Genomic DNA, 55,116 nt, shown 5'->3' on the forward strand with positions numbered 1-55,116 from the left:
TCCGTCAGTATGAAGCGATCCATATGGTCTTTGAAACACATCATGGCCCTTTAGAAAACTCAATTCCCAACAGCCCCTGAAAAAAGATGGCACCAAAAAAACCTTTATTCCTTTTTTCTTTTACGGCGCAGCCGGTGGGACGACAGCATACAGTCCGATTTCCAGATGTTTACCCGTTGAATAATTCAGCCCCGTCTGCTGCCCCAGTTCATGCACATCCAGACCGTTTTCCATGATGCGGGCACCAAAAGCCGCCAGATCCTGCGTTCCCACCAGGGCCATGCCACATTTGGGGTTCTGCTGCAGAAAATCTGCCGCAGCCGTGGCGTTAATCAGGCGCGTATCCTGACCCAGCAGGAACACGAGACTGGGTTCCGAATCTGATGTCGAAGCCACAATGGTCCGCGCGCAGGGACGGTGCGCATCCACCAGTGCCGCAAGGCGGGGACTGAGCCAGATGGTCTGTAACCGTGGAATGACGGTCGTAAACAGCCCGACATGGATGATGATGGCCGCCGCCACCGCCGCCATGGCCGCGCGTAGTGCGTCCCGGTGCAAAATCAGGTAACCCGACAGGCCCAGAAGCGGCAGCACACCCGCAGGCACCAGCATGGCAGCAGGGGAAACCATGCCTTCCATGCGCCACAGCAGCACCGGCCCCGCAAACGCAAGGACCGACCCGACCGTGAACCAGACCAGCCCATAGGCCGCAAGCAGGCTGCGCGCCCATATCGCCCGTGGCCATTCCCAGTTTGTGGGAAAGGAAACGATCGCCGCCGCCGTCAGGATGGCAATAGCTGGATAGGTCGGCAGCACGTAATGCGGCAGCTTGGTTGCAATGGCTTCAAACACCAGCCAGTGCGGCACGATCCAGCACAGCAGGTAACGGACATGCGGCTGGAACCGGCGCTCCCATATGAAAGGCAGGCTCATGGCTGCAAAAACCGACCCCGGCCAGAAGGCAATGGCAAATACTACCAGATGATAGCCCGGCGGCAGGCCATGCGTTTCCTGCCCGCTGGCGACTTTACCCAGAAAATTGCGCCCGACCGCCCGTGAAAAGAAATCACCATGGCTTATGACCCCGATGGCGATGCACCACGGCAGCACGATGGCCAGCATGACCAGCCAGCCCCATGCAGGTCGCAACCGTTTCCACCAGTCAACGCGCCGTTCCACCAGCGCCAGCGCAAGTGGTGTGCCAAGCCCCGGGATCAGGATGACCGGCCCCTTGAGCATCAGCCCGCACCCCAGCGCGATCCAGTACAGCAGGGCGGCGGCAAGCGGGGTAGCAAGATCACGTTCGCGGTCCAGATACGCACGCAGCAGCCCACATTGCGCCAGCAACACAAACAGCAGCAGGGTCGTATCAATGGTGGCCATCCGGCCTTCGGCCGTCATCAGCACCGATACCGCCAGCAGCCCTGCCGCCAGCAGGCCGCACATGGGACCGAACAGGGCCGCGCCAATCCACGCCGTCAGCACGGCAGAACCGGTCACCGCCAGAAGGGAAGGAATACGATAGGGCCAGACCGCGTGCGTGCCCTGCATGCCCGTCAGGCGGACAGCGGCAGCTTCAAGCCAGTATATGCCCGCAGGCTGAAGATAACGTGGCTGATCCAGAAACCGGACATCGACATAATTGCCGCTGTGCAGCATCTGTGCCGTGGCTTCCATATAACGCGGTTCATCACGATCCAGCGGAGGAAGCGACGCACGTCCTGGCAGGAACAGGACAAATACGGACAGCGCCACAAAGATATAGTGACGCAACGTCAGACGCGTCATGGGCACGGTCCCTTCAGCGTTCGATAACGCGTTTCGGTATCCTGGCGCGGTTGTTAAGCCACATTACACCCAATATGTCCCGAATGCCGACAATGGCCCGGTTAAGATTGGTATATTTGGAAGACCCATGCAGCCGGTTGCGGTGATGGACCGAAAAACAGGCCAGCGGCACACCCCGCCTGCCCATAAGGGCGGGCAGGAAGCGATGCAGTCCCTCAAACTGGGGCAGACCAAGGAAATCCTCGCGCCGGAACGCCTTCAGCGACGCCCCCGTATCGGGGCAGCCATCATCAAGCAGGCGACGGCGCAGGGCATTTGCAAAACGCGAAGCCAGCCTGCGTGACATGGTATCACGCCGCTTGGTCCGCACGCCTACGACCAGCGGGGCGCGCCCTTTTGCCGTGCGGCCCATTTCCAGCATGGGAATGAAATCAGCGGGATTATCCTGCCCGTCACCGTCCAGCAGGATCACCCATTCACCCCGTGCGGCTTCAACACCGGTACGCAGGCCAGCGGATTTTCCGTAAACCGTATCATGACTGATGATACGCAGGCCAGGCAGGATACCGTCGCGCCTTACGGCTTCAAGCGCCACCACGGTATCATCCGTGCTGCCATCATCAACGAAGATGACTTCAGCCCTGGGCAACTGACCAAGGACAGCAGATATTTCCTGACACAGGGGACGAATGTTCGGTCCCTCGTTCAGTACTGCCGCGATAATGGAGACAACGGGGCGTTCGTCCACCCCATTACCTGACATGCCGGTTGTCACCAATGGTGATCAGGCAGCGCGCTGGGACAGGGCCGTCGGCAGGTCACCGATAGACTTGTCAATAATCTTGCCGTCCGCATCCGCGGGCAGGCTTGCAGCCAGCGTTTCACGCGTGGCCTGAATGGCGATATCAACAGCCGTCTCACGGACTTCACGCAGGGCGGAACGTTCTGCCGAAGCAATACGGTCCTTCGCCATCTGTTCACGCCGTGCGGCGATGTCCTCGGCGTCCTTGCGAGCCTTCAGCGCGATATTGGCCGCTTCACGCAGGGAATGTTCGACCAGTTCCTTGGCTTCGGCCAGTGCCGCTTCGCGGTCACGCGTCGCGTCCTCAAGCATCTGCTCGGCTTCACGGCGCAGGCGCGCAGCTTCATCAAGCTCTGCACGGATGCGCTCTGCCCGTCCGTCCAGCGCGCTCACCAGGGGTTTCCACAGTGAACGTCCGAACAGGACAAAAAACAGGACAAAGGCAACAGCCGACCAGAAACGGGGATCATGAAACATGATTATGACCTGTCTGTCTTGGGCAACTGGTCAGAGACCACGTGCTGCCGCAGCAGAACCGACCTTTGCCGTCACAAAATCGGCCGGGGCGGCAATGCCGGATAACTGATGGATCAGCGTTTCCGCCGTCGTTGTCGAAATCTCACGCACGGATGCCAGCGCCTGTCCGCGTGCCTGGGCAATGCGGGTTTCGGCATCCTGGATTTCCGTCGCCAGACGTGCATTCATTTCCTCGGTCTGCCGGGCGGCGGCAAGACGCGCCTCCTCGACAACCTTGTCCACATTGGCCTGTGCATCAGCCAGCGCCTTGCGGCGGGCTTCATGCAGGTCGGCCACTGCTTCATCAGCACGAGTCTTGGCCTTGTGCGCAATCCCGAGATCCGTCTCGATCGTCTGACGACGCAGCGACAGGACCTTTTCCACTTTCGGCAGGGCCGAACGGCTCAGCAGAAGGTAGAGTACCAGGAAAATGCCAGCGCCCCACACCACCTGTCCGATGACGTAGGGATTACCGAAATCAAGCTGGGGCATGCCCTCGGCGCGCGCGCCAGGGGCAACCATGGCCATCAGCGGCAGAGCCAGCGCGGACGAGGCCAGAAAAGTACCCGCCCTTCGGATGTTGTCATACATCACGGCGCGCGCCATGTTCGCCTCCAGCGTATCAGACGAACAGGATCAGGAACGCGATCAGAAGCGCATACAGGGCAACGGCTTCCGTCAGGGCGAAGCCCAGCATGCCGAGACCGAACACGTGCGGGCGCGCGGACGGGTTGCGCGCGATGCTGCTGACCAGCGTGGAGAAAATGTTACCCAGGCCAATGCCAACGCCAGCGAGGGCGATAACGGCGATACCGGCACCAATTTCACGGGCTGCTGCGATATCCATGTCTTGTTTTCCTTGTTTCAGACGTTCTGGATTGAAATAGATGGAAGCGGGTGTTGGAGCCCGTTAGTGGGCCACCGCCTCCCTCAGATAGATGCAGGTCAGGATCGCAAACACATAGGCCTGCAAGGCGCCAACCAGCAATTCGAGTGCCATCAGCGCGATATTGATGACCACGGGACCAACGGCGATGATGTCACCGAAGAAGCCCAGACCGGCCAGCATGATCGTGAAGGCGGCAAACATGTCGAACATCACGTGACCGGCGACCATGTTGGCAAACAGACGGATCGACAGGCTCACGGGACGCGAAAGAAAGGAAAGGATCTCGATCGGGATCAGCAGCGGGGCCAGTGCCTTGGGGGCGCCGACGGGCATGAAGTGGGCGAAGAACTTCGCCCCCTGCACCTTGAGCGACACGATGATCGAGAGGCAGAACACCATCAGCGCCAGCGCCAGCGTCACGGCGATATGGCTGGTGAAGGCGAAGGAAAAAGGCAGCAGGCCAAGATAGTTACCGGCCAGGATGAAGAAGAACAGCGTGAACACGAACGGGAAGAAGGCCCGGCCTTCCGGGCCAATCGTATCAACCGCCATGTTGTGGATGAAGTCGTAGCACATTTCGGCTGCGGACTGCAGCCGGCCCGGCACCACCGCCGCGGGACGCATGCCCACGTACAGGAATGCCAGAACCACAACGGCGGCAACAATCATCATCATGGGGGACTGGCTGAACCGCAGGGATTCGCCAAGTGCACCCAAAACTGGATGGAGCTCGAACTGACCGAGCGCGTCGATGGATGATCCGGCCGCCAACTTCGTTCTTCCCTATATCCGTCCAGAGCCGTTATCCGGCCCCTTTGCCTCAGTGTTTATGGCATCGGGCCTGACAAGACGCCAGACATTAAGCACACCTGCCACACCGCCCAGAAGCGAAAAGACGATAAGGAACCACGGCTTCGTATGCAGCCAGTGGTCAAGCCCCCAGCCAATCGCAACCCCGACCACAAGTGCCGATACAAGTTCCGTTCCCGACCTGATCACCAGGCCCAGATCGGACAGTGTCCCACCAGTGTCACGGGCAGCAGGTGCGGGCGGGTTCATGCGCTCGCGGGCTGCTTCCAGTCGCCGGTCGAAGGACTCGTCGGACGGGTCGTTATCCTTATCCACTTCTCGCACCTCCCAAGGGTGCAGGCGCTAGCTAACGATGCTGCAATAACCTGTCAAGCAACGGGTGGCAAACAAACGTGCCACCCCTGCATCTTTTTTCTGCGTACGGAATCCCGTACGCCCTTATTCGCCCGATGAACCGCCGGGAATGACGTCATAACCGGCACTGCCGGGAAACGCGCCGGGCGGGGGGGCGTCTGTAGGTTCGATATGAATGGCCTGATTGACGTCAGGCCCGATCTCACGCGCGTTGATGGCGGTGCCATGATCACCCGTAACCCCGGTACCGATCGCATGCAGTGTCGCCCCCGGCCTGAGCCATGCGCCAAGACGGGCGGCGTTCTTTTCCCCCACATACACAACGCTGTGGTCGCGCATGATGACCCCCTGCACCTTGCCCTGCATGTCATATAGCGGGGCGAGAATGGTGCCATCCACCGGCACGTCCGGACCGATACTGGGGGAATCAACAGGCGCCGTGGCGGATACGGGGGGATGCACGTCGGCAATACGGCGCCCGCGTGGGCCATTTACGGCATAGGCACGCACGATCGGCTGGCTGATGCCCTTCAGACCATTGACGCTGACCTGCTCACCCGGGCGGGCGATGGCGGGCAGTTCCTCTCCCAGGTCATGGGAAAAGAAAACCTGCGTGCCATCAGCCAGCAGCATGCCGGACACCTGCCCCGCCGGGGTCAGGATGTATTGCGCAAGCTGCCCCGTCGTGACGGGCAGCGGGGCCATGTCGAACACCGGTGCCAGCTGCACCGCAGCCGGGGCGGCTGGCGCGGGCTGTGCGCCCCCCCTGCTGGCGGCATGGGCACAGCCCGCCGTCAGACTGCCAGCCACAAGCACGCCCGCAAGCAGGCGGCAGGAGGAACGTCGATGAATGTCCATGCGGGTACCCGTCTTTCGTCTGTCTTAAACCCCGGCTGTCCACCGGGCATGCCATCTCATGCCATACCCGGCGCACAGGCAAGGGGCCTTGCTGTGGGATCAGTGCCGGAAATGGCGCATACCTGTGAAGACCATCGCGATGCCTGCCCTGTCGGCGGCGGCAATCACCTCGTCATCACGGATGGAGCCACCGGGCTGGATCACGGCGGTCGCCCCTGCGGCAATGGCGGCTTCCAGACCATCGGCAAAGGGGAAGAACGCGTCCGACGCCACGACGCTGCCCTGTGTCAGCGGATGGTCAAGACCCGCTTCCTTCGCGGCATCAGCGCTTTTGGTTGCGGCGATGCGCGCGGAATCAACGCGGCTCATCTGTCCTGCGCCAATCCCCACCGTACTCTGGTCCTTGACGTAAACGATGGCGTTCGACTTTACGTGCTTGGCCACGCGGAAGGCAAAGATCAGGTCCGCCATTTCCGCCGGAGTCGGCGCACGTTTCGTCACCACCTGCAGCGCGTCGGGCGTGATGCGGCCGTTATCGCGTGTCTGCGCCAGGAAGCCACCGGCCACCGAACGCACCACCACGCCACCAGCCGCAGGATCGGGCAGCGCACCGGTCAGCAGCAGGCGCAGGTTTTTCTTGCGAGCAAGGATTTCACGCGCTTCGGTGGTCGCGTCGGGGGCAACGATCACCTCCGTAAAGATCGCGGCGATGCGCGATGCTGCCTCGGCTTCCAACGTACGGTTGAGTGCCACGATCCCGCCAAAGGCCGAAACCGGATCGCACCGCAGCGCCCTGTCCCATGCTTCCGCCTGCGTCGCCGCCACGGCCACGCCACAGGGATTGGCGTGCTTGACGATCACGACAGCCGGGGCATCAAATTCGGCCACAGCCTCAAACGCCGCATCGGTGTCGTTGATGTTGTTGTAGGACAGGGATTTGCCCTGCACCTGCGTTGCCGTGGCCACGCCGGGACGGGTGGAGCCGTCGGTATAGAAAGCCGCCTTCTGGTGCGGGTTTTCGCCATAGCGCAGGCTTTCGCGCTTCTCACCCGCCACGATCATGCGGGGCGGCAGTACCTCGCCTTCCTGTTTTGCGAACCATGCGGCAATCGCGGCGTCATAGCCGGCGGTGCGGGCATAGGCCGCACCGGCCAGTATCTTGCGCTGCACCAGTGTGGTGCCTCCATTTTCCAGCGCGGTGATGATTTCGCCGTACTGCGCCGGATCGGTCACGATTGCGACATGGGCGTGGTTCTTGGCCGCCGCACGGATCAGGGCCGGGCCGCCGATGTCGATATTCTCGATGCAGTCCTCCGGTCCCGCGCCGGACGCCACCGTGGCCTCGAACGGGTACAGGTTGACGGCCACAAGGTCGATCGGGGCGATCCTGTGTTCTTCCATCTGGCTGACATGCGCAGGCAGGTCGCGCCGACCCAGGATGCCACCATGCACCTGCGGCACCAGTGTCTTGACGCGGCCATCAAGGATTTCCGGAAAACCGGTATGTTCTGACACGTCACGCACCGGGATGCCGGCTTCACGCAGGGTGCGGGCGGAACCACCCGTCGAGAGGATCTCTGCGCCATGGGCGACAAGGGCACGGGCAAGGTCAAGCAGGCCCTTCTTGTCGGAAACGGAAATCAGGGCACGCCGAACCGGCACGGTCTTCGGGGGGGTCATCAGCAGGTGACCTTTCACGCAAGCTGGAAATGGGCCAATCCGGGTGGATTAGTCCAACCGCGTGATGCGGGGCAATAAGCGAAATGCCATAACTGCCCCGTCTGGGGCGGAAATCAGCCCTGACAGCCCGCCTGAAGGGTCGCCAGCAGGTCGGAACGACGGGGAAAGGCAACCCCATCCCACGCTACGGCTTCGCGCACGGACAGGCTGTTGAGGGTGAATGCCGCTTCCGCCGTGCCCAGCAGGGCGGGCGAAATACGTCCCTCCCGCACAATCCCTGCATCCACCAGCACCCCACGCGCCGTTCCGGGCAATGCGCCATCGCTGAGCGGGGGAGTTACGAGCTGCCCGTCAAGACAGGCGACCAGCGTGCTGGCGCTGGTTTCGGCCACGAAACCAGCATGATTGAGCAGCACGGCATCATCCGCGCCCCGTGCTGCCGCCTCCATCCGCGCAAGGATGGAGGGCAGGTAATTCAGGCTTTTGATCCGTGACAGGATACTGTCCGCGTCACGCCTGTGGGACGCGGTGACCAGACGCACCGGGGTCGCGGGCGGCAGGCCGGATGCCGCCGTCAGCAGCAATGTCGGCGTCACCTGCCCGGGTGGCAGCAGGCCGCGTGGTCCCACCCCACGGGTACAGGTCAGGCGCAATGACCCGGTTTCCAGCCCGCAGGCATCCAGCAGGGCGGCAATGGCCGCCGTAATGACTATCCGGTCCGGCGGAGGCAGCATGATGGCCGCCGCTCCCTGCGCCAGCCGGTTCATGTGACGGTCGAAATGCCAGACCTGCCCGCCCGCCACGCGCATGGTCTCGAACACGCCATCCCCCAGCAGGAACCCCCGGTCCGCCGTGTTCACATATGCGCCGCCTGCAGGCAGTATCCGGCCATTGAGCCATATGGGCAGAGAAACGGGCGCAGTCATGCAGGATTTCCTTCCGGCCTTGTCAGAACCCGAAAATCAAAAAGCGGTCTTTTGATGAAGCTTGCTTCAAAAAGTTTCTGGAAATGCCCCGTCTTTTTAAAGAAAGGCAGCACCAAAAAAACTTTTATCATCAATGGAAAATATCCAGAAGGGCCGCGATTTTCAGCTGCATTTCACGGTATTCCCGCATCGGATCTGAATCGAAGGTAATACCCCCACCCGCCGCCGCGATGATGCGGTCCGGTGTCATGGACAGCGCGCGGATGATGACAGAACTGTCCATTGCCCCATCGCACCCGATCCATGCAACCGTGCCGCAATAGGCTCCCCGACCGGAGACCTCCAGTTCATCAATGATCTGCATGGCGCGGTGTTTGGGCGCGCCCGTAACCGAACCCGGCGGCAGGGTCGCGGCCAGCAGGTCGAATGCATCACATTCCGTGCGCAGCCGTCCCGTAACCTCGGACACCAGATGATGGACATGAGTGAACCGTTCCACCCCGAACAGTTCGGGCACGCTGACGCTGCCGATCTTCGCCACACGCCCGATATCATTGCGCATGAGGTCCACGATCATCAGGTTTTCAGCCCGCTCCTTCGCATCACGCCGCAGGTGATGGGCCAGTCGCGCATCTTCGGCCATCGTCCGGCCACGGGGCGCCGTGCCCTTTATGGGGCGGGTGCGCACCGTGCCATCAGGAGAAAGGGCGATAAACCGCTCGGGCGAGGCGCTGAGCAGGGCGAATGTCCCATCACACGACAGGAACGCCCCGAATGGTGCGGGCGATCCGGCCCGCAATGCACGGTAGACATCCACCGGCCCAAGCCCGACGGGTCGGGCTGCATACATGCGGCCGGTTATGTTAACCTGAAACACCTCGCCCGCCCCGATCCGCTCCACCGCCTGCGCCACACCGGCACGATAGGCCGCACCATCGTGATCCGGCACAAAAGACAGGGCGGGCAATGCAGGGATTTTCCCTGCCGGGCCAACCGCTTCCCACTGGGCGACCAGACGGGCGATACGATCCGCGCGCAGGGCCATGGCATCATGACCGGCCAGCCATGCCCGGCCATGCAGGCGGTCAAGGACAAAGGCATGGTCATAAATGCCGAACGCGGCCTCCGGCTGCGCCGGGTCATCCCCATGCCCGGTCACGATGCCCGCCATGCGCAGCCCAGCGCCATAACCGACAAACCCGACCACTCCCCCGGCAAAAGGCACATCGGCGGGACAGCCGCCCGTGGGCAGACAGTCCCGCAGCACCGTCAGAAGGTCGCGTGTCACCGGAACACCATCCAGCCTGCACTGGCCTGCATGCTGGGTCACCACATGTCGCGGGTCCCGACAGATGATCGCCCAACGCGCCCGATCGCCGACCTCGCCCCCGCTATCCAGACAGGCAAGCCACGGCAGATGTCCCCACGCTGCAAGGATGGCATCCACATCCCGCCATGGCAGGGACAGGCTGATGCCGTCCCTATCCATCCCCGGGGTGCCGCAGGTCATGGGCATAGGCTGTCAGCATGGCGCGGACTTCTTCCCCATCCGTCGCCTCCAGCGCACGGCAGGCCATACGGCGGCAGTCATCCATGGCGGCTGCCCGGATCGTGCGCTTGACCCGTGGCACGGCGGAAGCATGCATGGAAAAGGACCGCACCCCCAACCCCACCAGCAGGGGCACCGCCAGCGGGTCGGACGCCAGTTCCCCACAGAGGGAAACCGGCCTGCGCTGACGTAACCCCGCATCCGCCGTCATGCGCAAAAGCCGCAGCACCGCCGGGTGCAGCGGATCATACAGGGCTGTCACATCCGCTGCCGCCCGGTCGGCGGCAAGGGCATACATGGTCAGGTCATTGGTGCCGATGGCCAGGAATTCGGCTTCCTGCGCCAGCACATCGGCCATTAGGGCGGCGGCAGGCGTTTCAATCATGATGCCAAGCGGCGGTAACGGGTCGGGAATTTCCACCCCCTTGCGCCGCAGCCTGCGCCCGATCCGGGCATAAATATCACGCGCCGCCCGCACTTCGCCCACCCCGGACACCATGGGCAGCAACACCCGTACCGGCCCCGCATTAGCCGCGCGCAGGATGGCGGCAAACTGCGTTTCCAGCAGGGTGCGATGCTGCAACAGCAGCCGGATGCCGCGTACGCCCAGCGCCGGATTGACATCGCCCCCGTGGCCAATTCCCACGCGCGACAGGGCGTCGCTGTTCTTTTCACTGCCCCAGTCCACCACGCGGATCGTAACCGGATCACCCGCCATGGCTTCAATCAGGGGCAGATAGATGGCTTCCTGCCGGTCTTCATCAGGCAGGGTATCGGTATTCATGAACAGGAATTCACTGCGCAGCAGGCCGATGCCCGCCGCCCCCGACTGCGCCACCATGGGCAGTTCGGCCGGGATTTCCAGATTGGCCTGAAGCGTCAGCACCTCCCCACTGGACAGACGGGCGGGCAGCCGACGCAGGCGGCCCAGCATCTGGCGTTCGCGCGCATAGGCTGCAACATCCACCCGCGCCGCCGCCGCTGTGCGGCTGGACGGACGGATAATGACATGTCCCGTCACCCCATCCACCACCAGACGCGTGCGCCGCCGCACCTGCGCCAGCAGTCCGTGGGCGGCCAGCACGGCAGGAATGCCCAGCGCACGCAGCAGGATGGCGGTATGACCCGTACTGCCGCCTTCTTCCGTCACGACGGCGGCAATGCGGGAGGGATCGATCAGGGCGGCATCAGCGGGACGCAACTGCTCGGCGACCAGAATGGCCCCGTCCGGCAGGGCGGAAAAGGAACGGTAGGGCGTGCCGCTGAGGTTACGGACCAGCCTGCGCCCGATTTCACGGAATTCACCCGCCCGCCTGCGGGCCGCCACCGCGTCCTCGCCCTGCGGCGCGGGACGGCCGGGGGGAGCCAGCATATGGGTGGCCAGTGCCTCTGTTTCCTGCATGACAGCGGCTTCGGCCAGCATGCCATGTTCCAGCCGTGCCTCGATCCCGCGCCGCAGGCGCGAAGGGCCCAGCATACGGCGATAGACTTCCAGCAGTGAACCGATTTCCACCTGCCCGTCTTCCGGCAGCAGGGCCAGACGGTCATGCAGGCGGCCAAGCTGGGCTACGGAACGGCCTATGGCATCATGCAGCCGGGTGCGTTCATGCCCCGGATTACAGTCCCGGCGCGCCATGTCTACCGACGGCGGGGCCGGTTCATGCGCGACAGCGGCGTAACCGATCGCGACACCGGGGGAGACGGGCTGGCCTTCCAGCCGGACTTCACCCGCGCGGGGACGCTGCTTCGGGCGGCGTTCAGTCGCCTTCATCAAACCCGGCCCCGACCAGCCGCGCCAGGGCCGCAAGCGCCTGTGGCCCCTGGGGGCCGGTGGTGGTGATGGTGATCGTCTCGCCCCTGCCCGCGCCCAGCATCATCAGGCCCATGATGGAATGGCCCGAAACCGTCATGCCCGCATGGGTAACATCAACGCCCGCATCGAATTTTTCGGCAGCCGTCACGAATTTCGCGGCAGCCCGCGCATGCAGCCCGCGCTGGTTCACGATCCCCACATCCATCCGGTGCGGCACGGGCTGTGTTGCCGTTTCAGCCACCGTGGCCTGCCACGCTGTCCGCCTCACCCACGCATTCCCCCACACCCGACAGGCAGGCCGCAGGCAGATGGGAGGCCACGGATATGTAACGCCTGCCCGCTGCTTCCGCGCCATTGAGGCATTCGCGCATATCCGCATGGGCGCGCATCTGCGCCAGCTTGACCAGCATGGGCATGTTCACCCCCGCCAGCACTTCCACCCGATCGGTTTCCAGAACGGAAACCGCGACATTCGATGGCGTGCTGCCGAACATGTCGGTCAGCAGGATGACGCCCTGTCCGCTATTGACCGAGTCGATGGCCCGCTGCAGGGCATCGCGGCATGTGCCGGGCAGGGAGGTGGCAGTGACGTTGAATACCGCTGTCTGCGCCTGCGGGCCGACCACGTGTTCGAGTTCCCCTTTCAGGGTCTCGCCAAGGACACCATGCATCACGAACACGAGACCGATCATTTCGGGTCTGTCTGCTCCGTTGTTTCCGGCAGCCCGCGTGGCCGATTGGCCCACCGCCAGCTGCTGCGGCCCTGACGGGCCAGTTCACGATGCATGATCACCACCGGCCATGCATCATGTGGATGGGTATTGCCCGCACGTTGTGCAAGCCTGAGCGCAAGCGCCTCCACCAGTGTGACGGAACGGTGCCGACCGCCCGAACAGCCTATGGCGATGGTGGCGTACTTTTTTCCTTCCCGCACGAAACGTGGCAGCACCAGTTCCAGCAATCCCACGATACGGTCAAGGAATTCCTTATAATCCGGGTCACAGGCGACATAGTCCGCTACGTCCGCATCCAGCCCGGTCATGGCCGACAGGGCCGGATCATAATAGGGATTGGTCAGGAAACGGGCATCGAACACCATGTCCGCTTCACGCGGGAGGCCTGCCGGAAAGGCGAATGACATGAGGGCGACCGTCAGGCCATCGAGTCCCCCCGCCGTCCATTCCCCGAAACGGGCCTCGACCAGCTGCCGCAGTTCCGGCGGTGGCAGGTCGGAGGTGTCAATCACCACATCCGCCGCTTCGCGCAGGGGGGATGTCAGGCGGATCTCGGCCTCGATCCCTTCCTTGACGGTGCCATGGACGGCCTGCGGATGGCGCCTGCGGGTAGCGGTATAGCGACGCAGCAGGACGCTTTCCTCGGCTGTTGCGTAAATCAGTTCCGCATTCAGGCCCGGATTGATCCGCAGCCGCGCCAGCGCCGCCAGCACGGCGGACGCATCAAACCCACGCGTACGGGAATCCACGCCAACCGCCACGGGACGTTCAGCACGGGCCACGATTTCATCCAGCATGCCCAGCGGCGGATTGTCGATCACCTCGTGCCCCAGATCCTCCAGAATGCGCAGAATCGAGGACTTGCCCGCCCCGGACAACCCGGTGACAAGCAGGATACGACGGGGAAGAGGTGTGTCTTCATGCATGGTGTCAGTCACGCAAAACCCTGACTTCTGTCAGCCACATGCCCAGTGACAGATCGCTGTATCATGGCGGGATCGAAACCTTTTCTTGAACCCATTGTTCCCTGAATGGGCGACAATGGAAAGTGGCAACGATATCACAACTGCCTTTCATCCAGCAGATGCCTGTGACCGGCGATGCAGTCCAGCACCAGCCCGATACGGGCAACGGCGGAAGGCTGCGCCGGATCAAGAAAGAATACCGGCTGTCCCACAACCTTATCACACCGGGGCGACGGAGGGAGTCGTGGTGGATGGTCGGACGGGGAAACCAGCCTTGCAACAGCTACAACACGCACGCGCGCACGATAGCGCATGCGCACGATCCCGATACCACGTACTTCCAGCAGTCCGGCAAGGGCTGCTGGCGCACTGGCCCAGCCTGCATGCAGGCAGACCCGGTCATCGGCCACCAGGTCATAGCCCGCGTCAATCAGGCGCAGCAGCAGATCGGACTTGCCGGACCCCGACGGGCCGGAAAGCACGATACCCTGCTCCCCCCGCGCGGCACAGGACGCATGGATCTGAACCGGATCATTCATGGAAAAGGGACTTATCCCAAAGTCATCATTTCGGGGATGGAAAATTTTTTATGGACAAAACATGACCATTTTGTGATTCTGGCTTCAATGGAAGAAAACATGCCGTTCCGCCCTTCGCCGGAAGTACATATCCGGTGCCTGACCGGCGTCGATGCCACGACCGGGCAGTTCCCGACCGAGCTGTTTCCCCAGATCAGGCAGGCACTGGCCACGGGCATGACCCGGCTGGGACAGCAGGGCATGACTGCGGAAAACGTGACCCGCATCACCTTCACCCTGCGTGAAACCGATGGCTTCAGCGCCTGCTTTCCCCTTCTGAATGACCTGTTCGGCCGTACCTGCCCTGCTACGACACTGCGGCTGGTCAAGCAGTTCGACCGGGACGGGCAACTGGCGGAAATCGAACTGGTGGCCCTGCCTGCACAGACTGATGACGCACCGTTTCCGGACGCTGTTTGACAATAAAGGTTTCCGGAAGCTGCCTGTTTTCAGGGAAAGACAGCATTTTCCAAAGCTTTTCAAAAAGCTTCACCAAAAACTTCTGTGATTTTCAGAACATCTTTATGGACTGACTGTCTGCAACAGTCCCAAGTTCCCAACCCCATGGTCAATCTGTCGGATACAGTCATTCAGGGGAAAGGAAAGTGGTGGAGCTGAGGGGAATCGAACCCCTGACCTCCTCATTGCGAACGAGGCGCTCTCCCATCTGAGCTACAGCCCCACAATCCTCGCGCGATACATACCCTGCGGAGGCCGCAAGTCAAGACCCATTTTTAAGGCTGCAATCGCTTTTCTCCCCTGACCATCCTGTTCATAGCAGTTGTATGCGGGCATGACGGACACTAAATTCTGTTTCCCATCATCCATGAAGGTTGGCCCGTTGATCACCATTATCTTTAACCTGCTGGCTGAACTCATACAGCTTTATTACTATGTGGTGATGCTGGCCTGTCTGTTCAGCTTTCTCCTTGGTTTCGGCATTCTGGACCCACGCAACCAGATCGTGTGGAACATCTCGAACTTCCTGTTCCGCATGACCGAACCGGTCCTGCGTCCCATCCGGAACATTCTGCCCAACATAGGCAACATTGACCTCAGCCCGCTCGTTCTGCTGCTGCTGCTGCAGTACGTGGTGATGCCGGTCATGGGCAAGATCTACGGTATGCTTATGGTCGGGATTGCATAAAATCCGTGGCTGCGGGCTATCCCCCCCGCGCCGGAGGCGGATATAACAGGACATACAGGCCTTGGCTTTCCTTCGGCCCGGATTTCAGGAGTTTATCATCACATGAAAAAAATGAACCGTTTCCTGGCTCTTGCCGCGGCCCTGCCACTTGCCGCCGCCCTGTCCGGTGCCCCCGCACATGCGCAGGGGTTCGGTGACCTGACCGGTGGATCTTCCTCGGGCGGACTGGGCAAGGCGGCTGGCCTGCTTTCGGGCAGCGGCGTGAACATGCCGTCCGTCTCGTCGCTGGCTCCTTCCAACGTCACGGGCCTGCTGAGCTACTGCGTGCAGAACAACTACCTGCAGGGCAACAGCCCCACCACGCTGCTGTCGTCGCTGAAGCAGAAGGCGGGCCTTGATACCTCCAGCACCCAGTATTCCAACGGGCAGAACGGTATCCTTGATACCGGCAACGGCAACACGTTCTCGCTGTCGTCGCTGACCGGCAACCTGAAGCAGAAGGTTTCGACCAAGGTGTGTAATGCCGTGCTGAAGCAGGGCAAGTCCCTGCTCTGATCCGGTAAATGTGTGTCCGCCCGCCTCAGAACGGGCGGACAACCACCATGATGACAATAACCATCATAAGAACGGTCGGCACTTCGTTCGCCATGCGGTAGAACCGTTCGGACCGCATATTGCGGTCATTGGCGAAATCACGCCGCCATCGCCCGCACGCACCATTGAAACCAGCCATTGCCAGCACACAGGCAAGCTTGGTGATCCACCAGCCGGAATGCCAGTCGACCAGACCCGGAATGGCCGACAGCAGGCCACCGAACAGGAACGTGCTGATCATGGCCGGCATCATGATGAACCGCAGCAGCTTGTATTCCATCACCTTGAAGCGTTCGGATTCAGCCGTGCCCGCCGCTACCTGACAATGATAGACAAACAGTCGCGGCAGATAGAACAGTCCCGCCATCCATGCGATGAATGACATGATGTGGAACGCCTTCAGCCACAGCATGACGGACGCAAGTGCATCAATCATGCGCGGCACCCTGGTGTTTCTGACTGTCCAGTATCCGCCGCAGCAGCGGCACGAATTCATCAAGGTGCGTAATCCGAAGCAGCCCCGACCATGATGGTGCGGACAGGTCCGCGGGTCTTAACAGCACGCATCCCATGCCTGCCGCCTGCGCCGCACGCGCGCCGGTGTCGGTATCTTCCAGCACGATGCAGTTTTCAGGTGGCACGCCCTGCGCCTTCGCCGCCGCCAGATAGACAGCCGGGTCCGGCTTGGGCTGGCCCATGTCCCGGGCGGAATGGATATGTGCGGGCGCGATCAGGGCATCAAGCCCGGTACGGCCGAATTTCGCCTCCATCTCCATGACCGAAGAATTGGACCCGATACGGTAGGGCAGTCCAAGGGCCGCCACCCCGCGCAGCATGGCGGGGGCACCGTCTATGGTTTCCGCCTCGCTGCGCATGAGGGTGACAAGGTTGCGCTGCATCTGCGCGGGCCAGTCATCAGGCAGGGTGATGCCCTCCGCCTGCTCGATCTCATGCTTCAGCGCCGTCAGGGCATGGCCCGCAAAACGGTGGACCGCGTCTTCATCGCTGATGCCAAGGCCATATTCGCGCAGGTTGCGGGCAATCATACGGCATGACGGCCCTTCGCTGTCGATCAGGACACCATCACAGTCAAAAATGACCAGCTTGAGCGCGCCATCGGGACGCAGGGCGGCAGGCAGCATCATTCATACATCCCGTATGGTCTTGATCAGGTCACCCACATGTTCGGGAGGCGTGGTCGGAATGACCCCATGGCCAAGGTTGAATACATGGGGGCGGCCCTTCATCGCATCACGGATGGCGCGGGCTTCGGTGCGCATGCCCTCACCGCCCGCCAGCACGCGGATCGGGTCAAGATTACCCTGCAGCACCAGCGTGTCCGGCACCTTTTCCGCCACGGCCTTCATGTCGGCCCCGGTATCAAGCGCCATCGCGTTCACACCCGTCTTGTGCCCGTATTCAATCGCCATAAGCCCGCCCAGCCGCGGGAAGCCGATAACCGGCACGCCGGGATGGCGGGCATTGATGATTTCGGTAATCCGGCGCGTAGGTTCAATGACGTGCCTGCGGAACTGTGACGGCGGCAGAAGTCCCGACCAACTGTCGAACAGCATGACCGCTTCCGCCCCGGCCGTGATCTGGTCGCACAGCATGTCCGCCGTGGCGGTGGTCAGCAGGTCGATCAGGCGGTCGAAGAATTCGGGATCGGTATAGGCCAGCCTGCGCGTTTCCTCGAACTCACGCGATCCATGGCCTTCAACCATGTAGCACGCCACCGTGAACGGCGCCCCGGCAAAGCCGATCAGCGTGACCTGTCCCGATTTCGCAGGTCCGATCGGTTCTGGTCCGTCAACGGCCCTGCGCAGCCGCCCCAGCGTTTCCATCACCGGCTGCGTTGCCTGTTTTACCCGCGTGGGATCCAGGCGTTCAAGGTCGGCTATCGAACGCACGGCCCCAAGGACGGGACCCCGACCCGGCACGAATTCCAGCGACTGTCCCATCGCCCATGGCAGGATGAGGATGTCGGAAAACAGGATCGCGCCATCCATGCCAAAACGCCGGATGGGCTGAAGCGTGATATCCACCGCCATGTCCGGAGTCATGCAGCGGGTTATGAAATCCGCCTTTTCACGCAACGCCCGGAATTCTGGCAGGAACCGGCCCGCCTGCCGCATCAGCCATACCGGAGGTGGCCATATTGCCTCTCCCAACAGGGTGCCGAGCAGGGGTTTGCGTGTTTCAGTCATCGATCCGTCGTTCTGTTTCGTTGTGGCCGGACTATCTCGTACTTTCGCCGTGACGGATAGCGGGCAGGTGGAACGTGCACGCCTCTTTCAAAACAATAAAAGAAAAGAGAAAGAAATTTTTTGATGTGCTTTAAGTGCTGTGGATGACGGGGTACCCACGTTTCCGAAAATGTACCCCACTTTTCCCACAGAGTGTACAGTTTCCGACTCCAAGGATTCCCGTGCCTGCGGGAAGTTATCCAGAATGTACCGACATAAGCCTGTGTACAACCCACCGTGAATGGAGGTGTACCCGTTGTCCACGGTACTCGGTACGGCACAGAATTGTTTGGAGTACTGTCCCCATGTACCCCAGTACTCGAACGCGCCGAATTTCCTGTTTCACTTCGGCAGTACGGAGAGGGTGATGCCAGACGACTCGAATTTAGTACTAAAGCCACCGCCATTACAGGCGGAGTCGCCGCCGATAGTACTTGCCAGCCGCTCTGCCGCGCGCCGGAGTCTGCTGGAATCGGCGGGCATAAGGGCGGATTACCGGGCAGCGGATGTGGATGAACATGCCATTCGCGAGCAGGCCCGTGCCTGCGGGATGGAAACAGGCCAGACAGCCCTTGAACTGGCCCGTGCCAAGGCGCGCGCCATAAGCGTGGATACTGGTGCGGTCGTGATTGGAGCGGACCAGATGCTGTCATGCGATGGGGCGTGGTTTGACAAGCCTGAAAGCATGGATGCCGCCCGCCAGCAGTTGCGCATGCTGCGTGGCAGGACACATGTGCTGCATACGGCAGTAGTGATGCTGCGTGACGGGAGCGAGACATGGCGCCATGTCGCCTGCCCCGTGCTGCATATGCGCGGCTTCAGCGATTCCTTTCTGGAGCGTTATCTGGCGCTGGAGGGTGATGCAATTCTGTCCTGTGTCGGGTGTTACCGTCTGGAAGGGGCAGGCATTCACCTGTTTTCCCATATAACAGGGGAACATGCCGCCATTATGGGCCTGCCTCTGCTCCCACTCCTGCAGGCGTTACGGGCACAGCGTATCATCCTGCGATAATTTGGTTTGTGGGGGTTGCATTGCCAGGGTCTTACGGTTATACCCCGCGAACCGGACCACGGCAGGCCATATGAAACGGCCAGTCAGTCAGGACAGTGGGGCCATAGCTCAGTTGGGAGAGCGCCTGAATGGCATTCAGGAGGTCAGGGGTTCGACTCCCCTTGGCTCCACCAGATTCCTTATCTGGTACCCCCTTAAAATACTAAATCTGACAGTTCACCTGATAGGCTGGTAAAAAAGTCTACGAACTGAAGTGTCCTGAAAAAGTTTTTTGGTAAAGCTTTCTAAAAAAGACGGCATCCAAAAATTTTCATGATTTTTTATAAACAGCCTTTGGGCCAGCGCATGAAATCTGTTTCCGGATTGCCTTAATCGGTTCGTAATACGTGCTGCGTTAAAACTGCATTTCATACGAATGAAACGCGTAATCGGTTCAGCGTGTTCCCGACCAAATGAAAAGCAGATCCGGATGCAGATTTTAAGTGATTGCCCATCCATGCCCGTATTGGGACATGGCCACCCGCCTGTATGTCGGGCACGGGGCGGATAATGGACAGGCATACCGTATTGCCTGTCGCGTCTGCCGGATATGGGGCGCAAGACATCGAACTGGAGGCATTGCCGCTCCGTGGGGTTTATGTGCTGACGCGTCTATCGGATCGCCATGCCAGTCCTGATACCGCGCTTTTGCACCGGATCGGTATGGAAGGGCATTTCACACATGGTATCAGCCTTGTGTCGCATCATCAGGGTCATGTAAGGGGCCTGCATTGTCAGATAGAACCTGCGCCACAGGGCAGGCTCATGCAGTGTGAACACGGTGTGGTATGGTGTGTGGTGGTGGATGTGCGCACTGGATCCCCGACCTTCGGGCAATGGGTTGCGGAGACCCTGAGTGCCGAAAATGGTCGATGGTTATGGATACCGCCGGGTTTCCTGCACGGGTCATGCACGCTGGGTGACCGGACGGCGGTCCGTTACCACTGCACCACCCCTCCGCAGCGAGAGTATGAACGGGCCGTGCGCTGGAATGATGAAGCCCTGGGGATCGGGTGGCCCGTGGCGGACACGCAGGCTGTCCTGTCCCGGCAGGACCTGTCGGCCGCACCTTTTTTCAGCGTGATCGACTGGTTTGCTTACGCCTGATTATAAAACATTGTTTGAAAAAACTTCTTTTTTCACCGTTTCGGGGCCGTTAGCCTGTCAGGTGGAATGATCGAGTTCGTCGAGTTCGATCATTCCAGCCTCCCCCGTCTGGGCGGGGGGGATAACGGGCATGGCCTGTTCTGTTGCCCTGTCACCCGGATGCAGCCTGCGGACCACGCCAAAGGCGGTCATGACCGCGCAGGACCCGAACAGGACACACCCCAGCACCTGCCCCACCTGCACGCCGGCGGGACCGAACTGCATGCCGAACCACACGAACGGAATGGTGCCCAATGTCGCCCGGCCCCAGTTGAACAGGGTGGAATAAAGCGGGAAACCCAGATTGTTGAAGGCGGAATTGGCCACGAACAGCATGCCGATGAAAACGTAACCGGCAATGGTCCAGTTACAGAACAGGTGAATCAGCATCGCCGCCGTGCCCTGTGCCGAAAACACCCGCACCACCATGTCCTGTGTCAGGAACAGGACAGCCCATGTAATCGCCACGCACAATGCCACCAGCCACAGGGACGCAACCAGGGTGGCGCGCACCCGGTCCAGCTTTCCCGCCCCCAGATTCTGCGACATGATTGGCCCAACCGATCCCGTCAGGGCAAAAACAAAGGCGAACGCCACCGGTACGATCCGGTCAATGGTCGCCTGTCCCGCCACGGCTGCCAGACCGAAGCTGGCCATGGCATGGGTGACGAATACGCCGCCAACCGGGGTCGCCAGATTGGTCAGGATGGCAGGCATCGCCACCTGTGCCACCATTCTGGTATCCGTGATGACATGGGTGCGCACCGGCAGTGCCAGCAGTCCATGCCGACGGGCACAGCGGAAACCGGCCACCGCCACGGCCAGACGCGACAGGATGGTGCTGATCGCGGCTCCCTTCAGCCCAAGCCCCATCACCACGATCAGCAGCGGATCGGCAATGGCCGAGATCATGGCCCCCATCAGGGTCACGTTCATGGAAATACGCGCAGCCCCTATGGCGCGCAGCAGGCCCGAACACCCCATGCCCGCCGCAATCAGCGGCAGCCCGGGTGAGACGATTTCCAGGAAAAGGGTGGCCTGACGGGCCGCTTCCCCCTTTGCCCCCAGCAGCGCAAGCAGGGGGGCTGCCAGCCATGCCGTGAATATACCGATTATCAGACATGCGCTGATCATGAAAATCCCGAAGGAGGATGCGACCCGTTGTGCCTGTTCCATCCTGCCCGCGCCGATCAGCCGCCCGGTAATGGCCCCGATGCCGATGGACAGGCCAATGGACACGGCAATCTGCACGTAGCTTATGACGCCCGAAAACCCGATGGCTGCGGTCAGCGCGGGATCACCCAGCCACGAGATGTAGAAAAGATTCAGCAGGTCGACAATGAAGACAGCCATAAGCCCAATGGCCCCGGTCCCTGCCATGACAACAACGTGGCGGACAATATGCCCCGTGCAGAAGGCGGCTTTTGGTCGGGTTACGGTGTGTCCCCCCATTCGGGTGTCCTGTCTGCTGGCGTTCATACGGTCAGGCCAGAGCTGCCGCGATTTCTGGCTGCATGATGCGGGTCAATGAAATCTGGCACAAGGCCCATGTCGTGCCTGCCTTTTTCCTGTGGCCTGAAAAAGTATCGTGATGTCGTGTCTATATTGTCAGCACATTGTGCGGTGCAAAATAAACAAAGTGATTGTGCAGTGCAAAAAAAGTAAAATTTCATTTTTATTTATATTTATGTTGACCATTTAAAATAAGGGTGGCATACAGAATCACACGAAGCGATCAGGCTTCCATAAATACAAAGAACATCCGGCAAAAAATGCCGGAACGGATGCAGCACCCCCGGTGTTGGCATTCCACTGACAGGGTCTCCCCATAACGGGGGGACCCTGTTTTTTGCGTATGGCATAAAATAATGGGGTGCCATCCGTCTTTTACGTATCTTGTCCCGATCGGCTTTCTTTACCCTGTCGCTGGTTTCCACGCCTGTGGAGGCCATTCCGTTTAGGGAGGAATATCAATGTCCAGACTGACTGCGGCCGAACGCGATGCCTTGCCGGATTCAGCCTTTGCCCTGCCGGGGCGACGTTATCCGATACCGGATGCAACCCATGCCCGTGACGCGCTGGCCCGCGCCAGTGAAATGCTGCATCGTGGTGACCTGACACAGCAGGAATACGATACCGTCGTCGCCCGCGCCCATGCCGTGCTGGAAGAGGAATAGCCCGGCATGAAAAAAAGGGGCGCGGAAGTTTCCCTCCGCGCCCCTTACGCGTGCTTTATGAAGCGATCAGGCTTCAGCCCGCCTTGTCCAGTTCCGCTTCAAGCTGCGGCAGGATGGTGAACAGGTCGCCCACAATGCCGTAATCCGCCACCTGGAAGATTGGCGCTTCGGGGTCCTTGTTGACCGCAACGATGACCTTGCTGTCCTTCATTCCGGCCAGATGCTGGATCTGCCCCGAAATTCCCATGGCAATATACAGTTCCGGCGCCACGATCTTGCCGGTCTGTCCCACCTGGTATTCGTTGGAAACGAAGCCCTTGTCCACTGCGGCGCGCGATGCGCCGATTGCCGCACCCAGACGGTCAGCCAGCGGTTCCAGCAGCTTGAAGTTTTCTTCGTTCAGCATGCCGTTGCCGCCCGATACGACCACACGGGCGGATTCCAGTTCCGGCCGTTCGGACTTCGACAGTTCGGTGGCGATGAAGGTCGATCCACCCGGACCTGCGGGCAGGGCCACTTCCTCGATCGTTGCATTGCCGCCTTCGCTTGCGACCGGCTCGAAGGAGGACGCGCGGACCGTGATGATTTTCTTCGCATCCGCCGACTTTACCGTTGCCAGCGCGCTACCCGCATAGATGGGCCGGACAAAGGTATCAGCGTCGTTTATGGCGACAATATCGGGGATCGGCTGCACATCCAGCAGCGCGGCCGTGCGTGGCAGGATGTTCTTCGCCGTGGCTGACGACGCGGCCAGGATGTGTGTGTAACCCGCAGCCAGATCCGCCAGCAGGCTGGCTACCGGCTCGGCCAGTTCGCTGTTGCCGGTGGTGTCGGTAACCTGCACCACCTTCTTCACGCCCGGAATGGCGGCAGCGGATTTTGCGGCGGCGGCCGCATCCGGACCAGTGACCAGCACATCGACATCACCCAGCTTGCTGGCGGCCGCAATGGCGGAACGCGATGCCTGACGGATCGCACCGCCTTCATGATCAAGATAAACGAGAACGGTCATGATCAGATCACCTTTGCTTCGTTACGCAGACGCGACACCAGTTCCGCTGCCGAGTCGAGCTTGATCCCCGCCTTGCGTTCAGGCGGTTCGGCAACCGAGACCACGCTCAGCCGCGGCGTCATGTCCACGCCCAGATCGGCAGGCGTGATCTTTTCCATCGGTTTCTTGCGCGCCTTCATGATGTTGGGCAGCGAAGCGTAACGCGGTTCGTTCAGGCGCAGGTCGGCGGTAATGATGGCCGGCAGCGCCAGCTTCACGGTCTGCGACCCGCCATCGATTTCACGCATGACGGTCACGGCGCCATCGGCGACTTCCACCTTGGAGGCAAAGGTGGCCTGCGGGCGCCCCAGCAGCCCGGCCAGCATCTGGCCCGTGGCGTTCATGTCATCATCAATGGCCTGCTTGCCAAGGATGATCAGGTCGGGCTTTTCCTTTTCTACCAGTGCCTTGAGCACCTTGGCCACTGATAGCGGCTCGGTCACCACATCGGTTTCCACCAGGATGGAACGGTCAGCGCCCATGGCCATGGCCGTGCGCAGGGTGTCCTGCGCCTTGGCCTCGCCGATCGAAACCGCGATGATTTCGCTCACCACGCCTTTTTCCTTCAGGCGTACGGCTTCCTCGACCGCGATTTCATCAAACGGATTCATGGACATCTTGACGCCGGCAGTTTCAACACCGGAACCATCGGCTTTCACTCGCGGCTTGATGTTGTAATCAATCACGCGCTTAACGGGTACAAGAACCTTCATTGCATATTTGCCTGTCTGTCTTCGGATAAGGGCAATCGGTGTGACGGACTACATACCGTACCCGCCACATGATTACATCCCGCCGGGATAGTTCGGACCGCCTGCCCCCTCCGGCGTGACCCAGTCGATGTTCTGGGCCGGATCCTTGATGTCGCATGTCTTGCAGTGGACGCAGTTCTGCGCGTTGATCTGCAGGTGCGGGTCCGTGGCCTCATCCGCCACTTCATACACCGCCGCCGGGCAGTAACGGCTTTCAGGCGCGCGGAATACATCCCAGTTCACCGTCTTCCACAGCGACATGTTGCGGACCTTCAGGTGAACGGGCTGGTCTTCTTCATGGTTGGTGTTGGACAGGAACACCGAGGACAGGCGATCGAACGTGATCTTGCCATCGGGCTTGGGGTAGCTGATCTTTTCCGAGATCGAGGCCGGTTCCAGCACTTCGTTGTCGCTGTGGCGTGTATGCAGCGTCCATGGTGCACGGCCGCGCAGCAGCATGGCGTCCATGCCGGAATACAGCGCGCCGCCCTTCATGCCGAATTTGGCGAAGGCGGGGCGTATGTTGCGCACCGAACGCAGTTCCGTCCACAGCCAGGAATCGCGGATACGGCGGGTATAGGACCCCGGTTCCACCCGGTCCGTCGCCAGCGCTTCAGCCACGGCTTCCGCCGCCAGCATGCCCGACTTCATGGCCGTGTGGGTACCCTTGATCTTGGGCACGTTAAGGAAGCCCGCCGTATCGCCAATCAGCGCCCCACCGGGGAAGGTCAGGCGCGGGATCGACTGGATCCCCCCTTCGGACAGCGCGCGCGCGCCGTAGGCGATGCGACGCCCACCCTCAAAATACGGGCGGAAGGCCGGATGCAGCTTCACGCGCTGCATTTCATCAAACGGCGACAGCCACGTGTTGGGATAATCCAGCCCCGTGACAAACCCGTAGGATACCAGGTTGTCACCAAAATGGTACATCCACGCCCCGCCATAGGTCCGGTCATCCAGCGGCCAGCCAAAGCTGTGCTGCACCAGTCCGGGACGATGCATTTCCTTGGGGATTTCCCACAGTTCCTTGATGCCCAGCCCATAGGTCTGCGGGTCCACGCCCTTGCGCAGGTTGTACATCGCCGTGACCTGCTTGGTCAGTGATCCGCGGCAGCCTTCGGCGAACAGCGTGTATTTCGCGCGCAGTTCCATGCCTGGCGCGTAATTGTCACCCGGCTGGCCATCGCGGCCGATCCCCATGTCACCCGTGGCAACGCCGGTCACCCGGCCGCTGTCATCCACCAGCACTTCCGCACCTGCGAAACCGGGATAGATCTCGACCCCCAGTTCCTCGGCCCGGCTCGCAAGCCAGCGGCAGAAATCGCCCAGACTGACGATATGGTTGCCGTGGTTGTTCATGTGCGGCATCACGCGGTCAAGGAACGGGATTTCAAGGCTGCCCTTCTGTGTCAGGTAGAGCATCTGCTCCTCTGTCACGGGGGTGTTCAGCGGTGCCCCTTCCTCGCGCCAGTGCGGGAGGAGTTCCTCCAGCGCGCGGGGTTCGATCACGGCGCCGGACAGGATATGGGCGCCAATCTCGCTGCCTTTTTCAATCAGGCAGACGCTTGCATCAGGTGCGACCTGTCGCAGCCGGATTGCTGCCGCCAGGCCCGATGGGCCACCGCCGACAATAACGACATCGAATTCCATAGTCTCGCGCGGGGTCTCGCTCATACCTCTGTTGTCCTCTTGCGTCATGACCGGGATGACATGGGATTACACTATATAGCAGTGTTTCCTAGAACCGTTTGGGGCGCGAATAAAGGCTTGTTGCGCATTCCGTGCCTTACGGGCATGCAATGGCGGTGCGTTTACACTGCCTGTATCCTGCGGGTCAGTTCCTCCGTCGCCTGCCATTCTGGGCCAACGTAATTGACGATCAGCGTCCTGCGTGTGGCGGTTAGCGGGCGCGGGACGAAGCCGTGCCATGAATGTGCGGACGGAATGAACAGCAGCCCCGAATTGAATATGCCCGAAGCCCGCGCGACGGGATCGCCCTGTGGTGTCATGAGGTCAGTTCCCCATTCCGCCGCCTGCGCCCCCATGGAAAGCGAGACCAGCAGCGTCAGCCGCTTGGCCCCGATATCGGTATGGGGTTCCAGCCAGAACCCGTCCGTATCAAGGCATAGTTCAAGCCGCAGGGCCGTGTTTTCAAGGCGTGCGCCGCATCTGTCGGTAAAGGCGGCGCGGGTCTGCGCATTGTCAAACAGGCCCGCCAGTTGCGCCAGCCCTGTGTTCGTGGCCTGCAGGGCCGGGGTGATGAACAGTCGGTGCCCGTTGCGTCCCGCCCGCTGTCCGCCACTGTCGCCGCCCATAAAATGGGGATCGGGAACCCATGCCACGAGTGCCGCTGCAATCGGGGTCGGCAGCACGTCATACAGTTGCCAGTGGGGAAAGGGCCATGTCGTGGCTGGAGTGGCGGTCAGGGCCGCGATGACGCAATTCGTTTCCATGAAGGGGTGTTCTGCTGCTTGGGCTACGCTGCCATATGGGCTGCGGCCTGTGGTTTACAGGGCGCTGGCGTGGCGGGTGGCGCTGTCGGCCGTAAGGTAGCGGTCAAAGACAGCCGCGACATGGCGTACGAAACTGCGTCCTTTTTCCGTGACCTGCACCTGTTCGCCCGTAACATGGACCAGCCCGTCCGCCACCATGGGGGCAAGACGGGACAGTTCGGGGGCAAAATGGCTGGCAGGCAGGTGATGCTGCGCACAGACCTGGCCCAGGTTGACCTGCATGTCGCACATTACCTGCTCTATGATCGCGGCGCGGACGTGATCGTCCGGCCCCAGGCGCACGCCACGCACGACGGGCAGTGTATCTGCGTCTGCGGCCATGAGCCGGGCATAGGCGGCGGATGATACCGCATTCTGCGTCATGCCGCCGGGAAGCGAGGAAATGGCCGACGCCCCCACCCCGATCAGATTCGGCGCGCTGTCGGTGGTGTAGCCCTGGAAATTGCGGTGCAGGGTGCCCGTGGCCAGGGCGCGGGCCATGCTGTCACGCGGGCTGACATAATGATCCAGCCCGACCGGCAGGAACCCTTCTTCACGCAGGACCGCGTCAATCGCCGCGCGCTGGTCGATACGCGCCTGTGGGCCAGGCAGGTCGCCCACCGGCATCAGGGTCTGGCGCTTCTGTTTCCATGGCACATGCGCGTAACCGAATACCGCCAGCCGGTCCGGGCGCAGGCTGGCCACAGCGCGCGCCGTCCGCGCCACGCCTGCCGTATCCTGCCGTGGCAGGCCATAGATCAGGTCGATGTTGATGGAGTCCACCCCGGCCGCCCGCAGGGCGTTCAGGCAGTCGCTGGTCTGTTCCCAGCTCTGGATCCGGCCACACGCATCCTGCACGTCTGCGTCAAGGTCCTGCACGCCCATGCTGGCGCGGTTGAACCCGAGTTCATGCAGAAGGGCCGGATAGTCGGGGGGAAGATGGCGGGGATCGACCTCGATGCTGATCTCAGCATCCGGGGCAATGTCGAAATCCCGGCGGATGGCCTGCATGACACGGCGCATGGCACTGCCCGGCAGGGTCGTGGGCGTGCCGCCACCCCATTGCAGGTGGGTCAGCCTGCGGCCGGGGCCGATCAGGGCGATAATGCGGCGCAGTTCCTCATGCAGCAGGGCGGCATAGGCGGCCCGCGCATCCGCATTGCGCAGCACGGCGGTGTTGCACCCGCAGAACCGGCATAGTGTGTCACAGAAGGGAACATGCAGGTAAAGGGAAACCGGCTGGTCCGCCGGAAGGGAGGACAGCCATGCGCGGCTGTCTTCCGGTCCCACCGCGTCACTGAACTGCGCCGCAGTGGGGTAGCTGGTGTAACGCGGCAGGTTGCCCCCGTAACGGGAAAGCAGGGAACTGTCCGCCGCGTTCATGCCATTAGAACCGGTAGGCGATACCGGCGGAAACGACGGTCGGGTCCAGCGAGTCGTGGGCCGTGACATGCACGCTTTCGCTGGAGTTTTCAGCCCATGCGTGCATGCGCACGAACATCTGCTTCACGTCGAAGTTGAAGAACCAGTTGCCAACCAGCTGGTAATCCACACCGGCGTTGATGGACGGGCCACCCGTGAAGCCGGAGTTCAGCTTGCTGGTCAGGCCGTTGTTTGCGGCATTCATGTTGTGGAACCACATGAACGTGCCACCAACACCCACATACGGGTTCAGGCGCTTGTGCGGACGGAAATGCCACGCGACGGTCACCGTCGGCGGCAGCACCCATGCGCTGCCCACATCAAGCTTTCCACCCACGGCGCCACCTTCGGCCGCCACTTCATGACGGGTGCTGGTCGCGATCAGGTCCAGCGAGATGTTGTCGGTCAGGAAGTATTCGAACGTCAGTTCAGGCATGACCTGGTTGGTGGTCTTGATCCGGGTGCCAGCCAGCGGCGCGCCGTTGGCCCAGACGCGGCTGTCACGATCTTCCGGCAGCACGCCAACGGCGGACAGACGGATCATGAAGTCACCCTTGCCCAGACCGATCTTGGTGGTGGAGCAGGTCTGGAAGATCCCGCAGTGACCCTTGGGCTGTGCCACGGGCACGGGCTTCGCCAGCGGTGCGTTGACGTAGGTGGAGGGCGCTGTCGTCTGCGCATGGACCGCGACGGGGGCCAGTGCCGTGGCGCCCAGTGCAGCCGACATGGCGAGTTTACGAATGTTCTTCATCGTGAGCAGACCCTAAGTTTTTATTCCGGCTGGCATGCAGACGGGATCGTTTAAGAATGTTCAATTTGATTTGTTAAGTGCAGAAATCACGCCCACCTAACATTCGGCTTTGATATGAATCAATCAGGGTGGGTGAACTATTTCCTTATTACGGTCCAGCCTGACTGTTCTTTCGGTAATGTGGCTTGTTGAACACAGTTTCCGGACCGGGCTGTCCTGATTTATCACCCGGTTACTATGGGAAAACGTACGAATTGCATCACACCCCATTTCCCGCGCCAGCGTTTCCATGGCGGGCAGCAGCGCATCAATGATCGTCTGCTGTTGGGTATAGGACAGGGTCAGGATGTAATCCGCCGTCAGCGTGTCGCCCGAATACAGGTCGAACCCGCGACGGAACGTGGCCATGGCGCATGGCGGGCGGCCAGGACCGTAATGGGCGACCAGGATGCCCTCATTCACACGTGCGCCGGATCGCGCCATCCTGCGTCCGATGCGTATCCAGTCCCGCAGGGAGAGATGCGGCAGGGATATCCGGATCAGGGGATAAAGGAGCGGCACATCTGCACGGTCCAGTCGTCGGACCAAAGGCGGGGGGACGGCCTGCACGCGTCGGATTTTCCTCGGGTTGGGGATTTTTGCTTGGTTACGTGTGTTTTACCTGATATTTCCCGGCGGAACGCATTGATTTACATCAAACCATCCGCCATACTCGACGCTCTTGGCAAATGCATTAGTGTATTTCTAGGGAGCCAGGCATGTCCGGTTACTTCGGCGCCGGAACGCAGGCGCCTGAAAGTGATTAGGAATAGTTATGTCGGATATGCCTTCGTGTCAGTTTGAATCGAGGCCTCGGCGTATCGTCATCGGCGCGGGTGGTGCGCAGACCGATTTCTGCACGACGTGCAGTGTCCGCCCCACCAGCGTATGCAGCGTGATCGGACCGGATGACATTTCCCGCCTGTCGGACGCGGCGGTCGAAACCATCATTCCCCCTGGCCGCGGCTTTATCGAGGAAGGCGCGCCGGCAACCGATTTTTTCAATGTCACCTCCGGCACGGTCAAGCTGTTCAAGGCGCTGCCCGATGGACGGCGCCAGATTACGGGCTTTGCCTCACCGGGGCATTTCCTTGGCCTTGCGGTGTCGGACAATTACGCCTTTGGCGCGGAAGCGGTGGATACGGTGCGGGTATGCCGTTTTTCACGCGACAAGATGGCCGACCTGCTGGATGACTTTCCCAAACTGGAACGTCGCCTGCTGGAAGAAGCGTCCAATGAACTGGTCGCGGCCCAGAACCAGATGCTGCTGCTGGGGCGCAAGACCGCGCGTGAACGCGTGGCCAGTTTCCTGCTGGACCAGATGCATGCAAGCCAGTTGCCCGGTCAGGAAAGCAGTGGCGGCAGGTTGCACCTGCCCATGACGCGGGGCGACATTGCCGACTACCTTGGCCTGACCATCGAAACCGTCAGCCGCACGCTAAGCTGGATGCGCAGCCAGGGCATGATCGAAGTGGGCAAGGGCTATGCCATCACCATCCTGTCTGTGCCGAAGCTGGATGTGCTGGCGGCGGGCAATACCTAATCATCCTGTCCCGCATGTCTGTCGTCGGGCAGGTCGGATGTATTCTTAAAGAGCGGTTTGGGCTGGTTGGTGCGTGCTGGCCCCCCCACGATGTGGCCGATCGGGGTCAGGATCTCGACATGGTCGCAGATGATCTTGAACACCGCCAGCAGGGGCACCGACAGGAACGCCCCGAAAATACCCCACAACCAGTCCCAGAACATCAGTGACGCCATGACCAGAACCGGGTTGAGCGTGAAACGCCGCGCCAGCACCATGGGGGTTATCGTCTCGCCTTCCGTCAGGTGGATGCACAGGTAAATGGCTGGCGGCAGCAGCGCCTGCCATGCGGATGGATAAACGAACAGCCCCACAAGGAAATAGATGATGATCCCCATCATCGGCCCGATAATGGGAATGTAGTTCAGCAGGAACGCCATGACCCCCCACAGCAGCGGGTTGGGCATGCCCAGCAGCCAGCACTGCATCATGTTCACCAGTCCGACCAGACTGTTGATGATGGTGATGGTGGCCAGGTACTGCGAAACGTTCCGTTCGATCTGGTAGGCGATCTGTACCGTGCGCCGCTTGTCGGCGAAGGTGGGCATGATTTCCACAAAGCGGCGCAGCAGGCTGTCCCCCTGCGCCAGCAGGAAGAACAGCATCAGGATCATGGTGAAAAACTGGCCCATGAACGCCTGCGTACCCAGCAGGATGGAGGAACTGAAACGGTCCAGTCCGCTCCCGCCGGGGGTTGAGACCACGATGACATGCCCGTCGGGCGTATCGGTCACGGATGCCGGGTGATCCACATGTCCGCCCGCGATGGTCATGAAATTATGGATGCGGTCGGATGCGCTGTTCAGAAGCTGGAACGGCCCGCGCAGGAAGGCCAGGCGTTCCTGTAGTGTATTGATCGCCTCGGGCGCGCGTTCCAGCCAGCCGGTGGCGGGCACGGAAATGGCGGTGCCCACCGCGCCGACAACGCCGAATACACACAGGATCAGGCAGAGTGCGGCCAGTGGCTTGGGCAGATGCAGCTTTGTATGCAGGAAGCGCAGTGGCGTGGACAGCAGCAGGTTCACCACCAGCGCCAGGATCATGGGCAGGATGATGGCGGACGCGAAATACAGGGTATAGAAAACCGCCAGCACGCTGAGCAGCAGCAGGCAGGCGGTGCGCGTGTCGATGCGGCTGTGACGCATGACCTCAATGGCGCGCTGCTGCTGTATCTGTTCGTAAGATGGTGGTGGGGGGGGTGACTCTGTCTCGGGCGGCATCAATCAGGTCCTGAGGTCGTGCTGGCGTGGCCCCAACGGGGTTTGGCGTTCCTGTGCCCGCTTTAATTCGTATCGTACCAATTATCCTTATGGCGACATATGAAAGTCAGGACCAAGGTTTTTGGCACATTCCCGCTACGCACGCATTGCAGGGGGAGGGCGCACGTACACGGTAACGTGAATTTTTGGGCCTCATATGGCGGAAGACGGCACTTGAAAGCACGATTGGACAGGGTTCAAATACCTGAACACGGAGGCTGCGGCCTTCTGGCACTATAACCAATGGAGAGTCCCATGGCCTGGAATACCCCCAAGATTGTTGAAGTCCCCCTGGGCGCCGAGATCAACAGCTACGTCTGCGGCGAAAAGAAGTAAGGAATAGCGCCGCCTGTCTCGCACAGGCGGCGTTTTTCTTTTACAGTCTGCGTCCATGATCGACATTATCGTTCTCGGCGCGGCGGCGGGTGGCGGATTTCCACAATGGAATTCCAACGCTCCCGGTTGCAGGCGGGCCAGGGCCGGCGATCCGGCAGCCCTGCCCCGCACACAGGCTTCCATCGCCATAAGTGGGGATGGAAAGAACTGGTTCGTGGTCAATGCCTCACCCGACCTGCGGACCCAGATAAACCAGACCCCTGCCCTGCATCCCAGCGAGGGCCTGCGGTCCACGCCCATCGCCGGTGTCATCCTGACGGGTGGTGAGGTGGATACCATCACCGGGCTGCTTACCCTGCGTGAACGCCAGCCCTTTACCCTGCTGGCGACCCCCGAAGTGCTGTCCATGCTGGACGCCAATCCCATTTTTGAAGCCCTGAACCGCGCGGTCGTGACCCGCACGCCCATGGGACTCGACCAGCCACTGGCGCTGAAGCTGATCGAAGGCACGCCCGCCGGGCTGACCATCGTGCCGTTCGTGGTGCCGGGAAAAGTGCCGCTTTATGCCGAGTCCGGGCCCGATCCGGCAGCGATCTGTGAAAATGGTGAAACGGTGGGCCTGGAAATATCCGACGGGAAGCATCGGGTCTGTTTCGTGCCCGGCTGCGCGCGCATGACCGATAACCTGCGCGTGCGCCTGCGTGGGGCGGATGCCGTGTTTTTTGATGGCACGTTGTGGGTAGATGACGAAATGGTCCGCGCCGGACTGGGTGACAAGACCGGCCGTCGCATGGGTCACATGTCCATCGACGGCATGGACGGCACCATCGCCGCCCTGCAGGATCTGGGCATCAAACGCAAGATTTTCATACATATCAACAATTCCAACCCTGTCCTTCTGGCGGATTCGCCCGAACGCGCCGCAGTCGAGGCCGCAGGGTGGGAAGTCTCCCATGACGGGATGAGGATTACGGCATGAGCGCACCCCTGCTTTCCCCCGATGAACTTGAAGCCGCGCTCCGCGCCATCGGGGCGGAACGCTACCATAACCTGCATCCCTTCCATCGTGCGTTGCATGACGGGCGGCTGAACCGTGCGCAGGTGCAGGCATGGGCGCTGAACCGCTATTATTACCAGGCCAGCATCCCGGCCAAGGACGCCACCCTGCTTGCCCGCCTGCCCACGGCGGAACTGCGACGTGAATGGCGCAGGCGGCTGGTGGACCATGATGGCGACGCACCGGGCACCGGTGGCGTTGCGCGGTGGCTGAAGCTGACCGACGGGCTGGGGCTGGATCGTGCCTATGTTGAATCGCTGGAAGGGCTGCTGCCCGCCACGCGCTTTGCCGTCGATGCCTATGTCGCTTTCGTGCGCGATCGCTCTGTTCTTGAAGCCATTGCCTCGTCGCTGACCGAACTGTTCTCGCCCACCATCATAAGCGAGCGCGTGGCCGGCATGCTGCGGCATTACGACTTCATCACGCCTGAAACGCTGGCCTATTTCCAGCCACGCCTGACGCAGGCCCCGCGGGATTCAGATTTCGCGCTGGGTTACGTGAAGGAACATGCCCGCACGCCCGAACAGCAGCAGGCGGTGCTGGGCGCGCTAAACTTCAAGTGCGGTGTATTGTGGGCCATGCTGGATGAACTGGAATACGCCTATGTCAATCCCGGTCGTATTCCCCCCGGCGCCTTCCACCCGGATGCGGCATGATCACAGGGCTTACAGGCGACAGCGTTATCCGCTTTGCGCGCGGGGTCCGGCTGCAGCATGACCGCGTGCGCGAACGGTGGATCATACAGGCGCCGGAACGGGCCTTCATCCCTGATCCCGTCGCGGCGGAAGTGCTGAAACTGGTTGATGGCACGCGTACACTGGGCCAGATCGTGGCAGAACTGGCCACCCGGTTTGCAGCCCCGGTTGATGTGATCGGGCGTGATGTCCATGTCATGGTCAGTGACCTTATTACCCGGCAGGTGCTGGTGGCATGACAGAAACCATCCTTTCCCCCATGAGCCTTCTGGCAGAACTGACGCATCGTTGCCCGTTGCAGTGTCCGTACTGCTCCAACCCGTTGGCGCTGGAACCCCGTCGTAACGAACTGTCCACGCAGGAATGGATCAGCGTGCTGGATCAGGCTGCCGAAATGGGGGTGCTGCAGGTTCATTTCTCCGGTGGGGAACCGATGAGCCGGCCGGACCTGCCCGACCTGATCCGCCATGCGGTGGGGCTGGGGCTGTACACCAACCTCATTACCTCTGGCGTATTGCTGAACGAAAAGACCTTTCCCATGCTGGTGGAAGCCGGGCTGGATCATGTCCAGCTGTCTTTTCAGGATATTGACACCGCCAATGCCGAACATGTGGGCGGCATGAAGGGCGCGCAGGCGCGCAAGCTGGAGGCGGCCCGACTGGTGGCGGCAGATGGCATGCCGCTGACGCTGAACTTCGTCATCTATCGCGAAAATGCCGCCCGCGTGCCGCAGATGCTGGATGCGGCGGTGGAAATGGGCGCGCGCCGGGTCGAGATCGCGCATACGCAGTATTATGGCTGGGGGCTGGCCAATCGTGAGGCCCTCATGCCCACGGCACAGCAGCTTGAACAGACCACGCAGGCCGTGGAGGCCGCGCGTGAGAAATATGCAGGCCGCCTGACCATAGATTACGTGACACCGGATTATTACGCAGACCGGCCCAAGCCGTGCATGGGGGGATGGGGACGTCGGTTCATCAATATCTCACCGTCCGGGCGGGTGCTGCCGTGCCATGCGGCCGAGACGATCCCCAATGTCGCCTTTCCCGATGTGCGGCATGACACGCTGGCGCATATCTGGCGTGACTCCCCGTTATTCACCATGTTCCGTGGTACGGACTGGATGCCCCAGCCCTGCCGTAGCTGTGACCAGCGGGAAAAGGACTGGGGTGGCTGCCGTTGTCAGGCACTGGCGCTGGCGGGCGATGCGCGTGCTACTGATCCGGTATGCAGCCGTGCGCCCGATCATGAACGGGTTGTCAGGGTTCTGGAAACCCTGCCGGCTGAACCGCCGCCCTTCCGGTATCGCCGGTATGTGCGTGCTACGGATGAGGTCGGCTGACTTCAGCCTTCACGTCCACCCGGGGCAGGCAGATCACGAAGCGCGCGCCCTGTACATGCCCATCGGCATCAATGCGGTTTTCAGCACTTATGGTGCCGCGCAGGGCTTCGATGATCTGTTTGCTGATGGACAGGCCGAGACCTGAATGCTGCCCGAAATTCTCGCTGCTGGGGCGTTCGGAATAAAAACGGTCGAAAATGTTGTCCAGCTTGGCCTGTGGAATGCCGGGACCATCATCACTGACCGCGATTTCGACCATGCTGCCCGCCGGCACCGCGCTGAGCAGGATCTTGCCATCGGGCGGCGAGAAGGAAATTGCATTGCCGATCAGGTTACGCAGCACCTGCACCAGCCTGTCTTCCACCGCAAGCACGGTCAGTCGCCGCTCCGGGCTGTCACCACTGCTGGCCACGGCCATGTAGGGCTGGCCCGGCTGGCGGGTCGCCTGGTGTATTTCCGCCAGTACCGACAGCAGCGGCACGATGGCCACCGGTTCGGCCCGGGCACGCGACAGTTCCGCATCCACGCGGCTGGCATCGGAAATATCGGTAATCAGGCGGTCGAGTCGCCGCACATCGTCATTTATGATTGACAGCAGCCGCCGCTGGCGTTCGGGGTCATCAATACGCAGCAGGCTTTCAATGGCTGAGCGGATGGAAGACAGCGGGTTCTTGATTTCATGACTGACATCGGCTGCAAACCGTTCGATGGCGTCCATGCGCGCCCACAGCGCGCTGGCGCTGTCCTGTAGCGCGCGGGCAACCTCCCCGATTTCATCGCGTCGCGCCACCAGGCGTTCGGGCACCATGTCCGTACGGTTGGAAGATTCGCGCATGGTATGGGCCGATGCCGCCAGCCGCAGCAGTGGACGCGCGATGGTCAGCGACAGGTACCATGACAGCAGGATGGTCAGCGCCAGCGCCATGAGGAACAGCGACAGGATGGATGACCGCACCGCAAACAGCGAACGGTCCACGTCGCGCGCTTCGCGCGTCAGCTGGATGATGCCCACTGTCGTTCGCCCGTCATGCATTACGGGTTCGGCCACCGTGACCATAAGCTGGTGGTTTGCGTTGCGGCGGATATAGGGCGGGATTTCCATGACCCGCGTGCCGTCGGGCTGGGTCACGGGCTGGATGGAGGGATCGGAATCCGGCGTGTCCAGCGTCATGATCCGTTCACCCGACAGGGTGGGCAGTTGTGCCAGAAGCCAGTTGTACAGCCGCTCGCCCATGTTGACCGATGGCGGGTACAGGGGCGAATGCTCTTCCTCCTCTGCCGGGGGCGGGGGCAGGCTGCCCGCATTGCCATGGTGGCCGGCCTGTTCCACGCGGCTGTCGGCGACGACCTGCCCGTCGGGGGCGAACAGGCGGGCATGCGCGCTGGGGCTTGGTTCCGTCAGGCGCAGCAGCAGCGGACGGGCAAGGGTGGGTTCAAGTGTGACATCATGGCGGGAAATGACGACCGCACTCTGTCCCAGCGCACCGGCATAGATACGCGCCTGTTCACGCAGCGCCGAAACCTCGGCTTCCAGCAGGCTGTTCTGGAACTGCGTCAGGTAAAGCAGCGTCAGCGCCAGCAGCCCCAGCGGAAGCGTGTTGACCAGCAGGATGCGCCGCATGAGCGGCGAGACCAGACGCGTGCGGTATTCCATGAATTCCGCGACTGCGTTCCTGCCTTCCCCACTCCACCGGCGCGGGATCAGGCGGCGCAGTCGGGGGGGTACTGCAAAAGGGAGAGAAAGAACGGGACGCGGCATCCGGCTGGGTCATTCTTCCTTGTAACGGTAGCCGATCCCGTACAGGGTCTCGATCTGGTTGAATTCCTCATCAACCTGACGGAATTTCTTGCGCACGCGCTTGATGTGGCTGTCGATCGTGCGGTCATCGACATAGATGTTCTCGCCATACGCCGCATCAATCAGCTGGTCACGCGACTTGACCAGCCCCGGACGCGCCGCAAGCGCCTTGACCAGCAGGAATTCGGTTACCGTAAGCTGGATGTCCCGCCCGTGCCACAGGCACTGGTGCCGTGTTTCATCCAGTGACAGCCCGCCCCGCACCATGGTGCCGGTGGGGCTGACACCCGCAGCCTCGCTGCGGCTGACCTCGTTGCGGCGCAGCAGCGCGCGGATGCGTTCCAGCAGCAGGCGCTGGGAAAAAGGCTTGGTGATGTAGTCATCCGCCCCCAGCCGCAGGCCCATGAGCTGGTCCACTTCCTCATCCTTGGAAGACAGGAAGATCACGGGGAGCTGTGAACGCGCACGCAGGCGCTGGAGCAGTTCCATCCCGTCCATGCGCGGCATCTTGATATCCAGCACCGCCAGATCCGCTGGCCGTGACGACAGACCGTGCAGCGCGCTTTCGCCATCGGTGTAGGTGCGGACAATGAATCCCTCCGCCTCCAGTGTCATCTGCACGGAGGTCAGGATGTTCCTGTCATCGTCAACCAGCACGATCGTCTGTTTCGTTGGCTCCATGGGGGCTCTCTTTTCGCTCCTTTGCCGATGCGGGCATGCCCGCCGGTCCCTTGTCCGGCGCAGGCATGTAGCATAGCGTGATATTCACCCGCATGTCATGAGGGGATGCGGGCATCCTGCTTCACTGGAACGCCGCTGGCGTTCCGGCTGTTCCATTGGATCGGGACAAGTTGCGCAAAAACGGCATGCCTGCCGGGAGCGCAATGCCTTGTCCATTGGCCAGTCGTTACCTACTTGTAAGAGCATGAGCGAGAACACAGACCCCACCCCCTTTGCCGATGCCGCAACCGGCGACGGCACACCCAATCCCGCGACTGGTGAACATTCCGGCCACACGCCGGAAGCTGAAGCCGGGCAGGCCGCGGTCGATCCGCGCGTGGCCGAACTGGAGGCCGAGGTCGCGGCCCTGCGTGACAAATGGGTCCGTGCGGAAGCCGAGACCCAGAACGTCCGCAACCGTGCCAAGCGCGAGGTGGAAGACGCCCGGCAGTACGCCGTGCAGAAATTCGCCAAGGATGTGGTCGAAGCGGCCGACAACCTCAAGCGCGCGGTCGCCAGCCTGCCCCAGCCGACCGAGGGCGAGGACAGCATCCTGACCCGTATGCGTGAAGGGATCGAAAGCACCGAACGGTCGTTCGTCGGCATTCTGGAACGCAATGGCATCAAGGCGGAAGACGCGAAGGGCAAGCCCTTTGACGCCAACCTTCACCAGGCCATGGCGGAACAGCACAGCGACGAACACCCCCATGGCACCGTGATGGAGGCATGGACCCCCGCATGGACGCTGCACGGGCGGCTGCTCAAGCCGGCCATGGTTGTCGTGTCAAAGGGACCGGCGCAGGCAGGGTGAAATCGTTTCCGCGCATGTCTTCAGGCTCTTGAAAGCTGCGCGGGAGCTGCCTACATCGGATAGTAACAGCGGTGACGGCGTGCGGATGTGAAACAGACAGTCCGCCCCATCACCGGACGATATGAAAGAAAGGGTCCGTCCCGATGCTTCGGGTCAGGGCGGGCCGCTGAAAAGGAGAGTATCTGAATGAGCAAGGTTATCGGTATCGACCTTGGTACGACCAATTCCTGCGTTGCCGTGCGCGAAGGCGACGAGACGCGGGTTATCGAAAACAGCGAAGGCGCACGCACCACCCCGTCCATGGTGGCGTTTACCGACAACGGCGAAATGCTGGTCGGTCAGGCAGCGAAGCGTCAGGCGGTCACCAACCCGTCCAACACCCTGTATGCGGTCAAGCGCCTGATCGGCCGCCGTTATGACGATCCCACCGTGGCGAAGGACAAGGAACTGGTTCCCTACGCCATCGTGAAGGGTGACAACGGCGACGCATGGGTCGAGGCACAGGGCAAGAAATACGCCCCCGCGCAGATTTCCGCCTTCATCCTCGGCAAGATGAAGGAAACGGCCGAGGCTTATCTGGGCGAGAAGGTCACGCAGGCCGTCATTACGGTGCCCGCGTACTTCAACGACGCGCAGCGTCAGGCCACCAAGGACGCCGGCCGTATCGCAGGCCTGGAAGTCCTGCGTATCATCAACGAGCCGACCGCTGCCGCACTGGCCTATGGCCTGCAGAAGAAGAACGGCGGCACGGTTGCGGTCTATGACCTTGGCGGCGGCACGTTCGACGTGTCCATTCTCGAGATCTCCGACGGCGTGATCGAGGTGAAGTCCACCAACGGTGACACCTTCCTCGGCGGTGAAGACTTCGACGCCCGTATCATCGGCTTCCTGGCTGACGAGTTCAAGCGTGAGCAGGGCATCGACCTGCGTCAGGACAAGCTGGCCCTGCAGCGCCTGAAGGAAGCCGCCGAAAAGGCGAAGATCGAGCTGTCTTCGGCCAAGGAAACCGAGATCAACCTGCCGTTCATCACGGCTGATGCATCCGGCCCGAAGCACCTTGTGGTGAAGCTGAGCCGCGCCAAGCTGGAAAGCCTGGTGGACGACCTGATCCAGCGCACGCTGGAACCCTGCCGCGCTGCCATGAAGGACGCGTCGGTTTCGGCTGGTGAGATTGACGAAGTCATCCTCGTCGGCGGCATGACCCGCATGCCCAAGGTGATCGAGGCCGTTAAGGAGTTCTTCGGCAAGGAACCCGCCCGCAACGTGAACCCCGACGAAGTGGTCGCCATCGGTGCGGCTGTTCAGGGCGCGGTGCTGCAGGGTGACGTCAAGGACGTGCTGCTGCTTGACGTGACGCCGCTGTCGCTGGGTATCGAGACGCTGGGTGGCGTGTTCACCCGCCTGATCGACCGCAACACGACGATCCCGACGAAGAAGAGCCAGACCTTCTCGACCGCGGAAGACAACCAGAACGCCGTGACCATCAAGGTCTATCAGGGCGAGCGTGAAATGGCGGCTGACAACAAGCTGCTGGGCACATTCGACCTGACCGGCATCGCCCCCGCACCGCGTGGCGTGCCGCAGATCGAGGTGACGTTCGACATTGACGCCAACGGCATCGTGTCCGTCTCGGCCAAGGACAAGGCGACCGGCAAGGAACAGCAGATCAAGATCCAGGCTTCTGGTGGTCTGTCCGAGTCCGACATCGAAAAGATGGTGAAGGACGCCGAAGCCAATGCTGCTGCCGACAAGGTGAAGAAGGAACAGGTCGAGGCCCGTAACCAGGCTGAAGGTCTGACCCACCAGGTCGAAAAGTCGCTGAGCGAAGCTGGCGACAAGGTTCCGGCGGCTGACAGGACCGAAGCGGAAGCAGCGATTGCTGAAGTGCGCAAGGCTCTGGAAGGTACCGATGCGGAAGCCCTGAAGACGGCGACCGATCGCCTGACGCAGGTTGCCATGAAGGTTGGTGAAGCCGTCTACAAGGCAGGCCAGGCCGAAGGTGCGGCCGGTGCAGCAGGTGCCGCACCGGGTGGTGCGCCGAAGGACGAAAAGGTTGTCGACGCCGACTTCGAAGACGTGGACGACTCCAAGAAGTCCTGATCGCCGCGAGGCGTCATACAGGCTCCGGAATGGCGGGGCGGACCTGCGGGTCCGCCCAACCTTTCCACCAGGGTGGCGCCCGTGCTTCTGTGAAGACGGGCGCTTTTCATATTCTGTCCAGCAACACTATTCTGGAACGCGATGATCGTGCCGCGAGGATGCCGGGCGGTCGCGTTTGCTAGAGGACCCACATGGCCACCAAGATAGATTATTACGCAGTCCTTGAAGTTTCTCGCGATGCCAATGGTGACGAGATCAAGCGGGCGTATCGCAAGCTGGCCATGAAATACCATCCCGACCGGAACCCGGGGGATGGGGACGCGGAAAACAGGTTCAAGGAAATCAACGAAGCCTACGACGTGCTGAAGGATGACCAGAAGCGCGCGGCCTATGACCGGTTCGGCCATGCGGCGTTCGAAGGCGGTGGTCCCGGAGCCGGCGGCTTTGATTTCGGTGGCGGCGGTCTGGGTGACATTTTCGAACAGATGTTCGGTGACATGATGGGCGGCAGGCGCGGTGGCCGCCGTTCGGGTGCCGACCTGCAGGTGCAGGTTACCATCACCTTTGCCGAGGCGTTTGCCGGCGTTAAGAAAAAGATCACCGTTCCCACCCGCGTCACCTGCGAAAGCTGTGACGGCACCGGGTCGGCGGACAAGGATGCGAAGCCCGAAACCTGCCCTTCGTGCCATGGTGCAGGCAAGGTGCGCGCGCAGCAGGGCTTTTTCTTTGTTGAACGTCCCTGCCCCACCTGCCATGGGTCGGGTCGCCTGATCCGTAATCCGTGCAAGGAATGCCACGGCACCGGCACGGTGGAAAAGAACCGCACGATCGAGGTCGCAATCCCTGCCGGTGTGGAAGACGGTACCCGCATCCGTATTTCCGGCGAAGGGGAATCCGGCGGCAAGGGCGTGCCTGCGGGTGACCTGTATGTCCATGTGTCGGTCGAACAGCACGCGATATTCCAGCGCGATGGTGCCAACATCTACTGCCGCGTGCCCGTGCGCATGGCGCAGGCGGCGCTGGGAACCGAGATTGAGGTACCGGTCGTGGACGGGTCACGCACCAAGGTGAAGATCCCGGCGGGAACCCAGACGGGCGAACACTTCCGCCTGCGTGGCAAGGGGTTCTCGGTCCTGCGGTCTTCTGCACGTGGGGATATGTATATTCAGGTCGTGGTGGAGACGCCGCGCCACCTGACCAAGCGCCAGCGTGAACTGCTGGAGGAATTCGAAGGTGATGCGGCGGGTCATGCCAAGGGCAGCCCTGAAAGCACCGGGTTTTTCAGCAAGGTGAAGGATTTTTTTGAAGGCAAGCTGTAAGCCTGCTCCTGTCCCCACCCAGTCATGACAGGGGGGCGGTTGAAAAGACTGATTATTCAGGTGTAGGGTCATGACACTATTCATGGTGATCCCCCCCAACTTGCACCATGAGTAGGCTCAGGCGGCGCGATCCCCCGGTCGCGCCGCTATTTCTATATCTGGACACTGGTGGAGAAGACTGCATGGACGCGCAGCCATTGCGTATCGGGATCGCGGGCCTGAACGGGCGCGTAGGTCGCCTTCTGGCGGAAGAGGTGCCATCGGGTGGCGCCGTGCTGGCCGGGGGTACGACACGCGATGGTCAGAAGGTCGACGGCATTGATTGTCCGGTTTATGCCGATATTGCCGAACTCGCGCGCCACTGTGACGTCGTGATCGATTTCACCCATGCCGATACGGTTATCCCGCATGCTGCGGCACTGGCTGGAACCGGGACCGCATGGGTGCTGGGCACGACCGGCCTGTCGCCGGTCCAGCAGCAGGCAGTTGACGTGGCCGCGAAAAAGATCGCGGTGGTGCAGGCGGCCAATTTCTCCCCTGGCGTAACACTGGTCACGCGTCTTGCCCGGCAGATGGCTGCCATCCTGCCCGGTAGCGAATATGACGCCGAGATACTGGAAATGCATCATCGCCAGAAAGTCGATGCCCCGTCCGGCACGGCGCTGGCCATGGGGCGCGCGGTGGCCGAAGGCCGGGGTATCCGGCTGGAAGACCATATTGAAAGCGGCCGCGACGGCCATACCGGCCCGCGTGCGGATGGTGCGATCGGTTTTGCCGCCCTGCGTGGCGGGCAGATCGTGGGCGAGCATTCGGTCATTTTTACGTCCGGGCATGAACAGATCAGCCTGACCCACCGCTCCTTTGACCGCCGGGTCTATGCCACCGGCGCGGTCCGGGCGGCACGCTGGTTACGCAGTCGTCAGAATGGTCTTTATGACATGGAAGATGTACTGGGGCTGGAACGCCCTGCGTAAATAAGCATGCCGGACTAATGTCATGGGATGGTGGTATTCAGGGAAATGGCTTGACGCCTGATTGGGTTTCCGTCAAACGCTTCCGATCGTACGCCGGGTTCCGCAGGCGTTATTTCTCCTACTCCACACGAGGCAGACAGGACCATCATGCGTAATAAAGGCGATTTTCTGTTTACATCGGAATCGGTATCCGAAGGGCATCCCGACAAGGTCGCCGACCGGATCAGTGATACCGTTCTCGATGCATTCCTGACCGCAGACGGTGAATCGCGCGTTGCGTGTGAAACGATGGTCACCACCAACCGTATCATCCTGGCGGGTGAAGTCCGTGGCCCGGCCTCTGTTACCCCCGACCTGCTGATCCAGGGTGCGCGCGACGCGGTGAAGGACATCGGTTACGATCAGGCCGGGTTCTCCTGGCGCAATGCCGAGGTGGAATACTACCTGCACGCACAGTCTGCCGACATCGCCGTGGGCGTGGACAGCGCGGGTGAAAAGGACGAGGGCGCTGGCGACCAGGGCATCATGTTCGGCTTCGCCACGCGTGAAACCGAAAGCCTGATGCCCGCGCCGCTGTTCTACGCGCATGATATCCTCCACCGCGTGCGTGACCTGCGCAAGGCAGGTGACCCGCGTGCAGCCGCCCTGCAGCCCGACGCCAAGAGCCAGGTCACCCTGCGCTATGTTGATGGCAAGCCGGTTGGCGCCACCTCCGTCGTGATTTCCACCCAGCACGTTGAAGGGGCCAGCCAGGCCACCATCCGTGAGGAACTGGGCAGCATCGTGCGTGATGTCCTGCCGGAAGGCTGGATGCCGCCGGAAGACGAATTCTACGTCAACCCCACCGGCGTGTTCGTCATCGGTGGTCCCGATGGTGACTGTGGCCTGACGGGGCGCAAGATCATCGTGGACACCTATGGCGGTGCGGCGCCGCATGGCGGCGGCGCGTTCTCGGGCAAGGATCCGACGAAGGTTGACCGTTCGGCGGCCTATGCCTGCCGTTACCTGGCGAAGAACGTCGTGGCAGCCGGTCTGGCCGATCGCTGCACACTGCAGATTTCCTACGCCATCGGCGTGTCCCACCCGCTGTCGGTCTATGTCGACCTTGATGGCACGGGCAAGGACATTGATGAGGCAAAGCTGGGCCGCGTACTGCGCGAAGTCATGGACCTGTCCCCGCGCGGTATCCGCAAGCACCTGCGCCTGAACCGTCCGATTTACACCCAGACCTCCGCCTACGGTCACTTTGGCCGTACGCCGGACGCGGCGAAGGACGATTTCACGTGGGAACAGACCGATCTGGTCGATGCCCTGCGTGGCGCGTTCAACCGCTAAAAAACAGGGCAAGTTTTTGGGTGCCGTCTTTTTTCAAAAAGGCGGTGTTCTTTGAAGCTTTTTGAAAAAAGATTCACCAAAAACTTCCGTATTAAGGGGGCTTGCCATGTCTGCTTGCAAAAGCCGGTCGTGGCGGCCCCCGCCGTGTTTTCCCCGCCCCCATGGGGTTAATCATGCCGTGTGGTGTGCACCACGGCAGCAGGAGCAGGATTTTCGGGTATATGACGGCTTCCGTGGATGTAAAGGCATCTCCTGACCGGCTTTACGGACGCCAGCGCGGCCATCCGCTACGCCCGCGCCAGCAGCGGCTTCTGGACCAGACACTGCCGCGCATGCGCTTCCCCGAGGCGGCGATACCGGACCCGGCTTCAGCTTTCGGGCATGCGCCCGGACAGATCTGGCTGGAGGTGGGCTTTGGTGGCGGCGAACATTCGCTGGCCCAGCACGTGGCCCATCCGGATGTCGGCTATATCGCGTGCGAGGTCTTTGAAAACGGGCTGTGTTCCCTGCTGTCCCGCGTGGTGCCGGATGATGGGGAAGCAACCGCCCCCGTGCCTGACATGCTGCGGATATGGGATGAGGACGCGCGTATCCTGCTGCGCGGCCTGCCCGATGCGTCGATAGACCGTCTGTTCCTGATGTTTCCCGATCCGTGGCCCAAGTCCCGTCATGCGAAGCGGCGTTTCGTTCACCCCGAAACGGTCAGGATGGCGGCGCGTATCCTGCGTCCCGGCGCGATCTGGCGCGTGGCCAGTGACGACCCGACCTATCAGACATGGGTTGAGGAAGTGATGGGCGGGCAGGATCTGTTTGATACCGCACCGCCCGCCATGGTGCGCCCCGAAGGCTGGCCGCCCACCCGTTACGAAGCCAAGGCGCTGAAGGCTGGCCGCCAGCCGTTGTACTGGACGTTTGTCCGCCGCTGAGCAGTTATCCAGACCTCAGCCAATAGAAAAGTTTTGGGTGCCGCCTTTATTTAAAAGGCGGCGTTTCTTGCAGCTTTTAAAAAAGCTTCACCAGAAACTTTTCTTTATTTTAAAATTTCCTGATTACGACAACGACGTGCCGGTCAGTCGTTCCGCCACCTGCCACATCCGTCGTGCAATGGTCAGGTCACGCGCAGCGGCCGGAATGAAGGCTTCAGCCACATGGCCCCGCCGTTCGCCCCGGCCACCTGGCCCGTAATAGCCGCCGTCACGGGCCTCTGGTGCCATGGCGGCGAATTCTATGGGCAGCGCGCCATGGGCTGCGGACTGCCCCATCAGGCGGAAGGCCCAGATCGCGCCAAAACGGGTCAGTCGTTCCTGCAGACCCTGTTTCGTATTCAGACGGCTGGCCGCGATGTCGGTCATGGCCCAGCCGGGATGGGCGGCAATGGAATGCAGCGGCCAGCCATGGGTGCGGGCCTGTCGGTCCAGTTCCAGCGCCAGGATCAGGTCCGCCAGCTTGCTCTGCCGGTAGGCACGGAAGGGAGCATAGCGGCGACGGCCCTGCAGGTCATTAAACACGATCTGGCCCGTCAGGGCGGCCAGGCTTGCCACCGTGACCACGCGCCCACCCTGCGGGGTCGCGCACAGCAGCGGGCGCAGGCGTGCCGTCAGCGCGAAGGGACCAAGGAAATTGGTACCGAACTGAAGTTCGAACCCGTCGTGCGTTTCCATGCGCCGCGGCGTGCCCATGACACCGGCATTGTTGACCAGAATGTCCAGCCTGTCGGTTTCATCCGCCAGTTCGCGTGCGAAGGTCGCGATCGAGGCAAGGCTTGCGACATCCAGCAGCCGGAACGTGACGTCAGCCCCCGGCGCATCGTGCTGCAGCCGGGTCAGGGCGGCCAGTCCCTTGTCGGCATTGCGGCCCGCAAGCATGACCCGCGCCCCGCGTGAGGCCAGGCCCAGGGCCGTCTGGTAGCCAAGGCCACCGGTAGCTCCGGTGACAAGGGCAAGGCGTCCGTCCATGCGGGGCGCCTGTCGGATGGTCCAGTGTCTTGTCATGTGTCCGCCTGTTCTCCGGATTGGTGCATTTCCTTCAGGGCTTCGGCTTCCACCTGTGCCGTCAGGCGCGCTTCATGCCGCCGCAGGAAAATGATGGTGCATACCATCATGATTCCGCCCCCGGTTGCGACTGCTATTCCCACGGGACCGGAAATGCGCATGATCCTGTGGCCAAGGTAATAGGCGGCATAGGCATATCCACCAGCCCATATTATGCCACCGACTGCATTATATATCAGGAACCGGGACCACGGCATGTGGCTGGCCCCGGCCAGCAGGGCCACGAATACGCGCAGGATGGCAATGAAGCGTCCCGCGCATACAATGATCCCCCCATATCGCCGGAACAGGAAACGCCCGGTCTGGAGGCGTCGTGTCGTAAGCCCCACCTTCGCCCCATGGCGTTCCAGCAGCGGGTAGCCAAGCCCGCGCCCGATCAGGTAGCCAAGGTTGTCGCCCGTAATCGCGCCAATGATGGCGGCCGTCGCCACCCATGCAATATCCAGCCGGTGGGTGGTGGCGCAGTAGATTGCAGCCGAAATGACAAGGGTTTCAGCCGGAAGGGGAATGCCCATGCTTTCCAGCATGACAATAACGCCAATCACGCCATAGCCGTAATGCTGGAAAAGATGTTCGAGATGCTGAAGCAGCGGACTACCTGTCACAAATGAAAAGAGTATGTAGATTACGGATAACAGAACGTAAAACGCGGTGTGTGCAATTCCGATACCATTGGCACGCACAAATGGCAGGAGCAAGAACATGACCCAGTCCGGCACCAGCGGCACGACGGATACCGGAACACGTCCTTATGGTACATGGCCCTCGCCCGTCAGTGCAGCACTTGTGGCGGGAAAGACGGTTTCCCTGTCGGATGTGCGGGTGGACGGGCGTGACATTTACTGGATCGAGGGCCGCCCGGCCGAGGGTGGGCGGCGCGTGCTGGTTCGTGCCCGTGCGGGGCAGGTGGCTGATGTGACCCCTGCCCCGTTTGATGTCGGCACGCGGGTGCATGAATATGGCGGTGGTGCTTATGCGGTATGTCAGGGTGTCATTGCGTTCAGCAACCGCCGCGACGGCAGCCTGTGGCTGGTGGAAGGGGGGAAACCCCGCTGTCTCTCGACCGGGGCGGGGCTGTGGTATGCCGACCTGACATTCAGCCCCGATGGTCGTTTCCTGTTCTGTGTGCGTGAAGACCACCGCCCGGAAGACGAGGAACCCGCCGCCGCCATCGTGGTGCTGGACTGCGCCATTACGGTAGACCCGGCGTTCAATGGTGGCACGCCGCTGGTCATGGGGCCGGATTTTCTGTCATCTCCCCGTCCTTCGCCCGATGGACGGTATATGGCATGGATCGAATGGGACCATCCGGCCATGCCGTGGGACGCCACCCGGCTGCGTGTCGCGACCCTGCTGCAGGAAGGGGACGATCCGCCGCGCCTTGCCGCGCCATGGAGTGCCGCGGGCGATGACGGGCAGGCGGAATCGGTCATCGAACCGTGCTGGGACGCGGCGGGGCGGCTGCTGGCGCTGTCCGATCGCAGCGGGTGGTGGAATCTCTACCGGTTTGATACGACGTCCTCCTCTCCCGTGGCGCTGGCGCCCATGAAAGCTGAAATCGGTCAGCCGCACTGGGTATTCGGCCTGCGCAGTTACGTACCGCTGGCGGATGGCAGCATTCTGGCCATGGTCATCAACGACGGTGATACCCGTATGGTTTCCATCCATGATGGTGTGGTGACCCCGCTGGACCTTGGCCATCCCTCCGGCTGTCCCGTTCCGGTGGAAGGGGACGGGTTTGCATGGCTGGATGCGCCGCCAGATAACGCGGCGGCCGTAGTGCGTGGCCAGCCGGGACAGCCGCCGCAGGTCCTGCGGCGGGCGACGGAACTGCCACTGTCGGCGGATGATATCGCCCGCCCTGCCCCGATCCACTTTCCCCTGCCCGGTGGTGAGGGCACGGGACACGCCTTTTTCTATGCGCCCGCCAGCGCCCGTTATCGTGGGCCGGAGGGGGAAAAGCCGCCGCTGGTCGTCGTTGCCCATGGTGGTCCCACGGGGCGGGCCAATCCGGCCTTTTCATTCAAGGTGCAGTGGTGGACCAGCCGGGGCTTTGCCGTGGTCGATGTCAATTATGGTGGCTCAACCGGTTTTGGCCGCGCCTACCGGCAGCGGCTGGAACGGCAGTGGGGCGTGGTGGATGTGGATGACTGCATCGCCGCCTGCCAGTATCTCGTCACGACCGGACAGGTTGACCCCGCCCGCATTGTCATACGGGGCAGCAGCGCGGGCGGCCTGACCGTGCTGCTGGCGCTGGCGCGCTCCCGCCTGTTCGCGGCGGGTACCAGCCTGTATGGCGTGACCGACCTGCGCGCGCTGGCGCAGGATACGCACAAGTTTGAATCGCGTTATCTGGATACGCTGGTAGGTCCCTACCCTGCGGATGAAACGACCTATCTGGCCCGTTCCCCCATAACCCAGGTGGCGAACATCAGGGTGCCGGTCCTGTTCCTGCAGGGACTTGATGACCGGGTCGTGCCACCTGCGCAGGCGGAGTCCATGGTCGCGGCGCTGCGTGGACGCGGGGTAACCTGCGCGCTGTACGAATTTGAAGGTGAAGGGCACGGCTTCCGGCAGGAAACGACCATACGCAGGGCATGGGAACTGGAACTGGCGTTTTACCAGCAGGTGCTGGCCTTGCCTGCCTCCCCTGCCCTGCATGTGAACCTGACTGCCCAGCAATCCGAAAAAGTCGTTTGAGCCGTAAAAAGCTTCACCAGAAACTTGTATTATTGCCTGAATGCAAAACGGGCGTTCCCTGATCGGAACGCCCGTTTTTTACTGGTGCCGACTGTATGCCGTGTTGTCGGCTATTATTCTTCTTCCTCGACAATGCCGGTGTTGCCGCGTGTCGGGCGGAAGCGGCCTTCACGCAGGGCTTCCTCGATATCTTCCAGCGAGGCGCCACGTGTTTCAGGCACCATGAAATACACGAACAGGACCGACAGCAGGTTGACGCCTGCATAGAACCACATCGTGCCCCCCAGCGTGATCTTGGTGACCAGTGTCAGCGCCGTGCTGGTCACCAGCAGGTCACTGCCCCACAGCATGGCCGAATGCAGGCTGGTGGCGTTGCCGCGCATGGAAAGCGGGAACATCTCCGCCCCCAGCAGCCAGCCCACGACCTGGATGCCACCGGCGTTGAACACCATGAACAGCAGCATGAAAACAATGATCAGCCAGCTACCCATGCTGCCCGGCTGCGGGTGCAGCAGGAACATGATGCCAAGCCCGATCAGGCTGACCACACTGCCCGGCCCCATGACCAGCACCAGCCTGCGGCGGCCGATGCGGTCGACAATGTTCGATCCCAGCACGGTCATGACCAGATAGATGATCGAAATGCCAATGCTGGCCATCAACGCGGATGAACTGCCAAATCCCGCATCCGACAGGAAGGTCGGCGCATAGTAGATCATCATTTCCAGACCACCCGCCTGCGTGAAGAAGGCCACGCCAAGTGCGGCGACAAGGGCCGGACGCACCCAAGGCTGGCGCAGGCCGCGCCAGCCAATGTCGCGCGGGTCGGTTTCCTCGTTCGCATTGGCGTGGATACGGCGCATTTCGCGCCGGATGTCACGTTCGGAGGTGCGGATGCGCTGCAACTGTTCCAGCGCGGAATCCAGGCTTTCATGTTCCGCCGCCCAGCGCGGGCTTTTGGGCAGGAAGAACATGGAAATGAACACGACGGCAGCAGGTATGGCGGCAATCGCCACCATTGGTCGCCAGCCCCATGCATCACGCGCGGCAAAGCCGATGATGTTGGCGGCAAAGATGCCGATGCCGATGGCGATGTTGAACATCGTGACCATGTGCCCGCGCTTGTGCGCTGGCGCCAGTTCCGAGATGTACATGGGCACCACCTGCGTGGACCCGCCAACCGCCAGCCCCAGGAACACACGCGAAATGATCAGCATGTAAACATCTGGCGAAAAGGCGCAGGCCAGCGCACCCAGAACGAAAATGGCCGTGACGATCATGATGGACTTGCGGCGTCCATAATGTTCGGACATCCACCCGGTCAGCAGCGAACCCATCACGGCGCCCGCCAGAATGGCGGAGGCCACCATCTCCTGATAGAAACTGCTGAGGTGGAAATCACGCGTAATCAGCAGCAGCGCGCCCGAGACGATCCCGGTATCGTAACCATAGAGGCCGCCACAGATTGCGGCCACGATGGCTGCGAGCCATAAGGTCTTGCGTGCGTTGGGGGAAATCTCGATCTGGGACATGTCGGGCAACGGTTCCGTTGCCTGTGGCGTGGGGTGTTGCGCTGGTGGGGTCTGGTTATTCATGCGGATGCCTGTTCCTTCCTTCTTCTTATAATTCGTTCGTCGTGGCCGGGTTCCCGGAACGGCATCAACCGTCCCGGGTGCGGTGGGCCTGCAGGGCCGCTTTCATGCTGGCGACCTGACGCATTGCATCATGCAGGCGGGACCAGTCATCGGTCGCCGCGATGGGCTGCCAGACGGCTTCCACCGTTTCGACAGACATCACGCACGGGGTTCCATTGTGGAAATACGGCTGTGACAGGTCGATGCCCCGTACCGGTTCATGTTGCATGATCCGGTCGTGCAGGGGACGGAAACCGTCCTGCGTATAAAAGTCTCCACGCGGTCCTGTTGTTGCACGTTTCTGGCTCTGTTCGCCACCATACCAGTCAAAAAACGGAAATTCAAATCCAATCTGGCTTTCATCCATGAAAGAAAAAAGACATTCGCGCAGATCAGTAGATGATTTTCTTGAAATCTCCTTCAGTCCAAGTCGATTAAGCACTGAAATATCAAGAAAGCGTTCATATCGTTCCCAGAAGTCATCAAAAATACTTTGTATTTTCTCAAGTGTGGAAAGGGAAATCAGGCACTCCCCCAGCCGGGCCACGTTCCACATCATCGCCTCGGGCTGACGGCCATAAGCATACAGGCCGGAATGATCGAAATAGGCGGCGGTGAAGGTCGGATTGAACGTGGGCGCGAACCGCCATGGCCCGTAATCGAAACTTTCGCCAGTAATGTTGATGTTATCGGTGTTGAGCACGCCATGCACGAAGCCTGCGGTCATCCACTGCGCGGTCATTTCGGCAATGCGGGTCGTGGCGGCGTCATACAGGGCCGCGGCGGGATCGGCGGTGCCGGTCAGGTCCGGGTAATAGGTTTCGATCACATATTCCGTCAGCCGGTTCAGGCTTGCGCGGTCTTCATTGGCGACAAGGCGCTGGAACGTGCCGATGCGGATGTGGGAATGGCTCAGGCGGGACAGGACACATGACCGCGTGGGGGACGGTTCATCCCCACGGTGCAGGTTTTCGCCCGTTTCCACCACGCTCAGCGTGCGTGAGGTGCGCACACCTGCCGCATCCAGCCGTTCACTGGCCAGGATTTCGCGCAGGCCCCCCTTCAGCGTCAGGCGGCCATCGCCGCCGCGTGACCATGGCGTGGTGCCACTGCCCTTGGTGCCGATATCCAGCACGCGCTGGTCCACGCTGTCTTCAAGCTGTGCGAACAGGAAGCCCCGGCCATCGCCAAGGTCGGGATTGTACGCCCGGAACTGGTGGCCGTGATAGCGCAGGGCCAGTGGCTGTGACAGCGACCCGGGCAGGGGGTCGAAATACCCGAAATGGCGCACCCATTCGGTGTCAGTGAGCGTGTCCAGTCCTATGCGGGGGGACACGTCATCATTGCGGTAGCGCAGGACGTGGGCGGGGAAGGTGGCGGCCTGCACCACGTCATAGAATTCATCCCCCAGTCGGCTGTGATGGGTAAGGGGCATGTAACGGTCGGAAAATGGCATTTCTATATACTTTATGTGTGATAATAAATTATTACTTATCCAGACTGGCGGTTACCAGACCCAGGGGCTGACAGGCATGCTCATGCAGGCAGGCTGCAATTTCATGTGGACGGACGACATCGACGCGGTCGGGTATCCAGTGCGGGGCATTATCCTTGTCAATCAGGCGCGCACGCACGCCTTCGGTAAAATCGGGACGCTGCAGCAGGTGACAGACCAACTGGAATTCCTGCTCCAGCACATGGTCCAGGTTCGGCAGGTCGCGGGCGGCATGCCAGGCGGCCAGGGTGATGCACAGTGAAAACGGGCATGCAGCCTCCAGTGCCGTCAGGTCCGCGCGCGCCCACGCGGCCGGGTGGGCGCGCAACCTGTGCAGCAGTTCGGGTATGTCCGGTGCATCATAAACCGGGGCAATGGTCGCCGTATCCGGACCTGCGTCCATGGGTGCACATGGTGGCAGGCTGTCCATCACCCTGCCTGCGGGCTGTCGGGTCAGGGCATGCCTTATGGCGTCCAGCGTGCTGGAATGGGCCATCCGGTCGGCCAGGCCCGCGTCGATGGCCTGTGTCGCGTTCATCCGTCCCCCCGTCAGCGCAAGGCGCAGCCCACTCAGTCCCGGCGCGCGGGACAGCAGATAGGACCCTCCGGCATCCGGCGTCAGCGCAATGGCGGTTTCGGGCATGGCAAGGATGGCACGTTCGGTCACGACCCTGTGGCGGACATGGCCGCCCAGCCCGATGCCGCCCCCCATGGCGATGCCATCCATGAACGAGACCACCGGCTTGGGATACCCCGCCAGCACGGAAGCAAGGCGGTAGCTGTAACGGAATGGCATGGCCCCGTCTTCCAGTCCCCCCGTTTCCAGCCGTTTGCGGATGGCGCGGATATCCCCCCCGGCGCAGAAGGCGCGCGGGCTTGCGCTGTCGATCAGCACGGTCTCGATCGCCGGGTCATCGCGCCATGCGCGCAGGCAGGCGTCAATGCCTTCCAGCATGTCCATGTTCAGGGCGTTGAGTGCCGATGGCCGGTCGAGTGTGATGCGTCCCAGCCGACCGGTATGGTTTATGTGGATCAGTCCGGTGTCCATGATGTCTCCTTGATGCGGTTTGCTGTGTTCAACCGGTACAGAATGCGCTACCCCCGCTATCGTCCGGCGTCACGGCTGCGTGCGGACCACAGGCATGCAACAGCTACTGAGGCATAAGCACCATGGGGATTGACGCCCTCACCTTTCGTAACGCCATGGCGCGGCTTGGCGCGGCGGTAAACGTTGTCACGACCGGAACACTTGATGATCCGGCGGGTTTTACGGCATCCGCCGTCTGTTCGGTTACCGATACGCCGCCGACCATCCTGGTCTGCCTTAACCGCAATTCACGGGTGCGCGACCGTTTCCGCGTGGATGCGGCCATGTGCATCAACGTGCTTGCCGCCGACCAGCAGGATATATCCGGCGTGTTCGCAAGCCCGCTGGAACAGGCGGAACGCTTCCGTTCCGGTCACTGGGACACGCTGACCACCGGTGCGCCCGTGCTGGATGAAGCCGTGCTGTCGCTGGACTGCCGGATCGAGCGTATTGTGGAAGTCGGCACTCACAGTGTCATGTTCGGCGCGGTGGAAAGCCTGCGCAACAGCAGCCCGCGTGGTGGACTGGTCTATTTCAACCGTACCTACCACATGTTGCCCCATGATGGGGATGAATAGGCTGTCTTTTCCAGGTTAAGGAAAAATCCAGCCTTTTGCGGCATGACAGGCCGGATGGACCGACAGGCAGAGGGGGCAGCGGGCATGGAGGATACACCCGGCAGGGCAGGCATGCGCACGGACAGGGTTCCTGTCTTGACGCTGCGCGGGCTGATCTGGATACATGCAGGCCTAGCCCTGTTCATGGCGTTTATGGCCATGTGGGCGGATCACCTGCCGGATTGACCCTGCCCGGGCTGACATCGGGCGTGGAAAGCATGCCGGTAACCGGACACAGGAGCACCAGAAGTGGCCCGCACGATACAGACGGCCGGAACCGGTCTGCCCGATGGGGTGGAACCCCTGCTTGATCAGGCGGCGGCCGTATGTCTGGCGCGCGCCGTCAGGCTTACGGAAATCCGCAGGCTGGTGCTGGGGCTGGTGCTGGCGGCGGACCGGCCGCTGGGGGCCTATGACCTGCTGGAACAGATCCGCATAAGCCGTGGCAAACCGGTGGCGCCGCCCACGGTTTACCGGGCGCTGGACTTCCTTATGGAACAGGGGCTGATTCACAAGATCGAACGTCTGTCCGCCTTTGCCGGGTGTCGGCACATGCTGGAATCCGGGCATGCCTGCCACGGGCATGTCCATGCCGCGCAGTTCCTGATCTGCAGCAAATGCGGGCGTGTGACCGAGCTGGATGATCCCCATATCCTCAAGGCGCTGCTGGAGGTCACGCTGGCGCGTGGCTTTTCGGTCCGCCAGACCACCATAGAGGCGGAGGGCCTGTGCGCGGCATGCGCATAAAGGACCGGACTTGACCGCAACCGGCCGCAATGGCCCGTCATGGATGGGGCACGGACATGGTGCAACGCCGAAAGGGCCGGATGGCCGAACTGCCCTTTGCCGCCCTTGCGCGCAGTCGGAAGCCAGGCCGGGCATCGCGACGCACGGACGCCCGGCCTGCAATACCGCCCGACGAACAGCCAGACCTGTTTGTCGCCCCCATGCCCGGTATCCGGCCCGTGCTGAGCTATCTCGATATCGCAGTGATCGGCCTGGGGCGGGTGGATGTGCGCCAGTGGCATGCGGGCGAGGGGGCGGACGGGTATCTGTACCATGTAACGACGCAGG

58 protein-coding genes and 2 tRNA genes (1 of these 60 only partly in view) are annotated in these 55,116 nt (G+C 61.6%); 24 read left to right on the forward strand and 36 right to left on the reverse strand.

Annotation, left to right across the window (positions count from 1 at the left end; all coding sequences use genetic code 11):
* Positions 1 to 120: 120 nt before the first annotated feature.
* The 16 genes from MSKU9_RS10995 to MSKU9_RS11070 form a co-directional block, all read right to left on the reverse strand.
* Entirely contained in the window at positions 121 to 1,788 is a 1,668-nt protein-coding gene (locus MSKU9_RS10995; protein WP_141261497.1) for an ArnT family glycosyltransferase, read from the reverse strand.
* Positions 1,789 to 1,801: 13 nt separating this feature from the next.
* Positions 1,802 to 2,551, reverse strand: coding sequence for a glycosyltransferase family 2 protein (locus MSKU9_RS11000; protein WP_141261498.1), 750 nt, complete (start codon positions 2,549 to 2,551; stop codon positions 1,802 to 1,804).
* 21 nt (positions 2,552 to 2,572) lie between these two features.
* Positions 2,573 to 3,067 (reverse strand): F0F1 ATP synthase subunit B family protein, encoded by a 495-nt coding sequence (locus MSKU9_RS11005; protein WP_141261499.1) that lies wholly within the window; start codon positions 3,065 to 3,067, stop codon positions 2,573 to 2,575.
* 30 nt (positions 3,068 to 3,097) lie between these two features.
* Positions 3,098 to 3,712 carry a F0F1 ATP synthase subunit B family protein gene (locus MSKU9_RS11010; protein ID WP_110556120.1) on the reverse strand — a complete coding sequence of 205 codons (615 nt, stop codon included), beginning with the start codon at positions 3,710 to 3,712 and terminating at the stop codon, positions 3,098 to 3,100.
* 16 nt (positions 3,713 to 3,728) lie between these two features.
* Positions 3,729 to 3,953 (reverse strand): ATP synthase subunit C family protein, encoded by a 225-nt coding sequence (locus tag MSKU9_RS11015; RefSeq protein WP_003616715.1) that lies wholly within the window; start codon positions 3,951 to 3,953, stop codon positions 3,729 to 3,731.
* Positions 3,954 to 4,016: 63 nt separating this feature from the next.
* Positions 4,017 to 4,766: a F0F1 ATP synthase subunit A gene (locus tag MSKU9_RS11020; RefSeq protein ID WP_141261500.1), complete on the reverse strand. Its 750-nt coding sequence runs from the start codon at positions 4,764 to 4,766 to the stop codon at positions 4,017 to 4,019.
* Between the two features lie 12 nt (positions 4,767 to 4,778).
* The gene (locus tag MSKU9_RS11025; RefSeq protein WP_141261501.1) at positions 4,779 to 5,120 is read right to left on the reverse strand and encodes an AtpZ/AtpI family protein; all 342 of its coding nucleotides are present in this window, start codon (positions 5,118 to 5,120) and stop codon (positions 4,779 to 4,781) included.
* 123 nt (positions 5,121 to 5,243) lie between these two features.
* A complete protein-coding gene (locus tag MSKU9_RS11030) occupies positions 5,244 to 6,017 on the reverse strand; it encodes a hypothetical protein (protein WP_141261502.1) in 774 nt (257 codons plus the stop codon).
* 99 nt (positions 6,018 to 6,116) lie between these two features.
* Complete coding sequence (gene purH / locus MSKU9_RS11035; protein ID WP_141261503.1) at positions 6,117 to 7,697, reverse strand: bifunctional phosphoribosylaminoimidazolecarboxamide formyltransferase/IMP cyclohydrolase; 1,581 nt, start codon at positions 7,695 to 7,697, stop codon at positions 6,117 to 6,119.
* 113 nt (positions 7,698 to 7,810) lie between these two features.
* The gene (locus MSKU9_RS11040) at positions 7,811 to 8,623 is read right to left on the reverse strand and encodes an aminotransferase class IV (RefSeq protein WP_141261504.1); all 813 of its coding nucleotides are present in this window, start codon (positions 8,621 to 8,623) and stop codon (positions 7,811 to 7,813) included.
* 130 nt (positions 8,624 to 8,753) lie between these two features.
* The gene (locus MSKU9_RS11045; RefSeq protein WP_141261505.1) at positions 8,754 to 10,112 is read right to left on the reverse strand and encodes an anthranilate synthase component I family protein; all 1,359 of its coding nucleotides are present in this window, start codon (positions 10,110 to 10,112) and stop codon (positions 8,754 to 8,756) included.
* A complete protein-coding gene (ptsP, locus tag MSKU9_RS11050; RefSeq protein ID WP_141261506.1) occupies positions 10,105 to 11,943 on the reverse strand; it encodes a phosphoenolpyruvate--protein phosphotransferase in 1,839 nt (612 codons plus the stop codon). Before ptsP ends, MSKU9_RS11045 begins: the two co-directional genes overlap by 8 nt.
* The gene (locus tag MSKU9_RS11055; RefSeq protein ID WP_141261576.1) at positions 11,930 to 12,226 is read right to left on the reverse strand and encodes an HPr family phosphocarrier protein; all 297 of its coding nucleotides are present in this window, start codon (positions 12,224 to 12,226) and stop codon (positions 11,930 to 11,932) included. The genes ptsP and MSKU9_RS11055 overlap by 14 nt, the downstream gene beginning before the upstream one ends.
* Entirely contained in the window at positions 12,219 to 12,677 is a 459-nt protein-coding gene (locus MSKU9_RS11060; protein WP_141261507.1) for a PTS sugar transporter subunit IIA, read from the reverse strand. Before MSKU9_RS11060 ends, MSKU9_RS11055 begins: the two co-directional genes overlap by 8 nt.
* Positions 12,674 to 13,645: an RNase adapter RapZ gene (rapZ, locus tag MSKU9_RS11065; RefSeq protein ID WP_141261577.1), complete on the reverse strand. Its 972-nt coding sequence runs from the start codon at positions 13,643 to 13,645 to the stop codon at positions 12,674 to 12,676. Before rapZ ends, MSKU9_RS11060 begins: the two co-directional genes overlap by 4 nt.
* A 134-nt stretch (positions 13,646 to 13,779) precedes the next feature.
* On the reverse strand, positions 13,780 to 14,223 hold the full coding sequence (locus MSKU9_RS11070) for an HPr kinase/phosphorylase (protein WP_141261508.1): 444 nt from the start codon (positions 14,221 to 14,223) through the stop codon (positions 13,780 to 13,782).
* Between the two features lie 99 nt (positions 14,224 to 14,322).
* On the opposite strand from MSKU9_RS11070, the gene MSKU9_RS11075 reads away from it, so the two are divergent.
* Positions 14,323 to 14,682, forward strand: a complete 360-nt coding sequence (locus MSKU9_RS11075) for a RidA family protein (RefSeq protein ID WP_227001054.1) — start codon at positions 14,323 to 14,325, stop codon at positions 14,680 to 14,682.
* Positions 14,683 to 14,868: 186 nt separating this feature from the next.
* Here MSKU9_RS11075 and MSKU9_RS11080 read toward each other — a convergent pair.
* Positions 14,869 to 14,944, reverse strand: a tRNA-Ala gene (locus tag MSKU9_RS11080).
* A 144-nt stretch (positions 14,945 to 15,088) separates the two neighbouring features.
* Here MSKU9_RS11080 and MSKU9_RS11085 point away from each other — a divergent pair.
* A complete protein-coding gene (locus tag MSKU9_RS11085; protein WP_029329345.1) occupies positions 15,089 to 15,409 on the forward strand; it encodes a YggT family protein in 321 nt (106 codons plus the stop codon).
* Between the two features lie 102 nt (positions 15,410 to 15,511).
* Positions 15,512 to 15,964 (forward strand): YjjA family protein, encoded by a 453-nt coding sequence (locus MSKU9_RS11090; protein WP_141261510.1) that lies wholly within the window; start codon positions 15,512 to 15,514, stop codon positions 15,962 to 15,964.
* Positions 15,965 to 15,989: 25 nt separating this feature from the next.
* Here MSKU9_RS11090 and hemJ read toward each other — a convergent pair whose 3' ends face one another.
* The 3 genes from hemJ to hemE are packed head-to-tail and all read right to left on the reverse strand — an operon-like array spanning position 15,990 to position 18,210.
* Positions 15,990 to 16,439 (reverse strand): protoporphyrinogen oxidase HemJ, encoded by a 450-nt coding sequence (gene hemJ, locus MSKU9_RS11095; protein WP_141261511.1) that lies wholly within the window; start codon positions 16,437 to 16,439, stop codon positions 15,990 to 15,992.
* Positions 16,432 to 17,145 carry an HAD family hydrolase gene (locus MSKU9_RS11100; RefSeq protein WP_141261578.1) on the reverse strand — a complete coding sequence of 238 codons (714 nt, stop codon included), beginning with the start codon at positions 17,143 to 17,145 and terminating at the stop codon, positions 16,432 to 16,434. Before MSKU9_RS11100 ends, hemJ begins: the two co-directional genes overlap by 8 nt.
* Positions 17,146 to 17,148: 3 nt before the next feature.
* The gene (gene hemE, locus MSKU9_RS11105) at positions 17,149 to 18,210 is read right to left on the reverse strand and encodes a uroporphyrinogen decarboxylase (protein ID WP_141261512.1); all 1,062 of its coding nucleotides are present in this window, start codon (positions 18,208 to 18,210) and stop codon (positions 17,149 to 17,151) included.
* Between the two features lie 406 nt (positions 18,211 to 18,616).
* Here hemE and MSKU9_RS11110 point away from each other — a divergent pair, with 406 nt between their 5' ends.
* From MSKU9_RS11110 to MSKU9_RS11120, 3 genes are all read left to right on the forward strand, one after another.
* Positions 18,617 to 19,261, forward strand: coding sequence for a Maf family protein (locus MSKU9_RS11110; protein ID WP_141261513.1), 645 nt, complete (start codon positions 18,617 to 18,619; stop codon positions 19,259 to 19,261).
* Positions 19,262 to 19,358: 97 nt separating this feature from the next.
* A tRNA-Ala gene (locus MSKU9_RS11115) sits at positions 19,359 to 19,434 on the forward strand.
* A 376-nt stretch (positions 19,435 to 19,810) separates the two neighbouring features.
* A complete protein-coding gene (locus MSKU9_RS11120) occupies positions 19,811 to 20,407 on the forward strand; it encodes a dTDP-4-dehydrorhamnose 3,5-epimerase family protein (protein ID WP_227002468.1) in 597 nt (198 codons plus the stop codon).
* A gap of 57 nt (positions 20,408 to 20,464) precedes the next feature.
* On the opposite strand, the gene MSKU9_RS11125 is transcribed toward MSKU9_RS11120, so the two are convergent.
* Positions 20,465 to 21,898: an MATE family efflux transporter gene (locus MSKU9_RS11125; RefSeq protein WP_141261514.1), complete on the reverse strand. Its 1,434-nt coding sequence runs from the start codon at positions 21,896 to 21,898 to the stop codon at positions 20,465 to 20,467.
* Between the two features lie 521 nt (positions 21,899 to 22,419).
* Here MSKU9_RS11125 and MSKU9_RS11130 point away from each other — a divergent pair.
* Positions 22,420 to 22,623, forward strand: coding sequence for a hypothetical protein (locus MSKU9_RS11130; RefSeq protein WP_141261515.1), 204 nt, complete (start codon positions 22,420 to 22,422; stop codon positions 22,621 to 22,623).
* Positions 22,624 to 22,696: 73 nt separating this feature from the next.
* Here MSKU9_RS11130 and MSKU9_RS11135 read toward each other — a convergent pair whose 3' ends face one another.
* From MSKU9_RS11135 to MSKU9_RS11165, 7 genes are all read right to left on the reverse strand, one after another.
* Positions 22,697 to 23,635 carry an electron transfer flavoprotein subunit alpha/FixB family protein gene (locus MSKU9_RS11135; protein WP_141261516.1) on the reverse strand — a complete coding sequence of 313 codons (939 nt, stop codon included), beginning with the start codon at positions 23,633 to 23,635 and terminating at the stop codon, positions 22,697 to 22,699.
* Positions 23,636 to 23,637: 2 nt separating this feature from the next.
* Positions 23,638 to 24,387: an electron transfer flavoprotein subunit beta/FixA family protein gene (locus tag MSKU9_RS11140; protein ID WP_141261517.1), complete on the reverse strand. Its 750-nt coding sequence runs from the start codon at positions 24,385 to 24,387 to the stop codon at positions 23,638 to 23,640.
* Between the two features lie 72 nt (positions 24,388 to 24,459).
* Entirely contained in the window at positions 24,460 to 26,100 is a 1,641-nt protein-coding gene (locus tag MSKU9_RS11145) for an electron transfer flavoprotein-ubiquinone oxidoreductase (RefSeq protein WP_141261518.1), read from the reverse strand.
* 137 nt (positions 26,101 to 26,237) lie between these two features.
* Positions 26,238 to 26,879, reverse strand: a complete 642-nt coding sequence (locus tag MSKU9_RS11150; protein WP_141261519.1) for a 2OG-Fe(II) oxygenase family protein — start codon at positions 26,877 to 26,879, stop codon at positions 26,238 to 26,240.
* A gap of 54 nt (positions 26,880 to 26,933) precedes the next feature.
* Positions 26,934 to 28,301 carry an oxygen-independent coproporphyrinogen III oxidase gene (gene hemN, locus MSKU9_RS11155; RefSeq protein WP_141261520.1) on the reverse strand — a complete coding sequence of 456 codons (1,368 nt, stop codon included), beginning with the start codon at positions 28,299 to 28,301 and terminating at the stop codon, positions 26,934 to 26,936.
* A gap of 4 nt (positions 28,302 to 28,305) precedes the next feature.
* Positions 28,306 to 29,091 (reverse strand): OmpW/AlkL family protein, encoded by a 786-nt coding sequence (locus MSKU9_RS11160; protein ID WP_141261521.1) that lies wholly within the window; start codon positions 29,089 to 29,091, stop codon positions 28,306 to 28,308.
* Positions 29,092 to 29,214: 123 nt separating this feature from the next.
* Positions 29,215 to 29,679: a hypothetical protein gene (locus tag MSKU9_RS11165; RefSeq protein ID WP_141261580.1), complete on the reverse strand. Its 465-nt coding sequence runs from the start codon at positions 29,677 to 29,679 to the stop codon at positions 29,215 to 29,217.
* Positions 29,680 to 29,905: 226 nt separating this feature from the next.
* Here MSKU9_RS11165 and MSKU9_RS11170 point away from each other — a divergent pair, with 226 nt between their 5' ends.
* Positions 29,906 to 30,673, forward strand: coding sequence for a Crp/Fnr family transcriptional regulator (locus MSKU9_RS11170; RefSeq protein ID WP_141261522.1), 768 nt, complete (start codon positions 29,906 to 29,908; stop codon positions 30,671 to 30,673).
* On the opposite strand, the gene MSKU9_RS11175 is transcribed toward MSKU9_RS11170, so the two are convergent.
* Positions 30,670 to 31,857, reverse strand: a complete 1,188-nt coding sequence (locus MSKU9_RS11175) for an AI-2E family transporter (protein ID WP_141261581.1) — start codon at positions 31,855 to 31,857, stop codon at positions 30,670 to 30,672. The genes MSKU9_RS11170 and MSKU9_RS11175 overlap by 4 nt on opposite strands.
* Before the next feature lie 369 nt (positions 31,858 to 32,226).
* On the opposite strand from MSKU9_RS11175, the gene pqqA reads away from it, so the two are divergent.
* Genes pqqA through pqqE form a run of 5 tightly spaced genes read left to right on the forward strand, consistent with a single transcriptional unit; the run spans position 32,227 to position 35,401 of the window.
* The gene (gene pqqA, locus MSKU9_RS11180) at positions 32,227 to 32,307 is read left to right on the forward strand and encodes a pyrroloquinoline quinone precursor peptide PqqA (protein WP_010508617.1); all 81 of its coding nucleotides are present in this window, start codon (positions 32,227 to 32,229) and stop codon (positions 32,305 to 32,307) included.
* Between the two features lie 55 nt (positions 32,308 to 32,362).
* The gene (pqqB, locus tag MSKU9_RS11185) at positions 32,363 to 33,286 is read left to right on the forward strand and encodes a pyrroloquinoline quinone biosynthesis protein PqqB (protein ID WP_141261523.1); all 924 of its coding nucleotides are present in this window, start codon (positions 32,363 to 32,365) and stop codon (positions 33,284 to 33,286) included.
* Positions 33,283 to 34,020, forward strand: a complete 738-nt coding sequence (gene pqqC, locus MSKU9_RS11190) for a pyrroloquinoline-quinone synthase PqqC (protein ID WP_141261524.1) — start codon at positions 33,283 to 33,285, stop codon at positions 34,018 to 34,020. Before pqqB ends, pqqC begins: the two co-directional genes overlap by 4 nt.
* A complete protein-coding gene (pqqD, locus tag MSKU9_RS11195) occupies positions 34,017 to 34,298 on the forward strand; it encodes a pyrroloquinoline quinone biosynthesis peptide chaperone PqqD (RefSeq protein ID WP_141261525.1) in 282 nt (93 codons plus the stop codon). The genes pqqC and pqqD overlap by 4 nt, the downstream gene beginning before the upstream one ends.
* Positions 34,295 to 35,401: a pyrroloquinoline quinone biosynthesis protein PqqE gene (gene pqqE, locus MSKU9_RS11200; RefSeq protein WP_141261526.1), complete on the forward strand. Its 1,107-nt coding sequence runs from the start codon at positions 34,295 to 34,297 to the stop codon at positions 35,399 to 35,401. Before pqqD ends, pqqE begins: the two co-directional genes overlap by 4 nt.
* Here pqqE and MSKU9_RS11205 read toward each other — a convergent pair.
* Both MSKU9_RS11205 and MSKU9_RS11210 read right to left on the reverse strand, forming a co-directional pair.
* Positions 35,382 to 37,160, reverse strand: a complete 1,779-nt coding sequence (locus MSKU9_RS11205; protein ID WP_141261527.1) for a stimulus-sensing domain-containing protein — start codon at positions 37,158 to 37,160, stop codon at positions 35,382 to 35,384. The genes pqqE and MSKU9_RS11205 overlap by 20 nt on opposite strands.
* Positions 37,161 to 37,169: 9 nt before the next feature.
* Entirely contained in the window at positions 37,170 to 37,880 is a 711-nt protein-coding gene (locus tag MSKU9_RS11210; RefSeq protein ID WP_010508610.1) for a response regulator transcription factor, read from the reverse strand.
* Between the two features lie 244 nt (positions 37,881 to 38,124).
* Here MSKU9_RS11210 and MSKU9_RS11215 point away from each other — a divergent pair, with 244 nt between their 5' ends.
* From MSKU9_RS11215 to trmB, 6 genes are all read left to right on the forward strand, one after another.
* Positions 38,125 to 38,730: a nucleotide exchange factor GrpE gene (locus MSKU9_RS11215; protein ID WP_141261528.1), complete on the forward strand. Its 606-nt coding sequence runs from the start codon at positions 38,125 to 38,127 to the stop codon at positions 38,728 to 38,730.
* Between the two features lie 186 nt (positions 38,731 to 38,916).
* Complete coding sequence (gene dnaK, locus MSKU9_RS11220; RefSeq protein ID WP_141261529.1) at positions 38,917 to 40,830, forward strand: molecular chaperone DnaK; 1,914 nt, start codon at positions 38,917 to 38,919, stop codon at positions 40,828 to 40,830.
* Between the two features lie 191 nt (positions 40,831 to 41,021).
* Positions 41,022 to 42,149, forward strand: coding sequence for a molecular chaperone DnaJ (dnaJ, locus tag MSKU9_RS11225; RefSeq protein ID WP_141261530.1), 1,128 nt, complete (start codon positions 41,022 to 41,024; stop codon positions 42,147 to 42,149).
* 182 nt (positions 42,150 to 42,331) lie between these two features.
* On the forward strand, positions 42,332 to 43,123 hold the full coding sequence (gene dapB, locus MSKU9_RS11230; RefSeq protein ID WP_141261531.1) for a 4-hydroxy-tetrahydrodipicolinate reductase: 792 nt from the start codon (positions 42,332 to 42,334) through the stop codon (positions 43,121 to 43,123).
* A 147-nt stretch (positions 43,124 to 43,270) separates the two neighbouring features.
* Positions 43,271 to 44,458, forward strand: a complete 1,188-nt coding sequence (gene metK, locus MSKU9_RS11235) for a methionine adenosyltransferase (protein ID WP_141261532.1) — start codon at positions 43,271 to 43,273, stop codon at positions 44,456 to 44,458.
* A gap of 221 nt (positions 44,459 to 44,679) precedes the next feature.
* Complete coding sequence (trmB, locus tag MSKU9_RS11240) at positions 44,680 to 45,384, forward strand: tRNA (guanine(46)-N(7))-methyltransferase TrmB (protein ID WP_141261533.1); 705 nt, start codon at positions 44,680 to 44,682, stop codon at positions 45,382 to 45,384.
* 123 nt (positions 45,385 to 45,507) lie between these two features.
* On the opposite strand, the gene MSKU9_RS11245 is transcribed toward trmB, so the two are convergent.
* Together MSKU9_RS11245 and MSKU9_RS11250 are read right to left on the reverse strand one after the other, a co-directional pair.
* Complete coding sequence (locus MSKU9_RS11245; protein WP_141261534.1) at positions 45,508 to 46,449, reverse strand: SDR family oxidoreductase; 942 nt, start codon at positions 46,447 to 46,449, stop codon at positions 45,508 to 45,510.
* Positions 46,446 to 47,213 (reverse strand): DedA family protein, encoded by a 768-nt coding sequence (locus MSKU9_RS11250; protein WP_141261535.1) that lies wholly within the window; start codon positions 47,211 to 47,213, stop codon positions 46,446 to 46,448. Before MSKU9_RS11250 ends, MSKU9_RS11245 begins: the two co-directional genes overlap by 4 nt.
* Between MSKU9_RS11250 and MSKU9_RS11255 the strand changes: the two genes are divergently transcribed.
* Positions 47,212 to 49,209, forward strand: a complete 1,998-nt coding sequence (locus MSKU9_RS11255) for a S9 family peptidase (RefSeq protein WP_141261536.1) — start codon at positions 47,212 to 47,214, stop codon at positions 49,207 to 49,209. The genes MSKU9_RS11250 and MSKU9_RS11255 overlap by 2 nt on opposite strands.
* Before the next feature lie 113 nt (positions 49,210 to 49,322).
* Here MSKU9_RS11255 and MSKU9_RS11260 read toward each other — a convergent pair whose 3' ends face one another.
* The 3 genes from MSKU9_RS11260 to MSKU9_RS11270 all read right to left on the reverse strand — a co-directional run bounded on the left by MSKU9_RS11260 (position 49,323) and on the right by MSKU9_RS11270 (position 53,386).
* A complete protein-coding gene (locus MSKU9_RS11260; protein ID WP_141261537.1) occupies positions 49,323 to 50,804 on the reverse strand; it encodes a sugar porter family MFS transporter in 1,482 nt (493 codons plus the stop codon).
* A 64-nt stretch (positions 50,805 to 50,868) separates the two neighbouring features.
* Positions 50,869 to 52,299, reverse strand: a complete 1,431-nt coding sequence (locus MSKU9_RS11265; RefSeq protein WP_141261538.1) for a protein adenylyltransferase SelO family protein — start codon at positions 52,297 to 52,299, stop codon at positions 50,869 to 50,871.
* A 31-nt stretch (positions 52,300 to 52,330) separates the two neighbouring features.
* A complete protein-coding gene (locus tag MSKU9_RS11270; RefSeq protein ID WP_141261539.1) occupies positions 52,331 to 53,386 on the reverse strand; it encodes an enoyl-CoA hydratase/isomerase family protein in 1,056 nt (351 codons plus the stop codon).
* 122 nt (positions 53,387 to 53,508) lie between these two features.
* On the opposite strand from MSKU9_RS11270, the gene MSKU9_RS11275 reads away from it, so the two are divergent.
* The 4 genes from MSKU9_RS11275 to MSKU9_RS11290 all read left to right on the forward strand — a co-directional run.
* Positions 53,509 to 54,003 (forward strand): flavin reductase, encoded by a 495-nt coding sequence (locus MSKU9_RS11275; RefSeq protein WP_141261540.1) that lies wholly within the window; start codon positions 53,509 to 53,511, stop codon positions 54,001 to 54,003.
* 54 nt (positions 54,004 to 54,057) lie between these two features.
* The gene (locus tag MSKU9_RS11280; RefSeq protein WP_227002469.1) at positions 54,058 to 54,228 is read left to right on the forward strand and encodes a hypothetical protein; all 171 of its coding nucleotides are present in this window, start codon (positions 54,058 to 54,060) and stop codon (positions 54,226 to 54,228) included.
* Between the two features lie 63 nt (positions 54,229 to 54,291).
* Positions 54,292 to 54,789 (forward strand): transcriptional repressor, encoded by a 498-nt coding sequence (locus MSKU9_RS11285; RefSeq protein WP_141261542.1) that lies wholly within the window; start codon positions 54,292 to 54,294, stop codon positions 54,787 to 54,789.
* A 56-nt stretch (positions 54,790 to 54,845) separates the two neighbouring features.
* Positions 54,846 to 55,116, forward strand: the start of a protein-coding gene (locus MSKU9_RS11290; RefSeq protein ID WP_227002470.1) for a hypothetical protein. 272 nt of this gene lie beyond the right edge of the window; the window shows 271 of its 543 coding nt (coding positions 1–271); the start codon lies at positions 54,846 to 54,848; its stop codon lies off the right edge, out of view.

Origin of the sequence: Komagataeibacter diospyri (genome assembly GCF_006538165.1) — a bacterium.
Taxonomy (GTDB): Bacteria; Pseudomonadota; Alphaproteobacteria; order Acetobacterales; family Acetobacteraceae; genus Komagataeibacter; species Komagataeibacter diospyri.

What these genes read in the sequence shown, in the direction of transcription:
- ptsP (WP_141261506.1), bottom strand. Translation starts at nt 11,943, where the DNA reads ATGAAGGCGACTGAACGCCGCCCGAAGCAGCGTCCCCGCGCGGGTGAA.
- MSKU9_RS11255 (WP_141261536.1), top strand. Translation starts at nt 47,212, where the DNA reads ATGACCCAGTCCGGCACCAGCGGCACGACGGATACCGGAACACGTCCT.
- dapB (WP_141261531.1), top strand. Translation starts at nt 42,332, where the DNA reads ATGGACGCGCAGCCATTGCGTATCGGGATCGCGGGCCTGAACGGGCGC.
- trmB (WP_141261533.1), top strand. Translation starts at nt 44,680, where the DNA reads ATGACGGCTTCCGTGGATGTAAAGGCATCTCCTGACCGGCTTTACGGA.
- MSKU9_RS11100 (WP_141261578.1), bottom strand. Translation starts at nt 17,145, where the DNA reads ATGCTGCCTGCCGCCCTGCGTCCCGATGGCGCGCTCAAGCTGGTCATT.
- MSKU9_RS11175 (WP_141261581.1), bottom strand. Translation starts at nt 31,857, where the DNA reads ATGCGTCACAGCCGCATCGACACGCGCACCGCCTGCCTGCTGCTGCTC.
- MSKU9_RS11280 (WP_227002469.1), top strand. Translation starts at nt 54,058, where the DNA reads ATGGACCGACAGGCAGAGGGGGCAGCGGGCATGGAGGATACACCCGGC.
- pqqB (WP_141261523.1), top strand. Translation starts at nt 32,363, where the DNA reads ATGATCGACATTATCGTTCTCGGCGCGGCGGCGGGTGGCGGATTTCCA.
- MSKU9_RS11205 (WP_141261527.1), bottom strand. Translation starts at nt 37,160, where the DNA reads ATGCCGCGTCCCGTTCTTTCTCTCCCTTTTGCAGTACCCCCCCGACTG.
- MSKU9_RS11150 (WP_141261519.1), bottom strand. Translation starts at nt 26,879, where the DNA reads ATGGAAACGAATTGCGTCATCGCGGCCCTGACCGCCACTCCAGCCACG.
- MSKU9_RS11270 (WP_141261539.1), bottom strand. Translation starts at nt 53,386, where the DNA reads ATGGACACCGGACTGATCCACATAAACCATACCGGTCGGCTGGGACGC.
- MSKU9_RS11275 (WP_141261540.1), top strand. Translation starts at nt 53,509, where the DNA reads ATGGGGATTGACGCCCTCACCTTTCGTAACGCCATGGCGCGGCTTGGC.
- MSKU9_RS11075 (WP_227001054.1), top strand. Translation starts at nt 14,323, where the DNA reads ATGCCGTTCCGCCCTTCGCCGGAAGTACATATCCGGTGCCTGACCGGC.
- MSKU9_RS11090 (WP_141261510.1), top strand. Translation starts at nt 15,512, where the DNA reads ATGAAAAAAATGAACCGTTTCCTGGCTCTTGCCGCGGCCCTGCCACTT.
- MSKU9_RS11125 (WP_141261514.1), bottom strand. Translation starts at nt 21,898, where the DNA reads ATGGGGGGACACACCGTAACCCGACCAAAAGCCGCCTTCTGCACGGGG.
- hemE (WP_141261512.1), bottom strand. Translation starts at nt 18,210, where the DNA reads ATGACTGAAACACGCAAACCCCTGCTCGGCACCCTGTTGGGAGAGGCA.
- MSKU9_RS11145 (WP_141261518.1), bottom strand. Translation starts at nt 26,100, where the DNA reads ATGAGCGAGACCCCGCGCGAGACTATGGAATTCGATGTCGTTATTGTC.
- purH (WP_141261503.1), bottom strand. Translation starts at nt 7,697, where the DNA reads ATGACCCCCCCGAAGACCGTGCCGGTTCGGCGTGCCCTGATTTCCGTT.
- MSKU9_RS11085 (WP_029329345.1), top strand. Translation starts at nt 15,089, where the DNA reads ATGAAGGTTGGCCCGTTGATCACCATTATCTTTAACCTGCTGGCTGAA.
- MSKU9_RS11130 (WP_141261515.1), top strand. Translation starts at nt 22,420, where the DNA reads ATGTCCAGACTGACTGCGGCCGAACGCGATGCCTTGCCGGATTCAGCC.
- hemN (WP_141261520.1), bottom strand. Translation starts at nt 28,301, where the DNA reads ATGAACGCGGCGGACAGTTCCCTGCTTTCCCGTTACGGGGGCAACCTG.
- MSKU9_RS11005 (WP_141261499.1), bottom strand. Translation starts at nt 3,067, where the DNA reads ATGTTTCATGATCCCCGTTTCTGGTCGGCTGTTGCCTTTGTCCTGTTT.
- MSKU9_RS11140 (WP_141261517.1), bottom strand. Translation starts at nt 24,387, where the DNA reads ATGAAGGTTCTTGTACCCGTTAAGCGCGTGATTGATTACAACATCAAG.
- MSKU9_RS11000 (WP_141261498.1), bottom strand. Translation starts at nt 2,551, where the DNA reads ATGTCAGGTAATGGGGTGGACGAACGCCCCGTTGTCTCCATTATCGCG.
- pqqA (WP_010508617.1), top strand. Translation starts at nt 32,227, where the DNA reads ATGGCCTGGAATACCCCCAAGATTGTTGAAGTCCCCCTGGGCGCCGAG.
- MSKU9_RS11110 (WP_141261513.1), top strand. Translation starts at nt 18,617, where the DNA reads ATGCCAGACGACTCGAATTTAGTACTAAAGCCACCGCCATTACAGGCG.
- MSKU9_RS11015 (WP_003616715.1), bottom strand. Translation starts at nt 3,953, where the DNA reads ATGGATATCGCAGCAGCCCGTGAAATTGGTGCCGGTATCGCCGTTATC.
- MSKU9_RS11170 (WP_141261522.1), top strand. Translation starts at nt 29,906, where the DNA reads ATGTCGGATATGCCTTCGTGTCAGTTTGAATCGAGGCCTCGGCGTATC.
- MSKU9_RS11070 (WP_141261508.1), bottom strand. Translation starts at nt 14,223, where the DNA reads ATGAATGATCCGGTTCAGATCCATGCGTCCTGTGCCGCGCGGGGGGAG.
- dnaJ (WP_141261530.1), top strand. Translation starts at nt 41,022, where the DNA reads ATGGCCACCAAGATAGATTATTACGCAGTCCTTGAAGTTTCTCGCGAT.
- pqqC (WP_141261524.1), top strand. Translation starts at nt 33,283, where the DNA reads ATGAGCGCACCCCTGCTTTCCCCCGATGAACTTGAAGCCGCGCTCCGC.
- MSKU9_RS11160 (WP_141261521.1), bottom strand. Translation starts at nt 29,091, where the DNA reads ATGAAGAACATTCGTAAACTCGCCATGTCGGCTGCACTGGGCGCCACG.
- dnaK (WP_141261529.1), top strand. Translation starts at nt 38,917, where the DNA reads ATGAGCAAGGTTATCGGTATCGACCTTGGTACGACCAATTCCTGCGTT.
- MSKU9_RS11135 (WP_141261516.1), bottom strand. Translation starts at nt 23,635, where the DNA reads ATGACCGTTCTCGTTTATCTTGATCATGAAGGCGGTGCGATCCGTCAG.
- MSKU9_RS11040 (WP_141261504.1), bottom strand. Translation starts at nt 8,623, where the DNA reads ATGACTGCGCCCGTTTCTCTGCCCATATGGCTCAATGGCCGGATACTG.
- MSKU9_RS10995 (WP_141261497.1), bottom strand. Translation starts at nt 1,788, where the DNA reads ATGACGCGTCTGACGTTGCGTCACTATATCTTTGTGGCGCTGTCCGTA.
- pqqD (WP_141261525.1), top strand. Translation starts at nt 34,017, where the DNA reads ATGATCACAGGGCTTACAGGCGACAGCGTTATCCGCTTTGCGCGCGGG.
- rapZ (WP_141261577.1), bottom strand. Translation starts at nt 13,645, where the DNA reads ATGCATGAAGACACACCTCTTCCCCGTCGTATCCTGCTTGTCACCGGG.
- MSKU9_RS11250 (WP_141261535.1), bottom strand. Translation starts at nt 47,213, where the DNA reads ATGTTCTTGCTCCTGCCATTTGTGCGTGCCAATGGTATCGGAATTGCA.
- MSKU9_RS11045 (WP_141261505.1), bottom strand. Translation starts at nt 10,112, where the DNA reads ATGGATAGGGACGGCATCAGCCTGTCCCTGCCATGGCGGGATGTGGAT.
- MSKU9_RS11260 (WP_141261537.1), bottom strand. Translation starts at nt 50,804, where the DNA reads ATGAATAACCAGACCCCACCAGCGCAACACCCCACGCCACAGGCAACG.
- hemJ (WP_141261511.1), bottom strand. Translation starts at nt 16,439, where the DNA reads ATGATTGATGCACTTGCGTCCGTCATGCTGTGGCTGAAGGCGTTCCAC.
- MSKU9_RS11120 (WP_227002468.1), top strand. Translation starts at nt 19,811, where the DNA reads ATGGACAGGCATACCGTATTGCCTGTCGCGTCTGCCGGATATGGGGCG.
- MSKU9_RS11245 (WP_141261534.1), bottom strand. Translation starts at nt 46,449, where the DNA reads ATGACAAGACACTGGACCATCCGACAGGCGCCCCGCATGGACGGACGC.
- MSKU9_RS11060 (WP_141261507.1), bottom strand. Translation starts at nt 12,677, where the DNA reads ATGATCGGTCTCGTGTTCGTGATGCATGGTGTCCTTGGCGAGACCCTG.
- MSKU9_RS11265 (WP_141261538.1), bottom strand. Translation starts at nt 52,299, where the DNA reads ATGCCATTTTCCGACCGTTACATGCCCCTTACCCATCACAGCCGACTG.
- MSKU9_RS11210 (WP_010508610.1), bottom strand. Translation starts at nt 37,880, where the DNA reads ATGGAGCCAACGAAACAGACGATCGTGCTGGTTGACGATGACAGGAAC.
- MSKU9_RS11030 (WP_141261502.1), bottom strand. Translation starts at nt 6,017, where the DNA reads ATGGACATTCATCGACGTTCCTCCTGCCGCCTGCTTGCGGGCGTGCTT.
- MSKU9_RS11010 (WP_110556120.1), bottom strand. Translation starts at nt 3,712, where the DNA reads ATGGCGCGCGCCGTGATGTATGACAACATCCGAAGGGCGGGTACTTTT.
- MSKU9_RS11215 (WP_141261528.1), top strand. Translation starts at nt 38,125, where the DNA reads ATGAGCGAGAACACAGACCCCACCCCCTTTGCCGATGCCGCAACCGGC.
- pqqE (WP_141261526.1), top strand. Translation starts at nt 34,295, where the DNA reads ATGACAGAAACCATCCTTTCCCCCATGAGCCTTCTGGCAGAACTGACG.
- metK (WP_141261532.1), top strand. Translation starts at nt 43,271, where the DNA reads ATGCGTAATAAAGGCGATTTTCTGTTTACATCGGAATCGGTATCCGAA.